The organism is Hydrogenophaga sp., from assembly GCF_050250835.1.
Taxonomy (GTDB): Bacteria; Pseudomonadota; Gammaproteobacteria; order Burkholderiales; family Burkholderiaceae_C; genus Hydrogenophaga.
Genome location: NZ_JBFWNX010000006.1, coordinates 50672 through 108342, shown reverse-complemented (window position 1 = coordinate 108342; position 57671 = coordinate 50672). Strand labels below are relative to the sequence as shown.

General features: G+C 65.2%; 52 protein-coding genes and 1 riboswitch. Of the genes, 34 read left to right on the top strand and 18 right to left on the bottom strand.

Annotated elements, in window-relative coordinates:
* Nucleotides 1–39: 39 nt before the first annotated feature.
* The 7 genes from AB7F11_RS09990 to AB7F11_RS09960 all read left to right on the top strand — a co-directional run bounded on the left by AB7F11_RS09990 (nucleotide 40) and on the right by AB7F11_RS09960 (nucleotide 6253).
* Nucleotides 40–1242 carry a PAS domain S-box protein gene (locus tag AB7F11_RS09990; RefSeq protein WP_428290736.1) on the top strand — a complete coding sequence of 401 codons (1203 nt, stop codon included), beginning with the start codon at nucleotides 40–42 and terminating at the stop codon, nucleotides 1240–1242.
* A gap of 22 nt (nucleotides 1243–1264) precedes the next feature.
* The gene (locus tag AB7F11_RS09985) at nucleotides 1265–1927 is read left to right on the top strand and encodes a response regulator (protein ID WP_428290749.1); all 663 of its coding nucleotides are present in this window, start codon (nucleotides 1265–1267) and stop codon (nucleotides 1925–1927) included.
* Between the two features lie 146 nt (nucleotides 1928–2073).
* Complete coding sequence (locus AB7F11_RS09980; RefSeq protein WP_428290735.1) at nucleotides 2074–3480, top strand: CmpA/NrtA family ABC transporter substrate-binding protein; 1407 nt, start codon at nucleotides 2074–2076, stop codon at nucleotides 3478–3480.
* Between the two features lie 2 nt (nucleotides 3481–3482).
* Nucleotides 3483–4349, top strand: a complete 867-nt coding sequence (gene ntrB, locus AB7F11_RS09975) for a nitrate ABC transporter permease (RefSeq protein ID WP_428290734.1) — start codon at nucleotides 3483–3485, stop codon at nucleotides 4347–4349.
* The gene (locus AB7F11_RS09970; protein WP_428290733.1) at nucleotides 4339–5211 is read left to right on the top strand and encodes an ABC transporter ATP-binding protein; all 873 of its coding nucleotides are present in this window, start codon (nucleotides 4339–4341) and stop codon (nucleotides 5209–5211) included. Before ntrB ends, AB7F11_RS09970 begins: the two co-directional genes overlap by 11 nt.
* Nucleotides 5212–5266: 55 nt before the next feature.
* A complete protein-coding gene (gene cynS / locus AB7F11_RS09965; protein ID WP_428290732.1) occupies nucleotides 5267–5710 on the top strand; it encodes a cyanase in 444 nt (147 codons plus the stop codon).
* Nucleotides 5711–5785: 75 nt separating this feature from the next.
* The gene (locus AB7F11_RS09960; RefSeq protein WP_428290731.1) at nucleotides 5786–6253 is read left to right on the top strand and encodes a DUF1348 family protein; all 468 of its coding nucleotides are present in this window, start codon (nucleotides 5786–5788) and stop codon (nucleotides 6251–6253) included.
* On the opposite strand, the gene AB7F11_RS09955 is transcribed toward AB7F11_RS09960, so the two are convergent.
* The 4 genes from AB7F11_RS09955 to AB7F11_RS09940 form a co-directional block, all read right to left on the bottom strand.
* Nucleotides 6248–6652, bottom strand: a complete 405-nt coding sequence (locus AB7F11_RS09955) for a type II toxin-antitoxin system VapC family toxin (protein ID WP_428290730.1) — start codon at nucleotides 6650–6652, stop codon at nucleotides 6248–6250. The two genes, AB7F11_RS09960 and AB7F11_RS09955, sit on opposite strands and share 6 nt — an antisense overlap.
* Nucleotides 6653–6688: 36 nt before the next feature.
* Nucleotides 6689–6883, bottom strand: a complete 195-nt coding sequence (locus AB7F11_RS09950; RefSeq protein ID WP_428290729.1) for an AbrB/MazE/SpoVT family DNA-binding domain-containing protein — start codon at nucleotides 6881–6883, stop codon at nucleotides 6689–6691.
* Between the two features lie 68 nt (nucleotides 6884–6951).
* Nucleotides 6952–7821, bottom strand: coding sequence for a pirin family protein (locus AB7F11_RS09945; protein ID WP_428290728.1), 870 nt, complete (start codon nucleotides 7819–7821; stop codon nucleotides 6952–6954).
* Nucleotides 7822–7834: 13 nt separating this feature from the next.
* A complete protein-coding gene (locus AB7F11_RS09940; protein ID WP_428290727.1) occupies nucleotides 7835–8710 on the bottom strand; it encodes a pirin family protein in 876 nt (291 codons plus the stop codon).
* 96 nt (nucleotides 8711–8806) lie between these two features.
* Here AB7F11_RS09940 and AB7F11_RS09935 point away from each other — a divergent pair, with 96 nt between their 5' ends.
* The 4 genes from AB7F11_RS09935 to AB7F11_RS09920 all read left to right on the top strand — a co-directional run bounded on the left by AB7F11_RS09935 (nucleotide 8807) and on the right by AB7F11_RS09920 (nucleotide 12469).
* A complete protein-coding gene (locus AB7F11_RS09935) occupies nucleotides 8807–9697 on the top strand; it encodes a LysR substrate-binding domain-containing protein (RefSeq protein WP_428300738.1) in 891 nt (296 codons plus the stop codon).
* Nucleotides 9698–9709: 12 nt separating this feature from the next.
* Nucleotides 9710–10762: an RNA methyltransferase gene (locus AB7F11_RS09930; protein ID WP_428299979.1), complete on the top strand. Its 1053-nt coding sequence runs from the start codon at nucleotides 9710–9712 to the stop codon at nucleotides 10760–10762.
* An 82-nt stretch (nucleotides 10763–10844) separates the two neighbouring features.
* Nucleotides 10845–11966: an AAA family ATPase gene (locus AB7F11_RS09925; RefSeq protein WP_428290724.1), complete on the top strand. Its 1122-nt coding sequence runs from the start codon at nucleotides 10845–10847 to the stop codon at nucleotides 11964–11966.
* A gap of 41 nt (nucleotides 11967–12007) precedes the next feature.
* Nucleotides 12008–12469 (top strand): hypothetical protein, encoded by a 462-nt coding sequence (locus AB7F11_RS09920; protein WP_428299980.1) that lies wholly within the window; start codon nucleotides 12008–12010, stop codon nucleotides 12467–12469.
* 6 nt (nucleotides 12470–12475) lie between these two features.
* Here the strand turns inward: AB7F11_RS09920 and AB7F11_RS09915 are convergent, their stop codons facing one another.
* The 8 genes from AB7F11_RS09915 to AB7F11_RS09880 form a co-directional block, all read right to left on the bottom strand.
* Complete coding sequence (locus AB7F11_RS09915; protein WP_428290722.1) at nucleotides 12476–13762, bottom strand: FAD-dependent oxidoreductase; 1287 nt, start codon at nucleotides 13760–13762, stop codon at nucleotides 12476–12478.
* Nucleotides 13759–14898, bottom strand: coding sequence for an acyl-CoA dehydrogenase family protein (locus AB7F11_RS09910; protein WP_428299981.1), 1140 nt, complete (start codon nucleotides 14896–14898; stop codon nucleotides 13759–13761). Before AB7F11_RS09910 ends, AB7F11_RS09915 begins: the two co-directional genes overlap by 4 nt.
* A gap of 92 nt (nucleotides 14899–14990) precedes the next feature.
* Nucleotides 14991–15560, bottom strand: a complete 570-nt coding sequence (locus tag AB7F11_RS09905; RefSeq protein ID WP_428290720.1) for an OsmC family protein — start codon at nucleotides 15558–15560, stop codon at nucleotides 14991–14993.
* A 36-nt stretch (nucleotides 15561–15596) separates the two neighbouring features.
* Nucleotides 15597–16487 (bottom strand): sulfurtransferase, encoded by an 891-nt coding sequence (locus tag AB7F11_RS09900; RefSeq protein ID WP_428290719.1) that lies wholly within the window; start codon nucleotides 16485–16487, stop codon nucleotides 15597–15599.
* Nucleotides 16488–16720: 233 nt separating this feature from the next.
* Entirely contained in the window at nucleotides 16721–17524 is an 804-nt protein-coding gene (locus tag AB7F11_RS09895; RefSeq protein WP_428300737.1) for an alpha/beta fold hydrolase, read from the bottom strand.
* A gap of 382 nt (nucleotides 17525–17906) precedes the next feature.
* Complete coding sequence (locus AB7F11_RS09890) at nucleotides 17907–19502, bottom strand: sigma-54 interaction domain-containing protein (protein WP_428290717.1); 1596 nt, start codon at nucleotides 19500–19502, stop codon at nucleotides 17907–17909.
* A 221-nt stretch (nucleotides 19503–19723) separates the two neighbouring features.
* Nucleotides 19724–20656: a response regulator gene (locus AB7F11_RS09885; RefSeq protein ID WP_428289431.1), complete on the bottom strand. Its 933-nt coding sequence runs from the start codon at nucleotides 20654–20656 to the stop codon at nucleotides 19724–19726.
* Nucleotides 20637–24062, bottom strand: coding sequence for a hybrid sensor histidine kinase/response regulator (locus AB7F11_RS09880; RefSeq protein WP_428289430.1), 3426 nt, complete (start codon nucleotides 24060–24062; stop codon nucleotides 20637–20639). Before AB7F11_RS09880 ends, AB7F11_RS09885 begins: the two co-directional genes overlap by 20 nt.
* Before the next feature lie 147 nt (nucleotides 24063–24209).
* On the opposite strand from AB7F11_RS09880, the gene urtA reads away from it, so the two are divergent.
* The 7 genes from urtA (at nucleotide 24210) to AB7F11_RS09845 (ending at nucleotide 31066) form a co-directional block, all read left to right on the top strand.
* Complete coding sequence (gene urtA / locus AB7F11_RS09875; protein ID WP_428299982.1) at nucleotides 24210–25487, top strand: urea ABC transporter substrate-binding protein; 1278 nt, start codon at nucleotides 24210–24212, stop codon at nucleotides 25485–25487.
* 242 nt (nucleotides 25488–25729) lie between these two features.
* Entirely contained in the window at nucleotides 25730–26644 is a 915-nt protein-coding gene (urtB, locus tag AB7F11_RS09870; protein ID WP_428289428.1) for an urea ABC transporter permease subunit UrtB, read from the top strand.
* A 37-nt stretch (nucleotides 26645–26681) separates the two neighbouring features.
* Complete coding sequence (gene urtC / locus AB7F11_RS09865) at nucleotides 26682–27887, top strand: urea ABC transporter permease subunit UrtC (RefSeq protein ID WP_428289427.1); 1206 nt, start codon at nucleotides 26682–26684, stop codon at nucleotides 27885–27887.
* A gap of 10 nt (nucleotides 27888–27897) precedes the next feature.
* Nucleotides 27898–28641, top strand: coding sequence for an urea ABC transporter ATP-binding protein UrtD (gene urtD, locus AB7F11_RS09860; protein WP_428289426.1), 744 nt, complete (start codon nucleotides 27898–27900; stop codon nucleotides 28639–28641).
* 10 nt (nucleotides 28642–28651) lie between these two features.
* Nucleotides 28652–29341 carry an urea ABC transporter ATP-binding subunit UrtE gene (gene urtE / locus AB7F11_RS09855; protein WP_428289425.1) on the top strand — a complete coding sequence of 230 codons (690 nt, stop codon included), beginning with the start codon at nucleotides 28652–28654 and terminating at the stop codon, nucleotides 29339–29341.
* 42 nt (nucleotides 29342–29383) lie between these two features.
* The gene (gene fmdA, locus AB7F11_RS09850; RefSeq protein ID WP_428289424.1) at nucleotides 29384–30610 is read left to right on the top strand and encodes a formamidase; all 1227 of its coding nucleotides are present in this window, start codon (nucleotides 29384–29386) and stop codon (nucleotides 30608–30610) included.
* 114 nt (nucleotides 30611–30724) lie between these two features.
* Nucleotides 30725–31066: an FmdB family zinc ribbon protein gene (locus AB7F11_RS09845; protein WP_428289423.1), complete on the top strand. Its 342-nt coding sequence runs from the start codon at nucleotides 30725–30727 to the stop codon at nucleotides 31064–31066.
* Here AB7F11_RS09845 and AB7F11_RS09840 read toward each other — a convergent pair.
* Nucleotides 31060–31569: a hypothetical protein gene (locus AB7F11_RS09840; protein ID WP_428289422.1), complete on the bottom strand. Its 510-nt coding sequence runs from the start codon at nucleotides 31567–31569 to the stop codon at nucleotides 31060–31062. The genes AB7F11_RS09845 and AB7F11_RS09840 overlap by 7 nt on opposite strands.
* A 133-nt stretch (nucleotides 31570–31702) precedes the next feature.
* On the opposite strand from AB7F11_RS09840, the gene AB7F11_RS09835 reads away from it, so the two are divergent.
* From AB7F11_RS09835 to AB7F11_RS09815, 5 genes are all read left to right on the top strand, one after another.
* Nucleotides 31703–32743, top strand: coding sequence for an aliphatic amidase (locus AB7F11_RS09835; protein ID WP_428289421.1), 1041 nt, complete (start codon nucleotides 31703–31705; stop codon nucleotides 32741–32743).
* Entirely contained in the window at nucleotides 32695–33555 is an 861-nt protein-coding gene (locus AB7F11_RS09830) for a CbbQ/NirQ/NorQ/GpvN family protein (protein WP_428289420.1), read from the top strand. Before AB7F11_RS09835 ends, AB7F11_RS09830 begins: the two co-directional genes overlap by 49 nt.
* 80 nt (nucleotides 33556–33635) lie before the next feature.
* Nucleotides 33636–35261, top strand: coding sequence for a nitric oxide reductase activation protein NorD (locus AB7F11_RS09825; protein ID WP_428289419.1), 1626 nt, complete (start codon nucleotides 33636–33638; stop codon nucleotides 35259–35261).
* A 20-nt stretch (nucleotides 35262–35281) separates the two neighbouring features.
* A riboswitch (S-adenosyl-L-homocysteine riboswitch) is annotated at nucleotides 35282–35379 on the top strand.
* 31 nt (nucleotides 35380–35410) lie between these two features.
* Nucleotides 35411–38149 (top strand): methionine synthase, encoded by a 2739-nt coding sequence (gene metH / locus AB7F11_RS09820; RefSeq protein WP_428289418.1) that lies wholly within the window; start codon nucleotides 35411–35413, stop codon nucleotides 38147–38149.
* Between the two features lie 22 nt (nucleotides 38150–38171).
* Entirely contained in the window at nucleotides 38172–38573 is a 402-nt protein-coding gene (locus AB7F11_RS09815) for a DoxX family protein (RefSeq protein ID WP_428289417.1), read from the top strand.
* Nucleotides 38574–38649: 76 nt separating this feature from the next.
* Here AB7F11_RS09815 and AB7F11_RS09810 read toward each other — a convergent pair whose 3' ends face one another.
* The 5 genes from AB7F11_RS09810 to AB7F11_RS09790 form a co-directional block, all read right to left on the bottom strand.
* Entirely contained in the window at nucleotides 38650–40089 is a 1440-nt protein-coding gene (locus tag AB7F11_RS09810; RefSeq protein WP_428289416.1) for an NAD-dependent succinate-semialdehyde dehydrogenase, read from the bottom strand.
* A gap of 85 nt (nucleotides 40090–40174) precedes the next feature.
* A complete protein-coding gene (locus AB7F11_RS09805; RefSeq protein WP_428289415.1) occupies nucleotides 40175–40732 on the bottom strand; it encodes a HipA domain-containing protein in 558 nt (185 codons plus the stop codon).
* Complete coding sequence (locus AB7F11_RS09800) at nucleotides 40642–41196, bottom strand: hypothetical protein (protein ID WP_428289414.1); 555 nt, start codon at nucleotides 41194–41196, stop codon at nucleotides 40642–40644. The genes AB7F11_RS09805 and AB7F11_RS09800 overlap by 91 nt, the downstream gene beginning before the upstream one ends.
* An 8-nt stretch (nucleotides 41197–41204) precedes the next feature.
* Nucleotides 41205–41438, bottom strand: a complete 234-nt coding sequence (locus AB7F11_RS09795; RefSeq protein WP_428289413.1) for an XRE family transcriptional regulator — start codon at nucleotides 41436–41438, stop codon at nucleotides 41205–41207.
* Nucleotides 41439–41504: 66 nt separating this feature from the next.
* Entirely contained in the window at nucleotides 41505–43061 is a 1557-nt protein-coding gene (locus AB7F11_RS09790) for a YifB family Mg chelatase-like AAA ATPase (protein ID WP_428289412.1), read from the bottom strand.
* Nucleotides 43062–43427: 366 nt separating this feature from the next.
* Here AB7F11_RS09790 and glnK point away from each other — a divergent pair, with 366 nt between their 5' ends.
* The 11 genes from glnK to AB7F11_RS09735 all read left to right on the top strand — a co-directional run.
* Nucleotides 43428–43766: a P-II family nitrogen regulator gene (glnK, locus tag AB7F11_RS09785; RefSeq protein ID WP_086126640.1), complete on the top strand. Its 339-nt coding sequence runs from the start codon at nucleotides 43428–43430 to the stop codon at nucleotides 43764–43766.
* A 31-nt stretch (nucleotides 43767–43797) separates the two neighbouring features.
* The gene (locus tag AB7F11_RS09780) at nucleotides 43798–45228 is read left to right on the top strand and encodes an ammonium transporter (RefSeq protein WP_428289411.1); all 1431 of its coding nucleotides are present in this window, start codon (nucleotides 43798–43800) and stop codon (nucleotides 45226–45228) included.
* A gap of 101 nt (nucleotides 45229–45329) precedes the next feature.
* Nucleotides 45330–45557 (top strand): hypothetical protein, encoded by a 228-nt coding sequence (locus AB7F11_RS09775; protein ID WP_428289410.1) that lies wholly within the window; start codon nucleotides 45330–45332, stop codon nucleotides 45555–45557.
* A 78-nt stretch (nucleotides 45558–45635) separates the two neighbouring features.
* Nucleotides 45636–46826, top strand: coding sequence for a glycolate oxidase subunit GlcE (glcE, locus tag AB7F11_RS09770; RefSeq protein WP_428289409.1), 1191 nt, complete (start codon nucleotides 45636–45638; stop codon nucleotides 46824–46826).
* 13 nt (nucleotides 46827–46839) lie between these two features.
* A complete protein-coding gene (gene glcF / locus AB7F11_RS09765; protein WP_428299983.1) occupies nucleotides 46840–48069 on the top strand; it encodes a glycolate oxidase subunit GlcF in 1230 nt (409 codons plus the stop codon).
* Nucleotides 48066–48422, top strand: coding sequence for a CidA/LrgA family protein (locus AB7F11_RS09760; RefSeq protein WP_428289407.1), 357 nt, complete (start codon nucleotides 48066–48068; stop codon nucleotides 48420–48422). The genes glcF and AB7F11_RS09760 overlap by 4 nt, the downstream gene beginning before the upstream one ends.
* Nucleotides 48412–49152 (top strand): LrgB family protein, encoded by a 741-nt coding sequence (locus AB7F11_RS09755; RefSeq protein WP_428289406.1) that lies wholly within the window; start codon nucleotides 48412–48414, stop codon nucleotides 49150–49152. Before AB7F11_RS09760 ends, AB7F11_RS09755 begins: the two co-directional genes overlap by 11 nt.
* Before the next feature lie 129 nt (nucleotides 49153–49281).
* Nucleotides 49282–49701, top strand: coding sequence for a hypothetical protein (locus AB7F11_RS09750; RefSeq protein ID WP_428289405.1), 420 nt, complete (start codon nucleotides 49282–49284; stop codon nucleotides 49699–49701).
* A gap of 545 nt (nucleotides 49702–50246) precedes the next feature.
* Nucleotides 50247–51491 carry a hypothetical protein gene (locus AB7F11_RS09745; RefSeq protein ID WP_428289404.1) on the top strand — a complete coding sequence of 415 codons (1245 nt, stop codon included), beginning with the start codon at nucleotides 50247–50249 and terminating at the stop codon, nucleotides 51489–51491.
* Nucleotides 51488–52195, top strand: coding sequence for a hypothetical protein (locus tag AB7F11_RS09740; protein ID WP_428289403.1), 708 nt, complete (start codon nucleotides 51488–51490; stop codon nucleotides 52193–52195). The genes AB7F11_RS09745 and AB7F11_RS09740 overlap by 4 nt, the downstream gene beginning before the upstream one ends.
* Nucleotides 52196–52198: 3 nt before the next feature.
* Nucleotides 52199–57671 (top strand): putative Ig domain-containing protein (locus AB7F11_RS09735; RefSeq protein ID WP_428299984.1); only part of this gene is annotated, 5473 nt, incomplete at its 3' end.

Below are 57671 nucleotides of genomic sequence, written 5' to 3'. Positions count from 1 at the left end.
GCACCGCTTTGGCACATCCGTTGCTTGGGGGGTTGTGCCATGCCACTCGAATCTTCCGCCATCGTCAGCCGCCCGGAGGCGCCACCCACCGACGCGTGGCGCGATCCACTGGGCCTCCTGCTGGCGTCCACGGGTGAAGGGGTGTTCGGCGTGGATCTGGACGGCCTGTGCGTGTTCATCAACCACGCTGGCGCCCGCATGATCGGCTTCGTGCCCGACGAATTGCTGGGCCGCAACATGCACGAACTCACCCACCATTCGCACGCGGGCGGCGAGCACTACCCGGTGGAGGACTGTCCGATTTTCAATGCCTTCCGCCAGGGCCTGCCGTGCCGGATCGACAGCGAGGTGTTCTGGCGCCGCGACGGCACGTCGTTTCCGGTCGAGTACTCCAGCCACCCCATCGTCGATGAGGGACAGGTGCGCGGCGCGGTGGTGACTTTCGTGGACATCACCGAACGCAAGCGGGCAGCGGATGCGCTGCAGCGCGCCAAAGACCAGCTGGAGGAGCGGGTGCGCGAGCGCACGCTGGCGCTGGAAACGGCGTTGAAGCAAGTGCGCGAACTGGCGGCGTGGTCGGAGACCGTGCGCGAGGACGAGCGCACCCGCATCGCCCGGGAGGTACACGACGAACTGGGCAGCCTGCTGGTGGCGCTGAAAATGGACGTGAACTGGATGGACAAGCGCCTGGCAGAGCAGGAACAGCGAACCGCCGAGGCCGCACACGACATGCGCGACCGCATGCGCTGCAAATGCCAGAACATGAGCCGCCTGATCGAGAACGCGGTGGACAACGTGGGTCGCATCATCACCGACCTGCGACCCAGCATCCTCGACCATCAGGGCCTGTGGGCAGCGCTGGAATGGCAGGCGCAGGAATTCGTGCAGTCGGCCGAGATGGCCCTGGATTGGTGCATGGACGCGGGCGACGCCGCCGATCCGCCCGAACCGTTGGCCATGGCGGTGTTTCGCATCTTCCAGGAAATGCTCAGCAACGTCGGTCGTCATGCGCGTGCCGACCGGCTGGGGGTGGACATCGTCGTGCAGGCGACCGTGTTGCGCCTGACCGTGCAGGACAATGGCGTGGGTGCGCCGGCGCAGGCATTTGAAGCCGCCGACGCCTACGGCGTGATGGGCATGCGCGAACGGGCGCGCCATTTCGGCGGCGACATTCAAATCGACAGCGCACCAGGACGGGGCACGCGAATGTGCCTCACGGTCGCGCTGACGGCGGAGACATGACGTGAACACCTCTTTCGACCTGTTGACCGAAACCATCCGCGTGCTGATCGGCGACGACCACCGCATCGTGCGCGAGGGGCTCAAGCAGATCCTGGCGGACGCGCCCGACGTGCAGGTGGTGGCTGAAGCGCAGACTGGCGAGGAGGTGCTGGCGCACGTGCGGGCGCTGCGTGGCAAGGAAGGCCTGGACCTGGTGCTGCTTGACATCGCCATGCCTGGTCTGGACGGACTGGACGTGCTGCAGGCCATCAAGCGCGAGCATCCGCGCCTGCCGGTCCTCATGCTCAGCACCTATCCGGAAAAACAGTACGCAGTTCGCTGCATTCGCCTGGGAGCTTGCGGCTACCTGAACAAGAGCGCCGACCCCGACGACATGCTGGCCGCCGTTCGCAAGGCCGCTGGGGGCGCAGTTTTCGTGAGCCAGGCCACCGCTGAGGCGCTGGCGGCGGCGGTGGGCAGCACCGGTGCGCAGGCCGGGCCTGAATCGCTCTCGCACCGCGAGTACCAGGTCTACCGGCTGTTGACCCAGGGCCGCACCGTGAGCGAGATTGGTGCACAGCTGGGCCTGGCGCCGAATACGGTGAGCACCTACCGAGCGCGCATCCTGGAAAAGACCGGCGCCAAGAACGACGTGGAGCTCGCGCTGTACGCCGAGCGCCACGCGCGCACGCCCAACGCGGGCTGAAACACGGCTGTTTGTAGGGCTGGCCCTACACCGCGTCGTCAGGCGCTCGGCGAATTTCGGCAAGCGTGCGCCCAAAAGTCTTGCTGGCATGGGTTCTGGCCCGTTGCTTGCAAATGCCACCCCGTCTTCAACTCACGAGGTGTGCCATGTCCGAATTCTTTGATCCCTACAACGCCGACCGTCCGCTCATGATGAAGTGCAGTTGCGGGCGTGACCACACCGTGGCCGACCTCCACGCCGAAGTGGCAGCAGACAGCGCGGCGGTGGAATTGCGCCGGCGCAGCGAGACCGCCGATTTCGAGGCCTACAGCAACGAATTCATCGAGGCGACCCTGGTCAAGGCACTGTTCCCGCAAGACGAGGTTCGTCGCCGCTTCCTGCGGGCGGTCGGTAAAGGCACTGCGATGGCGGCCATCGCCAGCGTGCTGCCCGTGGGCACCATGCAGGCCATGGCACAGGACAAGGGCGCGCTGGAGAAGACCAACCTCAAGATCGGCTTCATCCCCATCACCTGCGCCACGCCACTGATCATGGCCCACCCGCTGGGCTTCTACAGCAAACAGGGTCTCAATGTGGAAGTCACCAAGACGGCAGGCTGGGCCCTGGTGCGCGACAAGGTGATCAACAAGGAATACGACGCCTCGCACTTCCTCTCGCCCATGCCGCTGGCCATGAGCATGGGACTGGGCTCCAACGCCATTCCGACCAACGTGGCCACGATCCAGAACATCAACGGCCAGGCCATCACGATGTCGATGCGCCACAAGGACAACCGCGACCCGAAGAACTGGAAGGGCTTCAAGTTCGGCATCCCGTTCGACTACTCGATGCACAACTTCCTGCTGCGCTACTTCCTGGCCGAGCACGGCGTGAACCCGGACACCGACGTGCAGTTGCGCGTGATCGCGCCACCAGAGATGGTGGCCAACCTGCGCGCGGGCAACATCGACGGTTTTCTGGGCCCCGATCCGTTCAACCAGCGCGCGGTGTACGAGGAGGTGGGCTACCTGCACACCCTCACCAAGGACCTGTGGAACGGCCATCCCTGCTGCGCCTTCGGCACCACCACCGAATTCATTCAGAAGAACCCCAACACCTTTGCGGCCCTGTACCGTGCGGTGCTCACCGCCGCCGCAATGGCACGCCAGCCCAAGAACCGTGAACTCATCGCCAAGGTGATCGCCCCCAGCCAGTACCTCAACCAGCCTGAGGTGGTGGTGCAACAGGTGCTCACCGGCAAGTACGCCGACGGGCTGGGCAAGATCCAGAACGTGCCTGACCGCGCCGACTTTGATCCGATGCCCTGGCAGAGCATGGCGGTCTGGATGCTCACGCAGATGCAGCGCTGGGGCTACGTGAAGGGTGACGTGAACTACCAGCAGATTGCCGAGAAGGTGTTCCTCATCACCGATGCGCGCAAGCACATGAAGGAACTCGGGCAGTCCGCGAGCGCAGGCTCCGGCTACACCAAGCACATGATCATGGGCAAAGAGTTCGATCCGACCAAGGCCGCCGCCTACGCAAAGAGCTTTGCGATCAGCAAAGCGGCGTGACCATGAAGCAAGTCGCCACACTCAACCTGCGTGCAGCAGTCGTGTCGCTCTTTTTGCTGGCCTGCTTCATCGGCATCTGGCAACTGGCGAGCACGGGCCTGTCGGTCGGCGGTGCATCCAGCGGGATGACCGCCGAGGAAATCGAGTACGCGAAGATGATGGGCAAGGATCCCGGGGCTGAAAAAAGTGCCGGTTTCCCCCCACCCCTGGAGGTTGCCAAGGCCAGCTGGGTGCATCTGTCCGACCCGTTCTACGACAAGGGCCCGAACGACAAGGGCATCGGCATCCAGCTCGGGCATTCGCTGGCGCGCGTCGCCGCTGGGTATCTGCTCGCCATGGCCGTGGCGATTCCGCTGGGCTTCCTCATCGGCATGTCGCCGCTGATGCGCAAGGCATTCGATCCCTTCGTCCAGGTGCTCAAACCCATCAGCCCGCTGGCCTGGATGCCGCTGGCACTCTACACGCTGAAGGACTCGGATGTGAGCGGCATCTTCGTCATCTTCATCTGCTCGATCTGGCCCATGCTGATCAACACCGCGTTTGGCGTGGCGTCGGTCAAGCGCGAATGGCTCAACGTGGCGAGCACGCTGGAGGTGAACCCCATCCGCAAGGCTTTCCAGGTGATCCTGCCGGCGGCGGCGCCCACCATCCTCACTGGCATGCGCATCAGCATGGGCATCGCCTGGCTGGTGATCGTGGCCGCGGAGATGCTGGTCGGGGGCACCGGCATCGGCTATTTCGTGTGGAACGAGTGGAACAACCTTTCGCTCACCAACGTGATCTTCGCCGTGCTGGTCATTGGCGTGGTCGGCATGCTGCTCGACCTCATGTTTGCCCAGCTCCAGAAGGTGGTGACCTATGTGGAGTGAATCCAGCGTGCGCGAAGGCGCCGCCTTTCCAGAAGTCCTCGCACCGGCCCCTACGAAAGCAACCAAGATGACCGGTTTCCTGCAAGTGGAAAAACTCGCCAAGGCGTACCAGGCCGACAAACCCGTGTTCGCCGACGTGTCGTTCGCCATCGACAGGGGCGAGTTCGTCTGCATCATCGGCCACAGCGGCTGCGGCAAGACGACCATCCTCAACGTGCTCGCTGGCCTGGACACCGCCACATCCGGCCACTGTTTCATGGACGGCCGCGAGATCAGCGGGCCCAGCCTTGAACGCGGCGTGGTATTCCAGAGCCACGCGCTCATGCCCTGGCTCACAGTGCGGCAGAACATTGCGTTTGCGGTCAAGTCGCGCTGGCCCGACTGGGGCCGTGCAGAGGTGAACCAGCACGTCGAAAAATTCGTGGCGCTCGTGGGCCTCTCCCCGGCCATCGACAAGAAACCAAGCCAGCTCTCCGGCGGCATGAAGCAGCGCGTGGGCATTGCGCGCGCGTTCGCCATCCAGCCCAAGATGCTGCTGCTCGACGAGCCCTTCGGCGCGCTGGATGCACTCACGCGCGGCACCATTCAGGACGAGCTGATGGGCATCGTGGGCGAGACACACCAGACCGTCTTCATGATCACGCACGATGTGGACGAAGCGATCCTGCTGGCCGATCGCATCCTGCTCATGAGCAACGGCAACGAGGGCCCGAACGGCTACGCGCCCGGCGGCATGGCCGAGGTGGTGGTGAATCCGCTGCCGCGTCAGCGCACGCGTGCGCAGCTGCACCACCTCGATGGCTACTACGAGCTTCGCAACCACATTGTCGATTTCCTGGTCAGCAGGGCAAAAGCCCACTGACCGTCTTTCACCTTCACCTTCACCTTCACCTTCTTCAACACGCAACGAGGCAACCATGAGCCGACTCGACGTCACCGAAAAAATCATCTCCACCAAAGTCACCAAGGGCCTCAGCTGGGCCGACGTGGCAAAAAAAGTGGGCCAGTCCAAGGAATGGACCACCGCGCTGTGCCTGGGCCAGATGACCGCCACGCCCACGCAGGCCAAGGTGCTGGGCAAGCTCTTTGGCCTGACCACCGACGAGCAGAAGTGGCTGCAGGTCGTGCCGTACAAGGGTTCATTGCCCACCACGGTGCCCACCGACCCGCTGATCTACCGCTTCTACGAACTGGTCAGCGTCTACGGCACCACCTTCAAAGAACTCATTCACGAAGAGTTCGGCGACGGCATCATGAGCGCGATCGACTTCAAGATGGACATGCAGCGCCAGGCGGACCCGAATGGCGATCGCGTGAACATCGTGATGTCGGGCAAATTTCTCCCCTACAAACAGTATTGACCCCCCGCCGCGCTGCGCGCGTCCCCCCTGGACGGGGACGCGGCATGCGGTGAATCTTTTCAGAAAGTCTTGTCCATGGAGCCGCGCCCGCCGCTGCCACCCTTCACCGCCGAGACCGCCGCGCAGAAGGTGCGCATGGCCGAGGACGCGTGGAATTCGCGCGACCCCGATCGTGTGGTGAAGGTCTACACCGAAGACACGCGCTGGCGCAACCGCGCCGAGTTCCCGGTGGGCCGTGACCAGGTGCATGCCTTCCTGGTGCGCAAGTGGGCGAAAGAGCTGGATTACCGGCTCATCAAGGAGCTCTGGGCATTCGAGGCGAACCGCATCGCCGTGCGCTTCGTCTACGAATGGCACGACGACTCGGGCCAGTGGTTTCGCTCGCACGGCAACGAGAACTGGCAGTTCAATGAACTCGGCTACATGGAGCAGCGCCACGCCAGCATCAATGACCGGCCCATTCATGAGCGCGAGCGGCTGTTCCATTGGCCGCTGGGGCGCCGGCCAGATGATCATGCGGGCTTGAGCGCGCTGGGTTTATAGGGTGGTGACGGCGTCACGCCATCCATGCGATGGCGTTTTCGGACACAGGACCACGCCAGGCAATCCCTTGTAGTGTGCGTCGCAGGCGAGCAGCTCGGCGCCCTGCTGTACCGCCGTTGCATACACGATGGCGTCTGCCGTGGCCAGCTTGTGCTGGCGATGCAACTCGGCGGCCAGCAGCGCCGTCGCGGTGTCAAGTGGTGTCACGTGGCACTTCATGGTGTAGGCAATGACTTGATCCGCCTGCGACTCACCGAGTTCGCGCCACAACCACCTGGACAGTTCCAGCTGCACGATGGTCGGCACGACGCACAAGTCCTTCTCCGGAATTTCCTTCGAAAGTTTCTTGCCGACCGTTGAACCGATCAACCATTCGATCCAGGCCGAGGTGTCGATCACACGCAAGGGCGCCGCCGTCAGCAGCGGTCTTTGCGGTCACGGTACCCCGCCCGTGCTCGCGACTTTGGCGATGCCGGCGAGTTGCTTGCGCTCGGGCACGGGCATCACCAGGACACCCTTGTCTTTGGGGATGAACACGAACTCTTGTCCTGCTTCCCAATGCAGTTCGTACCGAACGGCCTTGGGAATGGATATCTGGAACTTGCTGGAAAGGGTGGCGGCGGCGGCCACGTCTTATTTCCGGTGCATCAATCTTGAGAAGGTAAGAACATACCCGTGCTGATCGACGGCCGACTCGACTACCCCGGCAGCGGAATCCACTCGTCGTCATCCCCCGGCGGCAGCGGAATGCGGCCGGCTTGCCAGTCGGCCTTGGCCTGCTCGATGCGCTCCTTGCGCGAGGATACGAAGTTCCAGAACACGTGGCGCTCGCCGAGTGGCTCGCCGCCAAAGATCATCAGCGTGCTCTTCTCGCGCGCAGTGATCACGGCATCCGCGTCGTCGCCGAACACCAGCAACTGGCCGGGTTCATAGGTCTGCCCCGCGTGTTCGATCTCGCCGCGGGCCACGTACACCGCCTGTTCTTTGTGGCCGCCAGGCAGTGCCTTGCTGGCGCCTGCTCGCCATTCGGTGTGCAGGTAGAACAGCGTCGAGTGCGTCTTGACCGGGCTGGTCATGCCGTAGGCTTCGCCGGCAATCAGGCGCATCCACACGCCGTCGGCCTCGCTCACCGGCAGGTCGCGAGCCGGGTAGTGGGTGAAAGCCGGCTCGGTCTCTTCGTCGGCTTCGGGCAGCGCCACCCAGAGCTGCATCAGTTCCAGCCCACCACCCTCGAACGACTCGGGGTGGCTGAAGCGTTCGGAGTGCGAGATGCCGCGTCCGGCGGTCATCCAGTTCACGTCGCCCGGCACGATGGATTGCTTCACGCCCAGGCTGTCGCGGTGCATCACCTGGCCGCTGAGCAGGTAGCTCACGGTCGACAGGCCGATGTGCGGGTGCGGCCGCACGTCGGCACCCTTGATGTCTTCCGGTGCCAGCGTCACCGGCCCGGCGTGGTCGACGAAGATCCACGGGCCGACCATGCGGCGTTTTGCGTACGGCAGCACACGGCGCACTTTGAGGCCGTGGCCCAGGTCGGCTTCGCGGGCGGTGATCACCATCTCCAGCATGCGGTTCTCCTGTTCAGGCCGTCGTGGCGGCAATGCGGCCCATCTTGCCACTCTGGAAATCGGCGAAGGCCTGGTGGATCTCGGCCTCCGTGTTCATCACGAACGGACCATATCCCACCACCGGCTCGTCGATCGGCTCGCCGGTGAGCCACAGCACGGTGGCGTCTTCCAGCACCTCGAAGCGCACGTCCTCCCCCTCGCGTGAGAACACCGGCATCTGCGCCGCGCCCACCTCCTGGCCGTCGGCCAGGCGCAGGCGACCGCGCAGCACCAGCGGCGCTGTGGTGTGGCCTTCGGTAGCGGGCAGTGTCACGGTGTGGCCGGCCTTCAGGCGCAGGTCCCAGACCTGCATGGGCGTGAAGGTGTGGGCCGGGCCCTTGGCGCCGTTCAGTTCGCCCGCGATGATGCGGGCCACACCGGCACCGTCGGCCAACTCCACCTGCGGAATCTGCTCGCGCGTGATGCCCTGGTAGCCCGGCGCGGCCATCTTGTCGCGCGCCGGCAGGTTCACCCAGAGCTGCACCATCTCGAAGGGGCCACCTTCTTTCGCGAAACGCTCGCCGTGGTATTCCTCATGCACGATGCCGGCCGCTGCGGTCATCCACTGCACTTCACCGGGGCCGATGGTGCCGCCGCCGCCGCTGGAATCGCGGTGCGAGACCTCGCCGTCGTAGACGATGGTCACGGTCTCGAATCCGCGGTGCGGGTGCTGGCCCACGCCGCGCTGCTTGGTGGTCGGCTCGAAGCGCGTCGGGCCGCCGTAGTCGAGCATGAGGAAGGGCGAGAAGCGCTCGGGCCGGTCGTTGTACGAAAACATGCTGCGCACCGGAAAGCCGTCACCGACCCAGTGGCCGCCGGCATTGCGTTGGATGAAGGAAACGGTTTTCATGGGGTGTACTCCTGATTGAAAGAGCACTGTACCGGCCCTGTGTTCCCGTGATAAGTCGGTAAGATCACAAATCATTTTTCAATGAAATGAACAATCGTGGACTTGAACGACACCCTGGTTTTCGTGCGCGTGGCACAAGCGGGTAGCTTCAGTGCCGCTGCGCGGCTCATGGGCATGCCGGTGTCCACGCTGAGCGTGCGCGTCTCTCGGCTGGAACAGCGCCTGGGCGTCACGCTGCTCCAGCGCACCACACGCCGCCTGAACCTCACCGAAGCCGGGCAGGCGTATCTGCTACACGCTGCGCGTGGCCTGGAAGAGATTGCGCAAGCCGAAGCGCAGATCGACGCCGGCCGGCACGAGGCACAAGGCCTGCTGCGCATCACGCTGCCCATCGACATGGGCGACGAACAGTTGCTGGACATCCTGAGCGGGTACCGCGCGCGGCACCCGGGCGTGTCGGTGGAACTGGTGTTCTCCGATGCGCGGCTCGACCTCGTGGAACAGGGCCTGGACGTGGCACTGCGCGCGGGTGAACTGGCCGATTCCAGTCTGGTGGCGCGGCAGATCGGGCAAGCGCGATGGGCGCCCTTTGCGCATCCTGACTACCTGGAGCGCGCGCCCGCGTTGCGCCAGCCCAAAGACCTTGCGCAACACGCCGCGCTGTGCTTCAGCCCGCTCGGCCGCGAGAGCTGGACGCTGATGCGCGGCAAGACCAGCGTCAATGTGCCGCTGCAGAGCGCTTTCGCCGCCAACGACATGCGCCTGATCCGCCAGCTCGCACTCAACGCACAAGGCGTGGCCCTGCTGCCCGACTACGTGTGCCGCCGCGAGGTGGACCACGGTCACCTGGTGCCGCTGCTGCCCGGCTGGTGCGCGCGCACCGACCCCATTCACCTCGTCTACCCCAGCCAGCGTTATGTGCCGGCCAAGCTGCGGCACTTCATGGATGAAGCGGGGCCTGCACTGTCTGCCCTTTTCGAGCGGTAAGCTTCGTTTCCCATGCGCATCGAACATCTCCGCCAGCGCCTGCGCGCACTCGGCGCCAACCCCCGCCACGAGCAGCGCGTGCTGCGCCTGTGGTCGCAGGCGTTGCCACAGGACGCCGGCCGGCGCGAGATCGGGAGCTTCCTGCCGTCGACCCTGGTGGCTGCCTTGCCTGCATTGAGCGAAGAGCTTGCCGGCCTGGCCAAGCTGGTGTCCGAACACCCCGGGGAAGACGGCTCCGCCCGCCTGCTCGTGGCCCTGCCCGACGGCCAGGCGGTGGAGAGCGTGCTGCTGCCGCGCGACGGCCTGTGCGTGTCCACACAGGTGGGGTGTGCCGTGGGGTGTGTGTTCTGCATGACCGGCACCACCGGGCTGATCCGCCAGGTCGGCAGCGCCGAGATCGTGGCGCAGGTGGCGCTGGCGCGCACGCGGCGCCCGGTGAAGAAGGTGGTGTTCATGGGCATGGGCGAGCCCGCGCACAACCTGGACAACGTGATGGAAGCCATCGACCTGCTCGGCACCGTGGGCAACATCGGCCACAAGAACCTGGTGTTCTCCACCGTGGGCGACCCGCGCGTGTTCGAGGCGCTGCCGCAAGGCCGTGTGAAGCCCGCGCTGGCGCTCTCGCTGCACACCACCAAGCCCGACCTGCGAGAACAACTGCTGCCGCGCGCGCCGCGCATCACGCCCGAAGCGCTGGTGGACGCCGGCGAGGCCTATGCACGCGCCACCGCCTATCCCATCCAGTACCAGTGGACCTTGCTCGAGGGCATCAACGATGGCGACGACGAGATCGAGGGCATCGTGCGTCTGCTGCACGGCAAGTACGCGATCCTCAACCTGATCCCCTACAACACCGTGGAAGAGCTGCCCTTCAAGCGCCCAAGCTGGGAACAGGCCGCCGACATGGCGCGCCGCCTGCACCGCAGAGGCATCCTCACCAAGCTGCGGCAGTCGGCGGGGCAGGACGTGGAGGGCGGGTGTGGGCAGCTTCGGGCGCGGGCGGAACGGCCACTAAGCACGGTCAAGTGGTTGGATAAATCACAAATCAAACAAAGTTTTGTTTGATTTGTGATTTAATCTGGCTATGTTGCACCGTTACGCATTCTCAAACTTTCAATCTTTTCGCGACCGCACAGAAGTTTCGTGGTTGCTGGATCGCACGGTGCCTGCTGCGGTTTGGTCGGATCAGGTCAACTCGGGCGAGCGAGTGAGCCGTGTGATGGCAGTCATTGGTCCTAACGCCAGTGGCAAGACGGCCTTGCTCAAACCCATCTTGTTCATGCACTGGTTCGTAAGCCATTCCTTCAGTGCCGAGCCAGGGGCTGCACTTCCCTTTCAATCCCATGCGGCAGCGCCGAATGAACCCTCTGAATTCGAGGCGGAATTGGACGTGGACGGTCGCCTCATGCGTTACACACTGCGCACCACCCGGCTGCGCGTACTGCACGAAGCGCTCTATGTGCGAAACGTGCGCATGAACTACGTGTTCGTGCGAGAGTGGAACGATTCGACCCAGACCTATGACATCAAGCAACAGGGTTTCGGCCTCAAACCCTCAGAAGCGCTCAAGGTTCGTCCGAATGCATCGTTGATAGCCACCGCTGCACAGTACGGCGTGCCACTTGCGCGGCGTCTGGCGGGTAGCCAGATATGGAGCAACATCCATCAGCACGGCCGCATCGTGAACGACGCCGGCCAATTGATCCAGGCCGCCACGCATTTCGCCTCCGAAGAGACCCAGCGGCAACAACTTGTGCACCTGTTGTCTGCGTGGGATCTGGGCTTGAGCGATGTGCAGATTCGCGAAGTGGAGACCGTGCAACCGGATGGCGAGACCAACAAGTTCTGGTTGCCATTTGGCATCCATCGGGCAGCGGGCAAGGCCTTATTCGAACTGCCTTTTGCGCTGGAATCCAGTGGTACTCAAGGCGCATTGGTGTTGCTGTCTCGACTTCTCCCGGTCCTGGCCACCGGTGGCTTGGCCGTGATCGACGAGTTCGAGAACGATCTACATCCTCAAATGCTGGAACCCATTCTGGATCTGTTCGCGAGTCCCGTCACCAATCCGCGCGGCGGTCAACTGCTGTTGACCTGCCACGCCATGGAGGTTCTGAATATTCTTCACAAGTCCCAGGTAACGCTGGTCGAGAAGGACGAAGACAACCAGAGCAGCAGCTGGCGGTTGGACAGTACGCAGGGCATCCGTAGCGATGACAACCTGTATGCAAAGTACATGGCTGGTGCCTACGGCGCGGTGCCGCAATTGTGAGGAAGGGAGATCAGCGCAAAGTTGCTCGGACCATTTTATTGGTGGGCGAGGGCGACGCCGAAGAACTCCTCTTGAGACATTTGAAGGCGCTGTTCGTGCTTCGTGGATCGGGGTTGGCGGTGACCATCAAGAATGCGCGCGGCAAAGGCGCGCAGCATGTGGTGAGCTTTGCCATTCGACATTCGCGAAACGCAGAGTACGACGAAGTCGTTGCGCTATTTGACACCGACGCGGCATGGACCGAGAAGGTTCGAGTGAATGCACGCAAGGGAGGAGTGCAAATGCTTCCATGCGAGCCGTGTCTCGAGGCACTGCTGCTCCAGGCGTTCGGACAAAGCACCGGAGGCTTCACCACGCAGCAGCTCAAGCAACGGTTTCTCTCGCTCTTTGGACGACCCGCTCACAGCAATCAATACCTGCGAGAGGCGGACGCAAAGTTCTTTGAAGACGCTCAGCATCACGTCCCCGCCATCGCCACACTTTTGGCTTTGCTCAGACTGTGAAACCACTCAATGCAGCGTCAGCGGCCTTGAAGTCGTCTTGACCCGCACCACCGCCGGGCGTGGCTCGTAGGGCGCGGGCGTCGTGCCGCAGATGTCCGCCGCAATGGCGCGAGACTGGCGGGCGATGGGTTCGATGAAGCGGCTGGGCTGGCCGTCGATGGTGATGCAGTCGCCCATGGCGTGGATGTGCTCATCGCTCGTGCGCAGCGTGCCCGCTTCTACCGCAATGCCGTTGTTCCACACGAGCCCGGCGCTCTGGGCCAGGCGCGGTGGGGTCTGCAGGCCGGCAGCGGCGATCACCTGGTCGGCGGCAAAGCGCTGGCCGCAGGCGGTGGTGAGGCGGTAGCGGCCCGCGATCTGTTCGAGTGCGGCCACCTGCACACCACCGACGAAGCGGATGGAGAGGTCCTTCCAGGCTTCCAGCAACGGCGCACCGGCTGCTTCGGCCGGCCAGCGCGCGAGCGGGGCGGCCTGCACGTCGAGCAGCGTGATGCGATGGCCGCCGAGTGCGAGGTCGTTGGCGAGTTCGCTGCCGATGAGGCCGGCGCCAACGATCGCCACGTCTCTCGGGGTGTCACCCAGCGCGGTGCGCAGCTTCTGGTAAGCGGCCAGGTGGTTGATGCGCCAGCACAGCGCGGCGGGCAAGCTGGCTGGCAGCGCGGCTTGCGCACCGTGCGCGAGCACGAGTTGTTCGTACTTGAGGGTGCCGCGCGTGGTGCGCAGCGTGCGGGTGTCGGGGCAGATGCGCACGGCCTGCGTGTTCGCCAGCAGGCGCACGTTGAGGCGGATCGCTGCCGCCGCCCCGCTTTCGCGTGCCAGCGATTCGGGTGCGAGGCCGCGCGCCATGGCGATGGACAGCATGGGTTTGTCGTACACATCGCCCGCGCAGTTGCTCACCAGGGTGATGGGCAGGTTGGCGTCCAGCGCGCGCAGGGCTTCGGCCATCTGCCAGCCAGCACGGCCCGCGCCAACAATGACCACACCCGCGTCACCGCGTGTGGCCACCGGCGCGCTGCCGGCCATGCCGGCGCGCAGCGCGTCCATCGAGGGTGCGGTGTAGGGCGTGAAATCGGCCTTGGTCACGCCGCACAGCGGGCAGGCCCAGTCGTCGGGAATGTCGGCATATCGCGTGCCCGGCGGCAAGCCGCCATCCGGGTCGCCGTCGGCTTCGTTGTAGATGTAGCCGCAGGCTTCGCAGATGTAGGAAAGGTAGGCGGCAACATCGGGTGGGGGCTTCGACAAGCTCAGCCCGAACGGTGGGGTGGGCTCCGGTCCCGCTTCAAGGGTGTTCATGACGGCATCACCTCGGCAGACAGCCGCGCCATTTCCTTGCGCAGGTGCTTGATGGCCGGCGTGACGATGGCCACAAAGTGCGACTCGCGCACGCGGCGCTGCACCTCGGAGCTCATGAGGTAGCCCCGGGCCCCCTGGTGCAGCAGCGCCGACTGCGCCGCGCGCAGGCAGAGCTCGGCGCCGTGCGCGCGCGCATCGAGCACGTCGATGAAGAAGTCCACTGAAAGGTTGAACGGCGTTTCTGCGAGCCGCATCACGCGCGCGGTGAGTGTGTCCAGCTCGGCCTGCAGCGCGTCGGGCCGGTCTTCCAGGAACTGGTTCACGTGGCCCAGCTGCGCTTCCACCGCCCACATGGAATCAATGGCGCCCTGCGTGACGCCCACGGCCATGCCGCACTGGAGCATGACGAAGGCGGCGCGGATGCGGGCGATGTACGGCTTGGCCGGGTCGGCCATCACCTCGTCGGCTCCGATGAACACGTCCTTGAGGCGCAGCGCGTAGGTGCCGGTGCCCTCCATGGCCGAGAAGCTTGGGCATTCGCGCAGCTCCACGCCGGGTGCATGGCAGCGCAGCAGGAACATCACTTCCCGGCCCGCGAGCTGTTCGCCGTCCATCACCGCCGCCAGCACACCGCAGGCGTGGTCGGGACCCAGGTTGCTCACCCAGGGCAGGCTGCCGTTGACGAGGTAGCCACCTTCCACCGGCGTGGCCTTGAGCAGCAGGCTTTCGATCTGGGCGTAGCTCTTCATGGGGTTGGACATGCCGGTGCCGCCCAGCGTGAGCCCGCTGGCGTGAGCGGACAGTGCCTCACCCATGAGCGCCGGGTTGCCCGAGGCCTGCATGTACAGGCCGCACACCGCCTGGCACCACACCATGAAACCGGTGGCGCCGCACACGCGCGAGACCTCGGCCATGGCGCGGATCGCCAGACCGTAGTCGGCGCGTCCCACGGGTGCGTCCAGGTGCGCGCTGAAGGCACCGAGAGCACCGAGCTGTTGAAGCACCTTGCGCGGGTAGAAGCCCTCGCGGTCGCAGGCTTCCACCACATCGGCCAGCGGGCCCCGCGCCACGGCGCGCACGGCGGCGATCAGCTCGTCTTCCTGGGTCAGCTCGCGGGGCAGGTCGTTCGGGTTCATTCAAGCTCCTACGGGTGGGGATGCCCTTCGACAGGCTCAGGGCGAACGGAAGAAAACCCGTTCGGGCTGAGCCTGTCGAAGGATCGAAGCCTTCAGGCCAACGCAATCTCGAAGGGAATCGGATTGCGCATGGAGTTCGCCACCGGCGAATAGAAGTTCGCGTGCTGCACGATCTCGTCCAGCACCTCACGCGTGGCGTCGCCTTCCACCAGCACCTTCACGCGGATCGCCTGGAAACCCATCTCGGGGGGCGTCTTCTCCAGCGCGCCACCGGCACCCCACGCGGCGGGGTTGCCGATGTCGCCTTCCAGAAACACCTCCAGTTTGCTGAGCTTCACGCCCTTCCAGGTGGCCACCGCCGTGATGCCCACCGCCAGGCAACCGCCCAGGCCAGACAGCACGATCTCGCCCGGCGCGGGCGCGGTGTCTTCACCGAACAGGTGCAGCGGTTCGTCCACCACCACCGGCGCGTGCTGGCCCACATACGAGAGTGAGCGGTACTGCCCTTCCATCACGGTGTGGACCTTGTTGGTGCCCCGGCTGGCCGGGTTGCCCTTGCCTTTGGCGGCGAAGGCGGCAAGGCCGGTGCTGTCAATCGGCCGCAGGTAGGCCTTCACGGTGGTGACGGGGCTGGTGGGTTCAAGGGTGTCGGTGGCGGACATGGTGTCTCCGGGGTGTTGAATGGATGCGATGAAAGATCAGGCGGCGAGTGCGAGGCTGGGCTTGCGGGTGGACTTCGCCACCGGCAGGCCGGTCTCGATCGGCAGGCTGTCGTCGCGCGACCACTCGTTCCACGAACCGAAGTACATGCGCACGTCGCTGAAGCCGGCCTGCTTGAGCGCGAGGAAGGTGTTGGACGCGCGCGCGCCCTTGAAGCAGTAGAGGTACACCGTGTCATCGGGCGCAATGCCGGCGGTGGCGCATTCGGCTTTCACCTCGTCCGGCGTCTTGAACACCGGGCCTTGCGCCGAAGGCTTCATGAAGCGGTACCACTCCACCCACTTGGCGCCGGGCAGGCGGCCCTTGCGAGGCGCGAAATCCTTGCCGTAGGGCGACGAACTGTCGCCGATCCACTCGTCCACGTCGCGCACGTCGAGCAGCACGGTGTCGGTGCCCAGGGCGGCCTGCACGTCGGCCTGGGTCAGCATCACGTCGGCCATCGGCAGCTCGGGGAAGGTGGCGGGCGCCGGGGTGGCAGCCTCGGTGGACACGGGCAGGCCGGCGGCTTTCCAGGCGCTGAAGCCGCCGTTGAGCACCTTGATCTTCGGGTAGCCCAGCCAGGTCAGCAGGTAGTAGCCGCGGCACGACTGGCCGTAGCCGCTGTTCATCGCGTCTTCGTAGAACACCGCCGTCTCTTTCCCCGAAAGGCCGGCAGCGCCGAGCGCTTCGGCAAACGTGGCCTTCAGCGCCTGCAGGCCTTCGGGCGTGGAGGTGGCCAGATACGTGAACACCTCGCGCAGGTTCACCGCGCCAGGAATGTGGCCGGCGGCAAAGGTGTCCGCGTCGCGCGTGTCGATGACCACGACAGGCTCGGACGACTGCAGGGCAGCAAGCTGGGCGGGGGCGATCAGGGTGGCTTCAATGCTCATGGAGACCTCGCAGAAGTGGCGGCAGGCGGGATTGCCTGAGGTCTCTAGCGCAACCAACGTGCCAGGGTGGTGGGCACGCGGGTCAAAGCGTGAAGGGCGTTGAATTTGTTGAGTTTTTTGGGTTTTGGTTGGGGACCCGTTGGTGGCGGTGGCGACTTGCATGCGCCACTGGATCAACACAGTGTCGACACTGTGTCGACACTGTGTTGATCCAGTGGGTGCTGTGCTGTTGGCTACGCCGCGTGGGCGTGCAGCCAGGCGACCATGTCGGCAGTCACCTCATCACGGATGGTCTCGTTGAGGATTTCGTGCCGAGCGGCCGGGTACAGCTTGACCGTCACATCGGCGATGCCTGCGTCTCGGTAGCGCTGCCCCAGCAACTGGATCAGTGAACCGCCTCCCGCGAGCGGGTCAGCGTCGCCGGAAGCGATCAGGAGAGGCAGGTCGTGGCGGATGCCCGCCAGCACCGTCGGGTCCGCCAGGCGGGCGGCCGGGGCGAACAGTGAAGGAATCACATCGTCTGGCACATCCCACCCACACCAGGGATCTGCGATGTACGCATCCACCTCGGCGTCATCGCGCGAAAGCCACTCGTATCCTGTGCGGTGTTCAAACCCCGCATTGAATGCTTCCAGCCCGGCAGGGGCGTCTTTCGGTGCACTGGCCATGCCGGCAGCAAGCATGTCGAGCGCAGTCGAACCAGACAGAACCACACCCGACCAGGTCGATGCGTGGTCGAGGATGGCCGCCTGCGCGGCAAACGACCCCATCGAATGCCCGAACAGAAACAGCGGAAGGCTGCCATGTTGGGCGCGCAGCGCATTGCCAAACTGGGCCACATCGGCGATCAGTCCACCAAAACCAGCGGCGCCAAAGTCACCCAGATGCCTATTGGCAGTGCGCCCGTGCCCACGGTGGTCGACCGCGTGGACCACAAAACCAGCGGCATTCAGTGCCTTGGCAAACCGGTCATAGCGTTCACCATGCTCGGCGAGTCCGTGGGCAATCTGCACCACGCCAGCGGGCGTGCCAGTCACGTCGGTCCAAGCATACGTTGCGACCTTTGTGGCGTCTGCTTCAGAGAGAAAGTAAGAGGTTGAAGTGCTCATCAAAACATTCTGGCACGGCAGCGCCGGGCATGGGGCCGCGCCTGACGAGGGGATGCAGGTGATGCGGATGGGCCGTTCACATAGGGAACTCGCGTGCCTGGTTCGCCAAGGAATGTCCTGCTCCCTATCCGCCTACCCTGTCATTCGCCTCCAGCGCAGGCGGCCGCGGTAAATCCTCATCAATCCCCATCACCGCACTGGCCCGCTCCACTCCCCCGCCACAGCGGCTTCGGTCAAGTCTTGGGGAGGGGCGCAGATGCTGTCACACATCCCGCGCGCTGGCTTTCAACAAGACTTTCATCCCCAGCCGTCACCGCAGCCCGGCCTTGCGCAGCCGGTAGCTGAACTGCCGCAACGTGAGTCCCAGGCTCTGCGCTGCGCGCGACTGGTTGCCCTGGTGCTGCGCCAGCGCATCCTGCAAGGTCTGCGGGCTGTGCGAGCGAGCGCTCTGGTAGTCGCGCACCTGGCCCATCTCGCCAGCCAGCGCGGGCGGCGGCACTGTGGGGGCTCCGGGGGTTGCCGGCATGAAACGCTCCAGCGTCTCGGCCGTCACCAGCGTGTGGTCGGCCAGCAGCACCAGCCGTTCGATCAGGTTGCCCAGCTCGCGGATGTTGCCGGGCCAGGGGTGGGCTTGCAGCAGCGCCAGCGCGTCGGGGGCCAGGTTCACGTTGCGCTGGTGCGTCTGGTTCGCCCGGTTCACGAAGTGCAGGGCCAGCGCGCGAATGTCCTCGCCGCGCTCGCGCAGGCTGGGCAGGCGGATCGGAATCACGTTGAGTCGGTAATACAGGTCCTGGCGGAAGCGCCCGGCCTGCACTTCGGCGGCCAGTTCGCGGTTGGTCGCGGCCACCAGGCGCACGTTCACCTTCAGTTCGCGCGTGCCGCCCAGGCGCACCAGCGTGCCCTCTTGCAAGGTCCGCAGCAGTTTCGATTGCAGGGCCAGCGGCAGCTCGCCGATCTCGTCCAGAAAAATCGTGCCGCCGTTGGCCTGTTCGAACCAGCCCGCGCGCGCCGCGTTCGCGCCGGTGAAGGCGCCCTTCTCGTAGCCGAACAGCTCGGACTCGAACAGCGTCTCCGGAATCGCCGAGCAGTTCACCTTGATGAAAGGCTGGTCGTGCCGTCCGCTGGCCAGGTGTACCGCACGCGCAAACAGCTCCTTGCCGGTGCCCGACTCGCCCAGCAGCAGCACCGTGGCCTGCGATTGCGACACGCGTTCCAGCTCGCTCAGCGCCTGCAACAGCGCGGGCGACTGGCCTATGAGCCCGTAACGTGCGCTCGCGCTGTCGAGCGCGCGCGCCAGCGCCGCGTTGCGCGCCATGAGCTGGCGCGTCTGCTCGGCCACCAGTTGTTCGAGCTGCAGCAACTGTCCGGCCAGCGTGGCCAGGATGCGCAGCACCGCCAGGTCGTCGTTCAGATGGCGCTGCCGGCTCCGGATGCGGTGGCAGGCCAGCACGCCGATGGTGGCGCCGTTCACGTCGATCGGCAACGCGATGAAGGCCACCGTCTGCGGCGGCAGCCGGTCGCGCGGCACGGTGCGAAAGAGAAACAGCGGCTCTGCGTCCACGTCCTGCACGATGGCCGGCAGGCCCGAGGCCAACACCCGCCCGGTGATGCCCTCGCCCCAGCGGAACGTGCCGCGCTGCACCTCCTCGGCCGTGAGTCCGTAGGTGTGGCGGATGGACGCCGTTCGCTCGCCCACCTTGCCGCCCAGCGGCGCCTCGTTCGCCAGCACCATCCGTCCCCGGTTCAGCCCCAGCAACTCGCTCATCAGGTGCAGCATCTCCCGCAACACAAAGGCTGGCGCCAGGCTGCGCCCCACCAGCTTCATCACCTCGCGCATCAGCAGCAACTCCTGGGCATGCCAGTCGGTGCCGGGGGAAGGGTCGGGGTCGGTGCGGTGGGGCGGCATGGACGCGGGGCAAGCAAGCATCGCGCCCGCGGGCGCGGGCCCTCACCCCAGCCCTCTCCCAGAGGGAGAGGGAGCAAGGTACAGCCTTCGGAGTGAAGAAGCCATACACCAGAGACAGCAAGGGTCCGGCTCTGCCGGCCCGAGCTGTCGTCCCCCTCCAAGCGCCGAAGGCGCGCCAGAGGGGGGGGAAGCCGCGTCAGCGGCGCAGGGGGGAGCTCTCGTTACTCCTGCGGCAACAACCGTCCCGCAATCGCCGCCGCCGCCGACCGCGTCTCCACCCCCAGCTTTTCAAACACGTGCTCCAGGTGCTTGTTCACCGTGCGGTGGCTCATGCCCAGGATGTCGGCGATGTCGCGGTTGGTCTTGCCTTTGGCGAGCCAGGAGAGCACCTCGGTTTCGCGCGGGGTCAGGGCGACGTCGCGCAGGCGCTGGGCGGCGGCGTTTTCCAGCGGGCTCCAGCTCAGCAGCAACATGGATTCGCCCAGGCTGCCCTGGCCGAGGTGGCGGGCGAGCAGGCGGCCCTGGTCACGGTCGCAGGTGGCGGTGCCTTCGCGGCGAGCGGTCGCCAGCCATTGCGCGGCCTGTTCCAGGGCCGAGGTACCGCTGCCGAATGCGCGCTCGAGCCACACCATGGCCTGGGGCGATCGCCAGGCCATGCGGCCCAGTGAGTCCAGCACCACGCTGCCCAGCCCGGCCACGTCGACGGCTTCCTGCGCCAGCCGCGCCACGCGGGCGTTGCGCACGTGCGTGGCCAGGCGCGCCATCACCTCGGGAATGCGCAGCGGCTTGACGACGTAGTCCACGCCGCCACTGGCGAAGCCGCGCAGGATGGGTTCGCTGTCGGACAGGCCAGTCATGAACACCACCGGCACGTGGGACCAGGCGGGCGTGGCCTTGATGCGCTGGCACAGGTCGAAGCCGTCCATGCCGGGCATCACCGCGTCCAGCAACACGCCGTCGGGAATCGCCATCTCGAACCGCTCCAGCGCTTCGGCGGCGTCGCGCGCAGCGAGCACCACGTAGCCTTCGGCCACGAGCGCGTCGCCCAGCATGCGCAGGGTGTCCAGCGAATCGTCAACCACCAGGATCACCGGTTGGGTGGCAAGCGTGGCAAGGGTGTCTGGGGGAACGGTTTCAGACCAGGGCGTCGTCATCCGGGAGTTCCTCGGTGTCCCTGAGGTATTCGATCAGGGTTTGAAAGTCGAAACGGTCTGCGCAGGATTGCAGCAGCGCCAATGTGGCGGCGTGCGCGGGCTCGGCGCCTTGCGCCAGCCACAGGCGCTGGCGCAGCGCGGCGGCCTGGCCTTGCCGCGCCAGCCGCTGAAGCTCTTCGCGCAGCGCTTCGGGCAGTGGCAGGCCGCTCACGCGCTGGCGGGCCACGCTCTCGGTCGCCACCACGGGGGCCTGTTCGGTCACCCAGTCCAGCGCCAGAGCCTGGCGCAATGCGTCCAGCAGCTCGGACTCGGTCATGGGCTTGGCCACGAACCCCTGGTAGTCGAGGTCCTTGAATTCGTCGGGCTGGTTGTCGATGAGGTTGGCCGAAACGAACACGATGGGCAGGCGAGAAGCAGGCAGAAGCTTGCGCACCGCTTCAGCGGTCTGCCAGCCGTCGAGCCCGTCCATCGTCAGGTCCAGCAGCAGCAGGTCGGGGGGATGCTGTTCGATGATCTCCAGGCATTCCTGCCCGCTGGCGGCCTCGCGCACCACGAAGCCCAGCGGCATCAGGATGCTGGCCAGCAACTGGCGGTGCAGCGGCTGGTCGTCCACCACCAGCACCGTGCGGCGTTCGCCCAGGTAGCCGGTGACCGCGCGCAGGGTCGAGGGTATCGGCAGCGGGTGCTTGGGGTCGGATGGAATGGGCGGCAGGTACAGGCGCAGCGAGAAGGTGCTGCCGTGCCCGGGCTTGCTCTTCAACAGCAGTTCGCCGCCCATCATGTCGGTGAGCAGGTGCGTGATGGTCAGGCCCAGCCCGGTGCCGGAATCGCTGGCGCGCCGCCCCGCGCTGCCGCGCTCGAACGGCAGGAAGATGCGCTTCTGGTCCTGCGCTGCGATGCCGATGCCGGTGTCCACCACGTCAATGCGCGCCACCTGCTGGCGAAAATCGAGCTTCAAGGTCACTTCGCCCTTGTCGGTGAAGCGAACCGCGTTGCTGAGCAGGTTGATGAGGATCTGACGCATGCGCTTGGCATCGGCTCGCACCCAGGCCGGCAACTCGCCTTCGCGGTGCACCGTGAACTTGAGGCCCTTGGCCTCGGCCTGCGGGCGGATCATGCGTTCCACGTCTTCGAGCAACTGGCCCAGCGGGAGCGGCACCGGGTCGAGCCGCAGGCGCCCGGCCTCGATGCGCGCGAGGTCCAGCGAACCGTCGATAAGGGTGTGCATGTGCTGGCCGCTGCGCTGCATGGTGGCGATGGTCTCGCGCACCCACACCGAGATGTCGCTGTTCTTCAGCAGAATCTGCGCATAGCCCAGGATGCTGGTAAGCGGCGTGCGCAGCTCATGCGTCATGCCGGCCACGTGGCGCGTCTTGGCCTGGCTGGCGGCCTCGGCGCGGTCGCGGGCCGACTGCAGTTCGGCGTCGGTTCGCTTGTGCGCGTCGATTTCCAGCATCAGCAACTGCGTCTGGCGTTCGGATTCGTCCTGCGCCATGCGCCGGCTGTCGGTGGTGAGCACCACCCACCACGAGCACACCGCCGCGAACGGCACCAGGAAGGCGTAGATCTTGAGGAAGGGCAGTTGCAGGGTTTCGGCCGGCGCATGCAGGCTCTCCTGCGCGTACACCATGCCGATCAGAACGGCCATGATCGCGCTGATGGACAGCCACACCGTGAGGAACTGGCCGGCGCGGAAGTTCACGCGCACCGCCAGGCCGCGCGGCAGCACGGCGGTGAGCAACGCGCGCACCTGGTCGATGGCGCGCGAGTTGGTCTTGCAGCGGTCGTGGCAGCGCGATTCGAGCGAGCAGCACAGCGAGCAGATGGGCGCGCGGTAGGCTGGGCAACTCGCCATGTCTTCCGATTCAAACTGGTTCTGGCACACCGCGCAGCGCACCACCTCGCCCGGCTTCCATTCGGCCGATGGCGTGCGCGCCAGGTAGTAGCGGCCTTTGGTGACCCACGCCAGCAGAGGCGCGAGCAGCAGCGCCAGGCCGAGTGCGATGAACGGAGAAAATGCGGCAGCCTCTTCGCCCATCACACCCGTGTAGGCCACGCTGGCCACCAGTGCGGCAATGATCATGGAACCCATGCCCACGGGGTTGAAGTCGTAGAGGTGCGCACGCCGGAACTCGATGCCCCTGGGGCTGAGGCCCAGCGGCTTGTTGATGATCAGGTCGGCCACCAGCGCGCCCACCCAGGCAATGGCCACATTGCTGTAGACGCCCAGCACCTTCTCGATGCCCGCGAACACGCCCAGCAGCATCAGCAGCGTGGCAATGGCCACGTTGAACACCAGCCACACCACGCGACCAGGGTGGCTGTGCGTCACCCGCGCAAAGAAGTTCGACCAGGCCAGTGAGCCGGCATAGGCATTGGTCACGTTGATCTTGATCTGCGCCAGGATCACGAACACCACCGTCATGAGCACCGCCAGGCCCGGATGGCCCACCGCCTCGGTGAAGCCGGCCAGGAACATCTGCGTGGGTTCGGCGGTTCGCTCGGGCGCCACCTCGAACTGCATGGCGGCAAACGCCAGGAAGGCGCCGCCTGTCATCTTGAGCATGCCCATGACGATCCAGCCCGGCCCGGGGATGAGGACCGCCAGCCACCAGCGCACGCGGTTCTGGCGCGTGCGCTCGGGCATGAAGCGCAGAAAATCCACCTGCTCGCCGATCTGCACCACCAGCGAGAAGATCACCGCCGCCGCCGCGCCGAACATCAGTGGCTGAAAATCATTGCTGCCCGAGCGCAGGCCGGTGAGGCTGGAAAAATCGCGGTACATCTGCGGCTGCGAGAGCGCGATCCACACAAACGGCAGCAGCAGCAGAAACAGGTACAGCGGCTGCGTCCACGCCTGCAGGCGCGAAATGAGCGTGATGCCACGCATGGCCAGCGGAATCACCACCACCGCCGAGATCAGATAGCACAGCGGCAGTGGCCAGTCGGTGGCCATCTGCAGCGCCAGCGCCATGATCACCGCCTCCAGCGCGAAGAAGATGAAAGTGAACATCGCGTAGATCAGCGACGTGATGGTGGAGCCCAGGTAGCCGAAGCCCGCGCCGCGCGTGAGCAGATCCATGTCCAGCCCGTAGCGCGCGGCGTAGTAGGCAATCGGCAAGCCGGTGAAAAAGATGATCGCGCCCACCACCAGGATCGCCCACATCGCGTTGGCAAAACCGTAGTTCACCGCAATGGCGCCGCCAATCGCCTCCAGCGCCAGGAACGACAGCGAGCCGAACGCCGTGTTGGCCACGCGCCATTCGCTCCATTTGCGGAAGCTGCGCGGCGTGTAGCGCAGCGCGTAGTCCTCCATGGTCTCGTCGGCCACCCACGAGTTGTATTCCCGGCGGAACCGGAAGATTTTCTGGGTGGCCACGGGCGTGGCGGACTCGGAAGAGGGCATGCCATGGACGCTAGCAAGAACCGTCCCCACCGGCCAGAGGCGGGCTCTACGTTATTTGACGTATGGGACCCGGGGGGTGTTTTCCCTAGTCTTCAACCCAGTCGGCGCGCTGCCGTTCTCACCCTCCCAACCGTCCAGGAGTCCTTCATGAAAAACCCCTCCGATCCGAATGCCCAGTCGTTTGAGACCCTTGAAACGCCGGAAGCCAGCCGCCGCCGCGTGCTGCAGATGCTGGGCGCCGCCGGCCTGGCCGGTCTGCCCGCCTGGAGCTTCGGCCAGCCCACCGCGCAGGTCAACACCACCAAGCTGGCTGTGACCGACACCGAAGTCACCGTCGGTCAGTTGCACTCCTCCACCGGCACCATGGCGATTTCGGAAACGGGATCCATCCAGGCCGAGCAACTGGCCATCGACGAGATCAACGCCATGGGCGGCATCCTGGGTCGCAAGATCAAGGTGATCAAGGAAGACGGTGCCTCCGACTGGCCGACCTTCGCGGAAAAATCCAAGAAGCTGCTGATCAACGACCGCTGTGCCGCCGTGTTCGGTTGCTGGACCAGCGCCTCGCGCAAGGCCGTGCTGCCGGTGTTCGAGAAGGAAAACGGCCTGCTGTACTACCCCACCTTCTACGAAGGCCTGGAGCAATCGAAGAACGTGATCTACACCGGCCAGGAAGCCACACAGCAGATTCTGTACAGCCTGGACTGGGCGCAGAAGGAGAAGAAAGCCAAGACCTTCTTCCTGATCGGCTCCGACTACATCTGGCCGCGAACCTCCATGAAGATCGCGCGCAAGCACATCGAGAACTTCCAGAAGGGCAAGGTCGTCGTCGAGGAGTACTACCCGCTGGGCAGCACCAACTTCGGCTCGCTGATGAACAAGATCAAGCTGCAGAAGCCCGACTGCATCTTTGCCGCCGTGGTCGGTGGCTCCAACGTGGCCTTCTACAAGGCATTGAAGGCCGCCGGCATCACCGGCGACAAGCAACTGCTGGTGACCCTCTCGGTGACCGAGGACGAAATGACCGGCGTGGGCGGTGAAAACTTCCAGGGCTTCTACTCGTCGATGAAGTACTTCCAGTCGCTCGACAACGAGAACAACAAGAAGTTCGTGGCCGCTTTCAAGGCCAAGTACGGCAAGGACGCCGTGATTGGCGACGTGACCCAGGCCGGCTACCTCGGTCCCTGGCTGTGGAAGGCCGCGGTGGAGAAGGCCAAGAGCTTCGACGTGGACAAGGTCGTGGCCGCATCGCGCACCGGCATCGAGCTCAAGACCGCACCCGAAGGCTACGTGAAGCTTGATCCGAACCACCACCTCTGGAGCAAGTCGCGCATCGCCATGGGCATGCCGGACGCAACGTTCAAGGTGGTGTCTGAATCGCCCGACCTGATCAAGCCGGATCCGTTCCCGAAAGGCTACCAGTAAGCCCACCCCCACCGCGGCGCGCGTGCGCCGCGGTGCGTCCCTTTGCCTTGGAGATCCGAGATGAATCGAAACCTGTTGGAGTCGAGCCCGTTGACGTTCGGGCTGAGCCTCACTCCGTTCGGGCTGAGCCTGTCGAAGCCCCTCCACCCCCGGATCGCCCAAGGTTCCGATCGTCCTGAGCCTGTCGAAGGACAAGCTCAGGGTGAACGGGATGTGCCTGCACGGCGCGCAGGAGATCCGACATGAGTTTCAACGACCTGCTCAACATCGGCCTGATGCAGGGCTTCGCGGGCCTGAGCCTGTTCGCGGTGCTGCTGCTCATGGGGCTGGGCCTGGCCATCATCTTCGGGCAGATGGGTGTGATCAACATGGCGCACGGCGAGTTCATGACCATCGGCGCCTACACCATCTTTCTGGGTTCCACGCTCGCCAACTCCATCAGTCCCGGCGCCGTGGCCGCCTACTTTCCATTCGCCATCGTCGCGGCCTTTGTGTTCGCCTTCGCCGCTGGCTGGTTCGTTGAATGGGCACTGATCCGACATCTCTACAAGCGCCCGCTGGACACGCTGCTCGCCACCTGGGGCATCAGCCTGGCCATGCAGCAATGCTTTCGCACCTTCATCGGCCCGAAAGAAGTGAGCCCCACGCTGCCCGACTGGCTGCTGGGCTCCTGGGCGCCCGCCGAGGGCCTGGACATTCCCATCAACGGCATGTTCGTGCTCGCCCTCACGGCGGTGGTCACCGGCGGCGTGCTGATTGCCCTGCACAAGAGCCGCTGGGGTTTGCGGGTGCGCGCCACCGTGAGCAACCGCGTGATGGCCAACGCCACCGGCATCGACACCAGGAAGACCGACCGCCTCACCTTTGCCATTGGCTGCGGCATTGCTGGCGTGGCCGGTGCGGCTTTCACCACCATCGGCTCCACCGGCCCCACCTCGGGCTCGCTCTACATCGTCGATGCGTTCCTGGTCGTCACCTTCGGCGGCGCTGCCAGCCTGCTGGGCACCGTGGTCTCCGCCTTCGGTATCGCGCAGACACAGTCGATCAGTGAATTCTTCATGGCCGGCTCCATGGCCAAGATGCTCACGCTCTCGCTCATCGTGGTGATCCTGATGATGCGCCCGCAAGGCCTGTTCGCCTCCAAGGTCCGTCGATGAGTCGCGCCGAATCGAATCTGAATCACGGAGTCTTGTCATGAACGCCCTGAAAGCCTGGATCCTTCGCTACCAGCTCGCCAGCCTGGTGCTGCTGACGTTGTTGCTGGCGGTGGTGTTGCCGCTCAGCCTCGACATCTTCCGTCTCAACCTGGTGGGCAAATACCTCACCTACGCGTTCGTCGCCATCGGCCTGGTGATGCTCTGGGGCTATGGCGGCGTTCTCAGCCTGGGCCAGGGCGTGTTCTTCGGCCTGGGCGGCTACGCCATGGCCATGTTTCTCAAGCTGGAGGCCTCTGACCCCGAGAGCACCAAGATCCAGTCCACGCCCGGCATCCCGGACTTCATGGACTGGAACCAGATCACCGAGCTGCCCACCTTCTGGGTGCCGTTCAAGAGCTTTCCGTTTGCACTGGCGGCCGTCATCGTCGTGCCCACGCTGCTGGCCTGGCTCATCAGTTTTGCCATGTTCAAGCGCCGGGTGGGCGGCGTGTACTTTGCCATCATCACGCAGGCGGTGGCGCTCATCCTGACGGTGGCCATCATCGGCCAGCAGGGCTTCACCGGCGGCGTGAACGGCATGACCGACCTCAAGACGCTGCTGGGCTGGGACACCCGCACCGACAGCGCCAAGTACATCCTTTACTACATCTGCGTTGGCATGCTGGTGCTCTCGATGGTGGTGTGCCGCTGGATCCAGACCAGCAAACTCGGCACGCTGTTGCTGGCCATGCGCGACAAGGAAGATCGCGTGCGCTTCTCCGGTTACGACGTGGCCGACTTCCGCATCTTCGTGTTCTGCCTGGCGGCGGCGCTCTCCGGCATCGGTGGCGCGCTCTTCACGCTGCAGGTGGGCTTCATGTCGCCGAGCTTCGTCGGCATCGTGCCCTCGATCGAAATGGTGATCTACGCCGCCGTGGGCGGGCGCATGAGCCTGGTGGGTGCGGTCTACGGCACGCTGCTGGTGAACGCCGGCAAGACCTTCTTTTCCGAGAGCTTCCCCGACCTCTGGCTGTTCCTCATGGCCGGCCTCTTCATCGGTGTGACCATGGCCTTCCCCATGGGGCTGGCCGGCGTGTGGGAAGAGCGCATCGTGCCCTGGTGGAAGGGCCGCCGCGCCGCGCTGCGCGACGCCTCGGCCTCGCGGCCCCAGCCGCCCTCGCCACCACCCCACGCGCCCATGATGAAGCAGCCGCCCACGACCACCGTGAAGCTGCCCGAAGGCACCAGCGGCCAGAGCGTCTGAGGAGCACGACATGAGCAACACCGACTTCGCCCTTTCCGTGGAAGACCTCACCGTCTCCTTCGACGGCTTCAAGGCCATCGACGACCTCACGCTCTACATCGACAAGAACGAGCTGCGCGTGATCATTGGCCCCAACGGCGCGGGCAAGACCACGCTGCTGGACCTGATCTGCGGCAAGACCAAGGCCAGCGCTGGCAGCATCAAGTTCAAGAACGCCGAGATCATCCAGATTCCGGAACACAAGCGGGTGCGTCTGGGCATCGGCCGCAAGTTTCAGACGCCGTCGATCTACGAAAACCTCTCGGTGTTCCAGAACCTGGAGGTCTCCTACCCCTCCGGGCGCTCGGTCTGGGGCGCGCTGGCCTTCACCGCGACCGACGAAATCCAGGCGCGCGTGAAATCCGTGGCCGAAGAGATCGGCCTGGCGGACAAACTCGAAACCGAAGCCGGCCTGCTCTCGCACGGGCAGAAGCAGTGGCTGGAGATCGGCATGCTGCTGATGCAGGAGCCCGAGCTGCTGATGCTCGACGAACCCATTGCCGGCATGAGCGCGCGCGAACGCGACCTCACGGCCGAGCTGCTGCAACGCATCTGCCAGAACCGCGCCGTGATCGTGATCGAGCACGACATGGACTTCGTCAAGAAGATCGCCCACAAGGTCACGGTCATGCACCAGGGAAAGATCCTGGCCGAAGGACCCATGGATCAAGTTCAAGCCGATCCGAAAGTGATCGACGTGTACCTCGGCCACTGAAGGAAACACCATGCTGAAAGTCAAGGACCTCGTCGTCGCCTACGGCCAGAGCCAGGCGCTGCACGGCATTTCTTTCGAAACGCGCGAGAACGAATGCGTGGCCATTATGGGGCGCAATGGCATGGGCAAGACCACGCTGTTCAAGAGCCTCATGGGCGTGCTGCCCACCAAGACCGGCCACGTCTTGCTGGCCGGCCAGGACGTGACCCACGACGAGAGTTTTCGCCGTGTGGCCAAAGGCCTGGCCTACGTGCCGCAGGGCCGCATGATCTTCCCCACGCTCACGGTGGAGGAGAACATCCAGACCGGCCTGGAGAACGCGAGGGATCGCACCATTCCGGAAGAGATCTACGCGCTGTTCCCGGTGCTGTGGGACATGCGCCGGCGCAAGGGCGGCAACCTCTCGGGCGGTCAGCAGCAGCAGCTCGCCATCGCGCGCGCGCTCGTCACCAACCCCAAGGTGCTGCTGCTTGATGAGCCCACTGAAGGCATCCAGCCGTCCATCATCAAGGACATCGCCAGGGCGCTCAACGAGATCCGCAAGATGCGAAAGATCACCATCGTGGTCTCCGAGCAGGTGCTCTCGTTCGCCATGGATGTGGCCGACCGCCTGTTCGTCATCGAGGGCGGCCGCCTTGTGCATGAGACCGAGCGCGGCGACACCGACCAGCAGCGCATCAAGTCCTACCTGTCTGTCTGATCCCCACCCTTTCCCTGTCCACCATCGAAGGAGCAACACGCCATGGCCGAAACCCTGATCAAGGTCGACCTCACGAAGTCACCGCTGGAAAACGAGAACATCCACAACCGCTGGCACCCCGACATTCCCATGGCCTGCTGGGTCAAGCCGGGTGACGAATTCATCCTGGAAACCTTCGACTGGACCGGCGGCTTCATCAAGAACAACGACAGCGCCGACGACGTGCGCGACATCGACCTGACCACGGTGCACTACCTCAGCGGTCCGGTGGGCGTGAAGGGCGCCGAGCCGGGCGACCTGCTGGTGGTGGACCTGCTCGACATCGGCGCCAAGGAAGACAGCCTGTGGGGCTTCAACGGATTCTTCAGCAAGAAGAATGGTGGCGGTTTCCTCACCGAGCATTTCCCGCAGGCGCAGAAGTCCATCTGGGACTTCCACGGCATGTTCACCAGCTCGCGCCACGTGCCCGGCGTGAAGTACGCCGGCCTGATCCACCCCGGCCTGATCGGCTGCCTGCCCGACCCCAAGATGCTGGCCATGTGGAACGAGCGCGAGCAGGCGCTGATCGACTCCGATCCCGCCACCAGCGGCCTGGCCAACCCGCCGTTCGCCGGCACCGCCCACATGGGCAAGATGACCGGCGCCGCGCGGGACAAGGCCGCCGCCGAAGGCGCACGCACCGTACCGCCACGCGAACACGGCGGCAACTGCGACATCAAGGACCTCTCGCGCGGCGCCAAGGTGTTCTTCCCGGTCTACGTGGAAGGCGCGGGCCTTTCCGTGGGTGACCTGCACTTCAGCCAGGGCGATGGCGAGATCACTTTTTGCGGCGCCATCGAAATGGCTGGCTGGGTACACATGAAGGTCACGCTCATCAAGGGCGGCATGGCCAAGTACGGCATCAAGAACCCGATCTTCAAGCCCAGCCCGATCACGCCCACCTACAACGACTACGTCATCTTCGAAGGCATCAGCGTCGACGAGAGTGGCAAGCAGTACTACCTCGACGTGAACGTGGCCTACCGCCAGGCGTGCCTGAACGCCATCGAGTACCTGAAGAAGTTCGGCTACTCGGGCGCGCAGGCCTATTCCATCCTGGGCACGGCGCCGGTGCAGGGCCACATCAGCGGCGTGGTGGACGTGCCCAACGCCTGCGCCACGCTGTGGCTGCCCACACAGATCTTCGACTTCGACATCAACCCCAACGCGAGTGGCCCGATCAAGCACATCGACGGTTCGATCCAGATGCCTTTGTCCCCCGACAAGTAAATTCCACCCCCGCGCCGCTTCGCGTCACCCCCTCTAGGGGGCCACACCTACGGCCCGGCAAAGCCGGTTCCGTGGTGCGCGCTGGCGAAGACACGCGAACCAAGGAGCTTGAATATGCCGACCTACGACTACGACTGCCCGTCCTGCGGCGGTTTCGATGCGTTCCGCTCTTTGAACGAACGCAACGAGCCCGCGACCTGTCCGGACTGCGGCACGGCTTCGGCGCGCGTGTTTGTGACCGCGCCGCGCCTGGCGCTCATGGACAGCGGCACCCGCTCGGCCATGGGCGTGAACGAGCGGGCGCGGCATGAGCCCAAACGCTCGGGCGACTACGCGCGCCTGAAGCACCCGGCCGGCTGCGGCTGCTGCAGCACCAGCCGCAGCAAGGCCACGGTGACGGCATCGAACGGCGCCAAAGCCTTCCCCAGCAAACGCCCCTGGATGATCAGTCACTGAGCGCGTCGGGGTCGAACACCGGTCCCCGCACGCACCAGTGGCCCATCGGCGGCGGGCAGCTGGCGCACCGGGATGGTGACGATCACGGTGCTGTGCTGGCGGCGTTCTTTCAGGTCGCCGTGGGCTTCGATGCGCAGTCCGAGTTCACCACCGCCGTCCGCCAGGCCGCGCAGCAGGTCGGCCACGGGAATGTGGCAGTCCCACGACCCCGGGTCCCGTGGACCGCAGGCCACATGTGGTCGCAGGCGTGCCGGCCCGTCGGGGGTGCGGCGCACGAAGGGAAACACGTTGACCTGCTCCAGCGGGTCGGTGGCGATGAAGGTGAGCGTGAGGCGGGACGAGGTTTCACCCAGGCTGGTGGGCGTCACGCCAAAGACGACGAAAGGTGCGTCGTTCGACAGGTACTGGGTGACCGACGGATGCCCGTCCAGCGACGCGTGGGACTCGGCTGCCACGGTCGCCAGCAGGATCGCGCTCGCCAGCATCGCGTTCGCGGTTCGCATATGGGTTGTCTCCTCTTGTGCAGCAGATTCTGACGCCATCGCCGGCTACGTCAATTGACGTATTCGCCACCTGCGAAGCGACTCCCACAATGACCGCACTCCCATCCATTTCCAACAGCGAGCTCGTACTGCCATGATGCACGGCGACATTTCAAGCAGCAAGGACACGGTCGGTGTGGCCGTGGTGAACTACAAGATGCCCCGGCTGCACACCAAGGCCGAGGTGCTGGACAACGCGCGCAAGATCGCCGACATGATCGTCGGCATGAAATCGGGCCTGCCCGGCATGGACCTGGTGATCTTTCCCGAGTACAGCACGCACGGCATCATGTACGACGCCAAGGAGATGTACGACACCGCCGCCACGGTGCCGGGCGCCGAGACCGACATCTTTGCCGAGGCCTGCCGAAAGGCCAAGGTCTGGGGTGTGTTCTCGCTCACCGGCGAGCAGCACGAGGAGCACCCTTACAAGGCGCCGTACAACACGCTCATCCTCATGAACGACCAGGGTGAGATCGTTCAGAAGTACCGCAAGATCATGCCCTGGGTGCCCATCGAAGGCTGGTACCCCGGCGACTGCACCTATGTGAGCGAAGGCCCCAAGGGCCTGAAGATCAGCCTGATCATTTGCGACGACGGCAACTACCCCGAGATCTGGCGCGACTGCGCCATGAAGGGCGCCGAGCTCATCGTGCGCTGCCAGGGCTACATGTACCCGGCCAAAGACCAGCAGGTCCTGATGGCCAAGGCCATGGCCTGGGCCAACAACACCTATGTGGCGGTGGCCAATGCCTCGGGCTTCGACGGCGTGTACAGCTACTTCGGCCACAGCGCCCTCATCGGCTTCGATGGCCGCACGCTGGGCGAATGCGGTGAGGAAGACTATGGCGTGCAATACGCGGCGCTTTCCACCAGCCTGATTCGCGACTTCCGCAAGAACGCACAGAGCGAGAACCACCTGTTCAAGCTGCTGCACCGGGGTTACACCGGCCTGATCAATTCGCGCGAAGGCGACAAGGGCGTGTCCGCCTGCCCCTACGGCTTCTACGCCAACTGGGTCAACGACCCCGAAGGCACGCAGAAGGCGGTGGAGGCGATCACGCGGCCCATGGTGGGCACGGAGGAATGTCCGATCGAGGGCATCCCCAACCTGGGCACCGTGGGTCACCGTTAGTGTCTTGCGCTGCCGACCCGCTGGCCGACTGGCGCCTGGCCGAGGAACCCTTTTACCAGCCGGTGGGCAGCGAGATTGCTGCGTTCGAGGCCGCAAGATCGGCGCGTCTGCCGCTGCTGCTCAAAGGCCCGACCGGCTGCGGCAAGACCCGTTTCGTCGAGCACATGGCCTGGCGCCTGCGCCTGCCTCTGGTCACCGTGGCCTGCCACGAAGACCTGAGCGCGGGCGACCTCGCCGGTCGCTGGCTGCTCGATGCCCAGGGCACGCGCTGGATGGACGGAACGCTCGCACTCGCCGCACGCCACGGCGCCATCTGCTACCTCGATGAACTGCTGGAAGCCCGCGCCGACACCACCGTGCTGCTGCATCCGCTGGCCGATACGCGGCGAGCGCTGCCGCTGGAGCGGCGCGGCGAGCTGCTGCAGGCGCACCGCGATTTCCAGCTGGTGGTGAGCTACAACCCCGGCTACCAGGGCCTGCACCGCGACCTCAAGCCCTCCACGCGCCAGCGCTTCGTGGCCCTGGCCTTCGACTACCCAGAGCCTGAGGCCGAAGCCGCCATCGTCGCGCACGAAGGCGGAGCCGATGGCGAACTCGCCCTGCGGCTCGTGCAACTGGCCACGCGCACGCGCCGCCTTCGCGACGAAGGCCTGGACGAAGGCGCCTCCACGCGCATGCTGGTGCACGCCGCGCTGCTGGTGCGCGCCGGCCTCACGCCGCACGACGCCGCACTGCAGGCCATCGCCGAACCGCTGAGCGACGACCCCGAAGTGGGCGCCGTGCTTCGCGCCCTGGTGCGCGCGAGCTTCTGAGTCACATCCGTTCGGGCTGAGCCTGTCGAAGCCGCGATCGCCACCCAAGCACTTCGACAAGCTCAGTGCGAACGGAATCCATGATCCATGCCGTCGATCAGGTCAGCCAGGTACGTCGCGTGGCGCGAGCCTTGTGGGGGCAGCCCTTGCAGACCGCCTGGCAGATCGGCGAGCTGCACCCCGATCGCCGCGCCGTGCTGATGTCGGTCGAGGGGGCCGACCCGGTGCTGCACCTGCCCGGCCTTGTGGATGGTTCTCCCGATCTCTGGCTGGCCACGGCCGCGCACGCCGCCGCCCATCTGCGTTTCGGCGACGAAGCCCAGTCGCGCAAAGGCCTCAAGCCCGTGCAGCAGGCGCTGCTCGGCGTGCTGGAAGACGCCCGTGTCGAATGGCTCGCGCTGCAGGAACTGCCCGGCCTTCGCGCCGTGTGGTGGTCGTATCACGCTGATGCGGCCGCCTTGCGTGGCGCCAGCTTCGAGGACCTGCTCGCCCGCCTGTCCGCCAGCCTGCTCGACCCCGCGCACGACGACCCGCATGCCTGGGTGGCGCGCGTGCGGCGCGTGTTCTTCGAGCCCGATGGCCACACGCTGGCGCTGCGCACGCCCTCGCAGGTGCGTGAGGCGGCCTCGCTGCTGGGCAACGACATCGGCCAGATGCGCCTGCCGTTCAACGTCCGCACTTACGCCGTGCACGCGCGCTACCGCGACGACAACACCCACCTCTGGCTGCCCGACGATTCCCTGCCGCCCTCTGACACCACGCTGCAGGCCGACACCGCACCACCCACCGACGAGGCACCGGCCGCCACGCCCGAGCCCTCTCGCACCGAGCCCGATGCCGTGCATGCCGAGTGGGACCACCGCATCGGCCGCTACCGGCCCCGCTGGTGCCGTGTTTACGGCGGCGGTGGGCCATCGGGCCCACCCGCGTGGCCACCGGGCGCTCTGGCGCAGGGGCAACGGCAACTGGCGCAACGCCTCGGTGCCATGGCTGGACCGTGGCGACGCGGCAGTGGTCGATCCAGCGATGGCGATGAACTGCACCATGCTGCGCTGATCGACAGCGCGCTCGACCTGCGCGGCCTGCGCACGCCCGACCCTCGCGTTCACCGGCGGCCCTGGCGGCCCACACCGCCGCTGGCCGTGCTGTTGCTGCTCGACGCCTCGGCTTCCACCGACCGCAGCGATGCGCAAGGTGGCGATCTGCTCGAGCGCATGCAGCGCAGCGCCGCCACCGCCTCGCTGGCACTGCAGCGCCTGGGCCACCGCAGCGGCCTGTGGGCGTTCTCCAGCCAGGGCCGCCACCGCATCGACATGCCCTGCCTGAAGCACTGGGACGAAGATCTGCCCGCGCTCACACGATTGCGCGGCGGCGGCTCCACGCGGCTGGGCGCCGCACTTCGCCATGCGCTGCGTCTGTGCGAGCAGGATGCGCGTGATCATCCCGGCTGGCAGCGGGTGGTGATGGTGCTCACCGACGGGGAGCCGCACGACATCGACGTGCACGACCCGGACTATCTGCCGGCCGACCTGCTGCGCGTCACGCGCGAGGCCCGTGTGCTGGGAGTGGCCTTGCGGGCGCTCGTGTTTCAGCCCGGCGACGCGGGCCCGCTCAGGGCAGCGTTCGGGCGTGGCAACGTGCGCAGTGCCACCACACCCGGCAGCCTCGCGCCAGGCCTCACTGGCCTGCTCGCAACGGTCCGCTGATCCAGGGGCTAAAATCGCGCCTTCTCAAGGAGCGTTGCAGCGCCGGCGGGTTTTCACAGCCCCCACCGTGCGTCAGGCTTGAGTGGGCGCGAACAGGCCCAAACGGCGCTCACCCAGTCTGTTGTCCGCAACCTGCCTTGGTGAGTCTCATGTCCTCCGATACCGCGTCCCCGTCCCCATCCGTTCCTCCCATGCTGCTGTCCGGCCTGGAGCCGCTGCGCATTGGCGAAGGCAGCCTGTTCGTGAACGTCGGCGAGCGCACCAACGTCACCGGCTCCAAGGCCTTCGCCCGCATGATTCTGGAGGGCCGTTTCGAAGACGCACTGGCCGTGGCCCGCCAGCAGGTGGAAAACGGCGCCCAGATCATCGACGTCAACATGGACGAGGCCATGCTCGATAGCAAGGCCGCCATGGTGCGCTTTCTCAACCTGATCGCCGGCGAGCCCGACATCGCGCGCGTGCCGGTAATGGTGGACTCTTCCAAGTGGGAGGTGATCGAAGCCGGCTTGCGCTGCGTGCAGGGCAAGGGCGTGGTCAACTCGATCAGCATGAAGGAAGGCGTGGACGAGTTCAAGCGCCAGGCCGGTCTGGTCAAGCGCTATGGCGCGGCCGCCGTGGTCATGGCCTTCGACGAGAAGGGGCAGGCCGACACCTACGAGCGCAAGATCGAAATCTGCGAGCGGGCCTACCGCGTGCTGGTGGATGAGGTGGGCTTTCCGCCGGAAGACATCATCTTCGACCCCAACATCTTTGCCATTGCCACCGGCATCGAGGAACACAACAACTACGCGGTCGACTTCATCAACGCCACGCGCTGGATCAAGCAGCATCTGCCTGGCGCCAAGGTCAGTGGCGGGGTGTCCAACGTGTCGTTCAGCTTCCGGGGCAACGACCCGGTGCGCGAGGCCATCCACACCGTGTTCCTGTACCACGCCATCCAGGCGGGCATGGACATGGGCATCGTCAACGCCGGCATGGTCGGCGTGTACGACGAGCTGGAGCCCGAGCTGCGCGAGCGGGTGGAAGACGTGGTGCTGAACCGCCGGCCAGACGCCGGCGAGCGGCTGGTGGAAGTGGCCGAGAACGCCAAGGGCGCCGCACGCGACGACAGCAAGAAAAACGAATGGCGCGCGCTGCCCATTCGCGAGCGTCTCTCTCACGCGCTGGTGCGTGGCATCAACGACCACATCACCGAAGACACGGAAGAGATGTGGCGCGAGATCGAGGCCGGCGGTGGTCGCCCGCTCAACGTGATCGAAGGTCCGCTGATGGATGGCATGAACGTGGTCGGCGACCTGTTTGGCCAGGGCAAGATGTTCCTGCCGCAGGTGGTGAAAAGCGCGCGGGTGATGAAGCAGGCGGTGGCGCACCTGCTGCCCTACATCGAGGCCGAGAAGCTGGCCATGCAGGCATCGGGCGCCGACGTGAAACCCAAGGGCAAGATCGTGATCGCCACCGTCAAGGGTGACGTGCACGACATCGGCAAGAACATCGTGACCGTCGTGCTCCAGTGCAACAACTACGAGGTGGTGAACATGGGCGTGATGGTGCCCTGCCATGAGATCCTGGCCATGGCCAAGGCCGAGGGCGCCGACATCGTGGGCCTCTCGGGCCTCATCACCCCCAGCCTGGAAGAAATGCAGTACGTGGCCGGCGAGATGCAGAAGGACGCGCACTTCCGCGAACGCCGCATTCCGTTGCTGATCGGCGGCGCCACCACCAGCCGAGTCCACACGGCGGTGAAGATCGCGCCGCACTACGAAGGCCCGGTGGTCTATGTGCCCGACGCCTCGCGCAGCGTGAGCGTGGCGCAGGGCCTGCTTTCCGAGCAGGCTGCGGCCTACATCGCCGAGCTGCGTGCGGACTACGACAAGGTGCGCACCCAGCACGCCAACAAGAAGCAGGTGCCACTGTGGCCGCTGGAGAAGGCGCGCGCCAACAAGACACCGATCGACTGGGCCGCGTACACGGCACCGAAGCCCAAATTCATCGGCAAGCGCGTGTTCAAGAACTTCGACCTGAACGAGATCGCGAAGTACATCGACTGGGGGCCGTTTTTCCAGACCTGGGACCTCGCCGGTCCTTTCCCCGAAATCCTCAAGGACGAGGTGGTGGGCGAGGAAGCGCGGCGCGTGTTCAGCGATGGCAAGCGCATGCTGCAACGCCTGATCGAGGGACGCTGGCTGAACGCCAGTGCGGTGGTGGGCCTGTACCCCGCCAACACGGTGAACGACGACGACATCGAGCTCTACACCGACGAGAGTCGCAGCGAAGTGGCGCTGACCTGGCACGGCCTGCGCCAGCAGGCCGAGAAACAGGAGATCGACGGCGTGATGCGGCCCAGCCGCTGCCTGGCCGACTTCGTGGCGCCCAGGGGAGTGGCCAACGACTACGTGGGCGTGTTCGCTGTCACCTCCGGCCTGGGCGTGGAGAAAAAGGAGAAGCAGTTCCTCGACGATCACGACGACTACTCCGCCATCATGCTCAAGGCCATCGCCGACCGCATGGCCGAAGCGCTGGCGGAATGCCTGCACCACCGCGTGCGCACCGACCTCTGGGGTTACGCAGCCGACGAAGCACTGAGCAACGAAGAACTCATCAAGGAAAAGTACCGGGGCATCCGGCCGGCGCCGGGTTATCCCGCGTGCCCGGACCACTCGGTCAAGCGCGACATGTTCGAGCTGCTGCAGTGCGATGACATCGGGATGGCCCTGACCGAGAGCCTGGCCATGACCCCGGCCGCCAGCGTGAGCGGCTTCTACCTCGCCCACCCCCAGAGCACCTATTTCAACGTGGGCCGGGTCGGCGAAGACCAGGTCGAGGACCTGGCCGCGCGCAGCGAAGTGGCGCGCAACGAATTGCAGCGCTGGCTCGCGCCGAACCTTTGAATCGAAACCGGATCAGCCTTTCATGAAAACACTCAACGCACTCTTTGATCATCCCCGCCTCGGCATCCTCCTGCTGCGCTGGACCCTGGCCATCCTCATGATCTTCCACGGCTGGGCCAAGGTCACCGGCGGCGTGGGTGGCATCGAAGGCATGCTGGTCGCCAAGGGGCTGCCTGGCGCGCTTGCCTACGGCGTCTACCTGGGCGAACTGATTGCGCCGCTGATGTTGCTGGTGGGATTCTGGGTGGTGCCGGCGGCGCTGGTGATTGCCATCAACATGGCCTTTGCCGTGGGTCTGGCGCACATGGGCCAGTTCATGGACTTCACGAACAGCGGGGGCTGGCGCCTGGAGTTGCAGGCGTTCTTCTTCATGACGGCGCTGGTGGTGGCCTTCACCAACCGGCTCGGGCCGAACAAGGGGTGATGCCCGCGCGCGAAACCACGCATCAGACCGTTCGGGCTCAGTGCGAACGGGGTCTGGTGACGAAACGCGGCTCCCTTCAGACGTTCATGATCGTCACAGCCCGCGCATTCAGGTAAGCCTCCATCGCTTCCGGCCCGCCTTCCGAGCCGTAGCCCGAATCCTTGATGCCGCCGAATGGCATTTCGGCGGAAGGCATGGCGGGCATGTTCACCCACAGCATGCCCACTTCCACGCGGCGCGCGAGCAGGTCGGCGTTCTTGAGTGAGCGGGTGAAGGCATAGCTGGCCAGGCCAAATGGCAGGCGGTTCGCTTCCGTGATGGCTTCGTCCAGCGTGTTGAAACTGCGCACGGCGGCCATGGGGCCGAAGGGCTCGTCGTTGAACACGCGTGCGTTCAACGGCACGTCGGTCAGGATGGTGGGGCGCCAGAAATTGCCTTGGTCGCCGATGCGTTCACCACCGGTGGCCAGCGTCGCGCCGCGTTCCACCGCATCCTTCGTGAACTCGGCCATGGCCGTGACGCGGCGCGGATTGGCCAGCGGGCCCATCTGCGTGCCCTCGTTCGAGCCGTCACCCACCGCCAGGCCAGCGGCGTGTTTCACCAGGGCGGTCGAAAATTCCTTTGCAATGCTTTCGTGCACCAGGAAACGCGTGGGCGAAATGCAGACCTGCCCGGCGTTGCGGAATTTGGCGCCGCCGGCGGTCTTCACCGCCAGCGCCACGTCGGCGTCTTCGCACACGATCACCGGTGCGTGGCCGCCCAGCTCCATGGTCACGCGCTTCATGTGCTGGCCGGCCATGGCGGCGAGTTGCTTGCCCACCGGCGTCGAGCCGGTGAAGGTGATCTTGCGGATGACGGGGTGCGCGATCAGGTAGGTGGAGATCTCGGCGGGTGTGCCGTAGACCAGACCCAGCACCCCCGGCGGCAGGCCGGCGTCGGCGAAGGCGCGCACCAGTTCGGCGGGCGCGGCTGGCGTCTCTTCAGGTGCCTTGACGATCATCGAGCAGCCCGTGGCCAGGGCAGCGGCCAGCTTGCGCACGACCTGGTTGATGGGGAAGTTCCAGGGTGTGAAGGCGGCCACCGGGCCCACCGGGTCCTTGAGCACCATCTGGCGCATGGCCAGGTTGCCGCGCGAGGGCACGATGCGGCCGTACACGCGCAGGCCTTCGTCGGCGAACCAGTCGATGATGTCGGCGCCCGCCAGCACCTCGCCCTTGGCCTCGGCCAGCGGCTTGCCTTGCTCGAGCGTGAGCAACCGGGCGATGTCGCCCGCGCGTTCGCGCAACAGAGCTGCTGCTGCGCGCATGGTTTTGGAACGGTTGATGGCGGGGGTGTCTCGCCAGGCCTCAAAGCCTTTTTGCGCAGCATCCAGCGCCAGGTCCAGATCGGCCTTGCGCGCATGCGCCACGCGACCGATTTCCTGGCCAGTGGCCGGGTTGAACACCGCCAGCGATTCGCCAGCACTGGCTTCGCGCCATTGGCCGTGGATGAAGAGAAGCGTGTTCGGGTAGCTCATGTCTTGTTCCTGAAAAGAAGGGCTTCGGTTGCGTTCAACCGGGAACCATACCAGTTGCGCGGCAATGGCGTGCAGGCCTGACGGCTCAGACGGACAGCAGTGCTTTGCGCTGATCGAGAAGGAACGGCCGGTCGATCTGGTCTCCCAGGAGGGTGATGGTGTTCCCATCCACGCCAAGGGATGAGAAATGGGATCGCCAACCCTCCACCACGCGCGCCACGCGTGCGGCCTCGTCTCGCGCCTCGCGCCCCGTCAGTCCGTAGGAAGCCGACATCGACAAGGCGTTGGCCACATGGCTCACAGCGCCGTCGTCGCCCACTCCCATGGACTGATAGCCCAGCGCCTGGCCCGTAGGCAACACGTGGAACGCGGGGCTCAGGCGGTATTGCTGGTTGTCCATCGCCAGCAGCGCGTGGCTTTTTTCGTGGTCGTCGGTGTTGTCGATCAGGATGTTGAACACCAGTCGGCGAAACAGCTCGTGCATGTCCTGCCGGTGCAGGTCCCCGGTTACCACGCCGCGGCGGCGCAACCATTGGGCCAGGGTGGGGTAGCTCATCTCGCTGCCTGCAGCGCGCAGCGCCACATGGGCGGAAATGGCGTGCAGGCGCTGGTCCTGGGCGCGGTCGAAGCGTTCAACGGCCACCGCAGTTCCGCGGGCAAGCGCAATGGCGCGCGTGCGTGCTCCTGCATCGGCGCACCGACCTGCACCTTTCGGACCAATGCGTGGACCTGTTCCACTTCGTCCAGGGAGGGCTGTGTGTGGGGGAAGTACCGATCGGGATCAGTGGACACGCCGAGTGCGCCGAAGCGGTCGTCCCCGGTGAAGTACAGCAGCTCCAGCAGCGACATTCGTGGCGGTCGCTCCAGCAGCCTGATCACGCGTTCACCCCAGCGGTCGGGCCGGGCGTCGTCCACCGCACCCGCCGCGCTGTCTTTTTCAGCGGGCAGGTCCTCGCTGAGCGCAAAACCCTGACGCAACCAATGAGTTCCATAGCGAAGCGAAACGCCGCGGCCAGACATCACCAGATTCAACTCGCCCACCAGCACGGGCTGTTCAGGCCGACCGAGGTACCAGAGGTACAAGGTGTCGCTGGGCTGGTAGGCCATGGAAACGCTCAAGTGCGTGAAGGGGTGGACTTGCGCGCCAGGTTGGCATGAATGGACGCGTTGGAGCGCACGGCACGCGTGCGACGAGCGGCCCGAATATCCATCTCCAACGCGCCGGCATCCTGCTCAGGCGCCGCCAGTTCGCCCAACGCCTGAACCCTGCCCATCATCCGAAGCGCGGTGGCAAGGATGCCGGCACTCACACCGGGATCGCCGCGCTCCAGACGCGCAAGCGTCGGCACCGACACCCCGAGGCGCCCCGCCCATTCACGCTGAGATTTATTGTTTTAACGGCTTAACCATCCGGCTTAACCACCCTGCTTCAGCACCCGCCGGTACTGCACCGCCTCCGCCACATGCCCCACGCCCACCGTGTCCGTGCCGGCCAGGTCGGCAATGGTGCGGGCCACGCGCAAGGCGCGGTGGGTGCTGCGTGCGCTCCAGCCCAGGCGCGCGGCGGCTTTGTGCAGGAACTGGATCGCGGCGGCGTCGGCGTGGGCGTGTTCGGTGAGCGCCTGGCCCGCCAATGCCTGGTTGGCGGTGCCTTGGCGCGTGTGGGCACGGGCGCGGGAAGCGATCACGCGCGTTCTGACCGCTGCGCTGCTCTCGCCTGGGGCGGTGTGGTCGAGCAATTCGTCCGGCGCCAGTGCGGGCACCTCCACGTGCAGGTCGATGCGGTCGAGCAACGGCCCGCTGAGCTTGCCCTGGTAGCGGGAAATCTGTTCGGGTGTGCAGCGGCAGGCCCGGGTGGGGTGGCCCAGAAAGCCGCAAGGGCAGGGGTTCATGGCGCCCACGAGCTGAAACCGCGCCGGGAATTCGCTCTGCATGGCGGCGCGCGAAATGCGGATGTGGCCACTCTCCAGCGGTTGGCGCAGAGCCTCGAGTGCGGTGCGCGGGAACTCGGGCAGTTCGTCCAGAAACAGCACGCCGTGGTGCGCCAGCGAGATCTCGCCAGGTCTTGGAGGTGAGCCCCCACCCACCAGAGCAACCGCGCTGGCGCTATGGTGTGGCGCGCAGGTGGGCCGCTGGGCCCAGCGCTCCAGCGCGAAGCGGCCCGCCAGCGAAGCCACCGCTGCGCTCTCCAGCGCCTCGGTGGTGGTCATGGGCGGCAGCAGTCCGGCGAAGCGCTGCGCCAGCATGGATTTGCCTGAGCCCGGCGGCCCCGCCATCAAGATGCTGTGGCCGCCGGCGGCGGCAATCTCCAGGGCGCGCCGCGCGGCGGCCTGGCCTTTCACGTCGGCCAGGTCGGCATAGGCGGGCTCCACGGCCACGGCTGCCGGCACCAGGCGCGCCCAGCCGCCGTCGTCCGGCGCCTCGGTCGAGTTCTCCCTGCCTTCGGGAAGAAAACGGGCCACCACATCCAGCAGGTGGCGGGCTCGGTACACCTCGGCCTGCGGCACCAGGGCGGCCTCTTCGGCGCTGCCGGGCGGCAACACCAGCCGGGCAGGCGCATCGTGCGGGCCGGCATCCCGGTGCAAGGCCAGGCTCATGGCCAGGGCACCGCGCACGGGGCGCAGTTCGCCACCCAGCGAAAGTTCACCGGCGAACTCCCAGCCCACCAGCCTCGGGCTGGCAATCTGGCCGCTGGCGGCAAGGATGCCCAGCGCAATGGGCAGGTCGAATCGCCCTGAATCCTTGGGCAGGTCGGCCGGGGCCAGGTTGACGGTGATGCGCTTGTTGGAGGGGAATTCGAGCCCGGCGTTGGCAATGGCCGAGCGCACGCGCTCACGCGCTTCCTTCACTTCGGTGTCCGCCAGGCCCACCAGGGTGAAGCTGGGCAGGCCATTGGCCAGATGAACTTCCACGCAAACCGGCCGCGCCTCCAGCCCGAGCAGCGCCCGGCTGTGCACCAATGACAAACCCATCGCCCATTTCTCCCTGTTTCGGTGCATTTTTGGCGTCGCGCAGTGTGAAGTGACACGGTCTGAGCGATGCACTTGTTTGGTGCGCACGGCTTTGGGGTGACAGACCCGGCCGTGGCAAAGGCGCGGATGATGGCACAGGCGCCACCGTCGCGGCGATACCGCGTACCCGCACCAGCATGGTGGTGCGCCCGGAAGGCATCCATTGGACGGACCAAAGGCAGCGCCAACGAAGGCGGCTGGCATGGTCCGTGCTTGGGGGTGTAAGCGAGTGTTTGGTCTGCCGCAGGGACAGATCAAGCCCGTTTCATCATCGGTGTCGGCCTCCCCGGTCTGATCACCCTCCTGTTCTAGAAGAGGAATCACAGCATGAAAATGGTTTCAGCCATCATCAAGCCGTTCAAGCTGGACGAGGTGCGAGAAGCACTTTCCAGCATGGGCGTGCAAGGCATCACCGTCACCGAGGTCAAGGGTTTTGGGCGCCAGAAGGGCCATACCGAGCTGTACCGCGGTGCTGAATACGTGGTCGATTTTCTGCCCAAGGTGAAGATCGAAGCTGCCGTGTCCGACGAGCTCGTCGAGCGCGTGATCGAAGCCATCGAAGGTGCCGCACGCACCGGCAAGATCGGCGACGGCAAGATTTTCGTCACCTCCCTGGAACAGGTGGTGCGCATCCGGACCGGCGAGACCGGCAAGGAAGCGCTCTGATCGCCGCCACTGGAAAAGAAAGATCACCGACATGAAAAAACTGATTGCAACCCTGTTCCTGGGCATGGGTCTGGCCTTTGGTGGCCTCAACGCCGTCGCTCAGACTGCAGCTCCCCCCGAAGCGCCCGCGGCAGCAGCGCCTGCAGCCACCGAGGCCCCGGCGGCCATGCCTGCGCCGGCGGCCGACGCAGCCGCTGCGCCGGCCGAGGCTCCCGCCGAAGCCGTCAAGGAAACCATGGACAAAGGGGACGTGGCCTGGATGATGATCGCCACCGTGCTCGTCGTCCTCATGGTCGTGCCTGGCCTGGCCCTGTTCTATGGCGGCCTGGTCCGCAGCAAGAACATGCTGTCCGTCCTGATGCAGGTGATGGTGGTGTTCTCCCTCATCGTCGTGCTGTGGGCCGTGTACGGCTACAGCCTGGCGTTTGGCGGGGAAGGCCTGATCATCGCCAACCTCGACAAGGTGTTCCTGCTGGGCATCAAGGCCGACACCATGGCCGCTACCTTCACGCCTGGCGTGGTGATTCCCGAGTTGATCTTCGTGACCTTCCAGGCCACGTTCGCAGGCATCACCTGTGCGCTGATCGTGGGCTCGTTCGCCGAGCGCATGAAGTTCGCCGCCGTGCTCCTGTTCTGCACGCTGTGGTTCACCTTCAGCTACATTCCGATCGCTCACATGGTCTGGGGTGCCGGTGGCTACCTGTTCGACAAGGGCGCACTGGACTTCGCCGGTGGCACCGTGGTGCACATCAACGCCGCCATGGCGGGCCTGGTGGGCGCCTACATGCTGGGCAAGCGCCTGGGCTACGGCAAGGAATCCATGGCGCCTCACAGCCTGACGCTGACCATGGTCGGTGCCTCGCTGCTGTGGGTGGGCTGGTTCGGCTTCAACGCCGGCTCCAACCTGGAAGCCAACGGTGGTGCAGGTCTGGCTTTCATCAACACGCTGCTGGCCACCGCCGCTGCCGTGCTGGCCTGGTGCATCGGTGAAGCCCTGGGCAAGGGCAAGGCGTCCATGCTCGGTGCCGCTTCCGGTGCCGTGGCCGGCCTCGTGGCCATCACCCCGGCCTGCGGCTCGGTGGGCCCCATGGGCGGCATCGTCATCGGCCTGGTGGCTGGCTTCCTGTGCCTCTGGGGCGTCAACGGCCTCAAGAAGATGCTCGGCGCGGACGACTCGCTGGATGTGTTCGGCGTTCACGGCGTGGGTGGCATCGTGGGCGCGCTGCTCACCGGTGTGTTCTCTGCCGGCTCGCTCGGCGGCATCAAGGGCGACGACTACGCCATCGGCAGCCAGTTGCTGGTGCAGGCCGAAGGCGTGCTGATCACCATCGTGTGGTCGGGTGTCGTGGCCTTCATCTGCTACAAGATCGTCGACATGATGATCGGCCTGCGTGTGACGGAAGAAGCCGAGCGCGAAGGTCTGGACATCACGGCCCACGGCGAGACCGCCTACAACCGCTGATAGCCGCTTCCTCCAAGGTTTTGAAACCCGCGTGCCGAAAGGCACGCGGGTTTTTTTACTTATGATGCGCGCCCGGACACCACAACATTCAGGAGGAAACCATGTCCCGTGCCCAGCCGCGCCTTGTCGTCATTGCCTTCTTCGCCAGTCTCTGCATGGGTGGTGTGGCCGCCCAGGCCACGGGCGGCGACGGCAAGCGAAAGGCGCCCTCCAAGGTCACCTTTCACAAAGCCCCTTCCGAAGAAAGCCCGCAGGCACGCGAAAAGCGACTCAAGCGCGAATGCAAGGGCCGGCCCAACGCTGGCATGTGCGCTGGGTACACCCGTTGAAACCAGGGCGGTGCAATTGCACCGCCTTGTGCAGAAAATTCAACGTCCGCCAGGAGGCCTGCGACTACCATCGCAGGCATGCCTGAAAGCCCCCACGAGTACCCCGGCCTGCTGATTGAACAGGTGCGCGCCGCCGCCGCTGCGAGCACGCCGTTGCGAATCACCGGTGGCCACACCAAAGCCTTCTACGGTGAGCCCGTGCGAGGCGAACCCCTGTCCACCAAGGGCTGGTCCGGCATCGTGAGCCATGAGCCGAGCGAGCTGGTGGTGACGGTGCGTGCCGGCACACCGCTGGCTGAGCTGGAGGCGGTGCTGGCGGAGCAGGGCCAGTGCCTGCCATTCGAGCCACCGCATTTCGGGCCAGGCGGCACCGTGGGCGGCATGGTGGCTGCCGGTCTGGCCGGGCCAGCTCGCGCCAGCGTGGGCACCGTGCGCGACTACGTGCTCGGCGCGCGCTTCATCAACGGGCGCGGCGAGCTGCTCACCTTTGGCGGCCAGGTGATGAAGAACGTGGCGGGCTACGACGTGAGCCGTGTGCTGGCGGGTTCTCTGGGCCAGCTCGGTGTGATCACCGAAGTGAGCTTGAAAGTGTTGCCCTTCGCGCCGGCCGAGGCCACGCTGGTGTTCGAGCTCGGTCAGCGCGAGGCGCTGGAGCAGCTGCACCGCTGGGGCGGGCAACCCTTGCCGCTGAACGCGAGTTGCTGGGTACGTGACCCCCAACCTGGCTTCGCCAGTCCCCCCGAGGGGGCACAGCCGCCCTTGGGGCGGCCCGGCGGTCGGCTGGACGACACGCAACCCAGCGCGCCCGATCTGCTCTTTGTGCGACTGCGCGGCGCGGTGGCGGCGGTCGATGCGGCGTGTGAACGCATGCTGCGCGAAGCCGGCGGCACGCGCATGGACAACGCGCAGGCCGGTCCGGACTGGGCGCTTTGTCGAGATCAGCGACTGCCGTACTTCAACGTGCCATCGCCTGACTTGTGTTTGTGGCGTCTCTCTGTTCCGCAGACTGCGCCCGTGCTTGAACTGCCGTGGGCACAACTCATTGAATGGCAGGGTGCGCAGCGGTGGCTGTGGGCGCCGGCGAGTGCGGCGGCTGAGATCCGCGCCGCCACCGCAGCGGTGAACGGCCATGCCACGCTCTTCCGCACTGGGGCCGATGGCGCACCAGGTGTGCCGCGCTTCGACGCGTTGACCCCCACCATCGCCGCCATCACCCAGCGCCTGCGCACCGAGTTCGATCCCGCCGGCATCTTTGCCCAGCCCGTTTGAGAGAGCACGCCCCATGCAAACCCAGCTCTCCCCCGAATACCAGCAGCGCGCCGATGGCCAGGCAGCCGAGGCCATTCTGCGCAAATGTGTGCACTGCGGCTTCTGCACCGCCACCTGCCCCACCTACCAGCTGCTCGGCGATGAACTCGACGGCCCGCGCGGGCGCATCTACCTCATCAAACAGGTGCTCGAAGGCGCGGAGCCCACCCGCAAGACACAGCTGCACCTGGACCGCTGCCTCACCTGCCGCAACTGCGAAACCACCTGCCCCAGCGGCGTGGACTACGGCCACCTCGTCGACATCGGCCGCAAGATCGTCGATGAAAAAGTGGCGCGGCCCACTGGTGAGCGCGCCGTGCGCTGGTTGCTGAAAGAGGGCCTGCCTTCGCCGCTGTTCGGCCCGGCGATGAGGCTCGGGCAACGGGTTCGCCCACTGCTGCCTTCCGGCTTGAAGAACAAGGTGCCGGCTCCCAAGGCCGCGGGGCGCCTGCCCACCGCCACGCATGCGCGCAAGGTGCTGCTGTTGGCCGGCTGCGTGCAGCCCGCGATGATGCCCAACATCCACGCCGCCACCGCGCGCGTGCTCGATGCCGCCGGCATTCAGGGCGTGATGGCGCCCCAGGCCGGCTGCTGCGGCGCGGTGAAGTTCCACCTGAACGACCAGGACGGCGGCCTGGCGCAGATGCGCGCCAATGTCGACGCCTGGTGGCCGTTCATTGAAAGTGGTGTTGAGTCCATCGTGATGAACGCCTCCGGCTGTGGCGTGACGGTCAAGGAATACGGACACCTGCTCGCCCACGACCCGACGTACGCCGAGCGCGCCAGACGAGTGAGCGCACTCACGCGAGACTTGAGCGAACTGCTGCCCGCGCTGGTACCGTCGCTGCGACCCAGGTTGAAACACGTGCCCGATGCCGCTCGCGTGATCGCCTTTCACCCGCCTTGCACGCTGCAACACGGCCAGCAGCTCAAGGGCGGCGTCGAGCAGCACCTGGCCGCCCTCGGCTTCACCGTGCAGGTGGCGAAGAACGAGGCCCATCTGTGCTGCGGCTCGGCCGGCACCTACTCGGTGCTCCAGCCCGACATCGCTTACACGCTGCGCGACCGCAAGCTCGCCCATCTCGATGAGTTGAAGCCGGCGGTGATCGCCAGCGCCAACATCGGCTGCATCACGCACCTGCAGACCGGCACGGCCACACCTGTGCGGCACTGGGTCGAGGTGCTGGACGACGCGCTGAGATGATCCCCGCGCTCGCCACCTTGCTCGCGTGCCAGTTGCTGGGCGAAGTGGCGGTGCGACTGACGGGTGCGCCGGTGCCGGGGCCGGTGGTCGGGCTGGCCGTGCTGTTGGTGGGGCTGGCGCTGCGCCCGGCCTGGATCGCCGCGATCAAACCCACGACACAAGGCCTGCTGCAGCACCTGTCGCTGCTGTTCGTGCCGGCCGGTGTGGGGGTGATGCAGCACCTGCAGCGACTCGGCAACGAGGCACTGGCCATCGGTGTGGCGCTGGTGCTCAGCACCATCGTCGGCCTGGCGGTCTCCGCCTGGGTGATGATCGCGCTCATGCGCTGGCAGGCGAAACGCGATGCCCGCTGAATCGCCGCAGCGCCTGATCGACATCTGGGTCTACCTCTCGGCCACGCCGCTGCTTGGCCTCACGCTCACGCTCGTGGTCTACCAGGCCGCGTTCATGCTGTACCGGCGCTGCGGTTTTCATCCACTGGCCAACCCGGTGCCGCTGGCCGTGCTGGTGCTCGCTACGCTGCTCTGGGCCACCAGCACGCCCTACGCCACTTACTTTGAAGGCGCGCAGTTCGTGCACTTCCTGCTCGGCCCGGCCACGGTGGCGCTGGCCGTGCCGCTGTTCGAACAGATGCACCGCCTGCGCCGGCTCGCGCTGCCGCTGCTCGGCGCGCTGGTGGCCGGCGTGCTGGCCACCACCACCACCGCCATCGTGCTGGCCTGGGCACTCGGCGCTTCCGCCGCCACCATCGCTTCGCTCGCGCCGAAGTCCGTCACCATGCCCGTGGCCATGGGCATCGCCGAAAAGATCGGCGGCCTGCCCTCGCTTACCGCTGTGCTCGTCATGGGCACTGGCGTGCTCGGCGCCGTAGGCGCACGCACCCTGTTTGACACCCTGCGCATCCAGGACCCGGCGGTGCGTGGCTTCGCCCTGGGCGCCATCGCCCACGGCATCGGCACCGCACGGGCGTTTCAGGAGAGCGAAGAGACGGGTGCTTTCGCGGGCTTGGCCATGGGGCTGAGTGCGCTGTTCAGTGCGCTGGTGCTGCCTACGGTGGCGGGGTTGTTGTTGCGGTGGGTGTAACGCGCACCTGAACGGTGCTTTCACGCCTTTGTCAGCAGAAGCGCATTCTGCAAGCGCTGTTCAACTTTTCGGCGACCGTTCGCAGGCAGGGTTTGAGCATTGGTGGCGGCCATCTGGCATGGCGGCCTTTTGGACAAACTCCGCGCCCTCTTCAACCTCGCCGAATCCCAAGCCTCCCCCATCATCCTGGACCTCGACGGCCTGCTGGCGCGCAACCTCAACCCCAACGGCCGCATCGACAGCGCAGGCATGGGCAACGTGCCCAGCCTGCACCAGGCCATGGCACGGGATGCCTCAGGTGTACTCCAAGACCTCGCGGAGCAGTGGATCAACGCCAGCCCGGCCGGGCGCGCCGGGCTGCTCGGCACCATCATCGATCGCTGGGCGGGGGCGGAGGATGTGGAGGCAGGGCCGTCTCTTTTCATGCCGCAATGTGTTCGCCCGGTGGCCTGCTTCCGTCGGAGCGCAACCCGAAAAATCGCCCGCCAAATTCACTCGGGATCCATGAATCGTCTCTTGAGGTTGAAAAGTAATCAGTTGGTGACTTGATCGGATGGCTGGCTTCACGGCTAAGTCATGATCCGCACGGTTCAAAAAACCTGAAGAGCCAGCGCAGCCAGGCAGCCCACGCGGTCCACTGGCCTGTTCTCTCTTCGGGAAGACCAGCAACACGGCCCGTCCAGAAATGTGGGATGACACCACGCAGACGGGGCGCAGACACAGGGACGGCTTGATGACATTTTTGTGCGACGGGGTTGGGGGAATTGCTGTGGCGGGGCTCATTGCGTTCTTCCGGCGTACTTGCGATCGTGAGGGACGTGGCAGGCGAGCGATTTCTCATCTGCAATCAGGTGTGCAACAACGCGCTCATGGAGCGCCGTTCAATCAGCCCAAGCGCAACTTTTTGAGAACGGCCGACTATGGGACTTGATTTTTTAGAGTTGCTTTTTCAAATAGTTGGGCGCGGGCTGTGCTGGGGCCTGCGGTCGATCACTCGCTATAAGTGTCAACTGTCTGATAGCGGATATGAAGTTCTGGGCTTTATCTTTGCTCTGCTGCTTATATTCGTGTCAATATTTATTGTTGGAGCGTAAATGTCTATTTTCACGAGTTTCCTAATAAAACTTGGAGTCAACAACGCTGCGGTGGAGACCATCGGAGGAAGGCTTGTAGGTTCGCTTTCTGCCTTGAACTCCAGCAATGCAGGCGGCTACATGGATCCCAATACCATTAATGGATACACATACAATGAGACGGACGGACGTTGGTATGGGTATCCGCCTAGGCCTGACTATGGGGTTTGTGATTGGTTTGACCCTGCCTCGCCAGGTACGCAGGCCGAGTTAAATCAGGCCCGGTATTGGCGGGAAATGAATAACCACGTTGAGAAAGCGTCGCCAAGCCAGGGGGATGCCGGTTCGCTCAGTAGCCCATCGTTGTGGGAGCTAATGAGCCGTCTTCCTGGAATTGTTGATAGATATCGAGAAATCGCCCCGGACATTTGGGATCAACTCAATGACTACGCGGGACTTGAGGCCAGCGCTCTTTTGGACAACCTCCGCGCCACCTTCAACCTAGCCGAATCCCAAGCCTCCCCCATCATCCTGGACCTCGACGGCGATGGCGTGGTGGAGACCACGGCCAAAGGCCAGGCCGGCGTGGGCGTGAATTTCAATCTGGACAACAGCGGGTATGCCGAACGCAGCGGCTGGGTGGGCGCTGACGACGGCCTGCTCGTGCGCGACCTCAACGCCAACGGCCAGATCGACAGCGGCGCCGAACTCTTCGGCAACCACACCGTGCTCGCCAACGGCTTCCACGCCCTGGCCGAACTCGATGCCAACCGCGACGGCGTCATCAACGCCAGCGACGCAAGAGCGGTCGGACGCGTTGTGTTTGGTCCAGAAAACGGCAAGAGCGACAGCGACATCGCCTTCACCCAGAACTCCGCCTGGTCCGGCACCCTCTTGTTCGGCTTGCTGGGCAGCAACCAGAACGGTCGGCTGATGGGCACGGGTACGGCGGGTCAGATCGATGCGCTCAACGACGTGCGGGATGTGTTCTATGCCTACTTGTCGTACAAGGCTGCTCTTGCAGCTACACGCTCCAACCAGGAGTCTCACTCCCAGCCGAAGGTGGATTGGCCCATTCTGGGCACCACCATCACGGCCTACCTGAGTGGCAACCACTCCGTGCAGAGCCTGCTCGACACCGTGAAGCAAGGCGCCACGGGTTTGGGGGGCGAAGTGTTCGAGCTGATTGCCGAGCTGACCGCGCAGGACGTGTTTCATCGATGCACAAACGCGGCCAACGATCAACACATGCAGGAGGCCGCATGAAGCTGCTTGCCGCCACTTTGGTGGGTGTGTCCTGTTCGTTGCTGACGGCCTGCGGTCCCTCCGAGCAGAAACGTGCAGAACTGGCCGAGAAGCGGCGCATCGAGTGCCTGGACACATTCTGCGAAGGCGATGTGGAGCCACTGCGCGACAAGGTCAGAGAGGTCGCGCTCAAGATCAATGGGCAGTGGTATGTGGGGCCGACGGAGTACTTTGCCAGACGCAGTGGGGCAGTGTTCTATTGGCCCGGTAGACAACCGGCCTATTCGCCCGGAGACTTTCCTCCGGGGGTCAAAGGGCGTGACTTCTACGACGTGGCGATTGAGGTGTTTTTGCGATCGAACAACATCCCTCCCGAGCCACGAGGCTACAAGCTGATCGAACTCGCAGAGGCCAATGGGTGGATTGCCGACCGCAGGCAGATCAAGCCGGGCCTGGAGGCCATCCGCATGAAGCACGTGCAGGGGCCGGATGGCTACTACATCGATCACCTCACCTACTACGTGGCCACAGACCTCAAGGGCAGCGATGGCCTGCCCCCTGTGGCTGGCTGCAATCACGATCAAAAAAGCTATGGCGGTGGCACCGGTTTCATGTGGCAACCCGGCATCTGGGCCGGTGTGCGCATGAACCAGAGGCACTGCGTCGACTGGCCAGAAATCTATTCCGAAGTCACCCGTGTACTACAACTTCTCAGGAGGGCATAAGCCATGACCGTCAACCTCACCTCAACCGAACTCGACACGCTCACCGCAAAACGCGCCCAAGCAGATGCTGCACAGATTGGGTACTGGGAAATCTACACTTGGCTGGCCGACACATTGGTCGGCAAAGGCGTGTCGAGCTTGGATTCCACTGTGCTCTGGCTGCGTGGCGCGACCGAGGCGAACGAAGGTCAAGGCGCGATGTCGGTGCTGATTCGCGGGTACACGAATACGCAGTACCAGTTGCGCTATGGCAGCAGTGTTTCAGCTGCATTGATGCAGGAAGCGTCTGACACGGTTGCTCGCAGCCTGCTCCGGGATGTCCTTGGCGAAAGTACTGACTGGGTGCGTGGTCAAGTCCCCGACATCGCCCGCATCGCCGAAAGCGACGCACGAGGGGTTGGAGAAACTTTGTTCGGTCCGAACAACGGTAAAAGTGGTAGCGACACCGCCTTCACCCAAAACTCCGCCTGGTCCGGCACCCTGTTGTTTAGCCTGCTGGGCAGCAACCAGAACGGTCGGCTGATGGGCACGGGCACGGCGGGTCAGATCGACACGCTCAACGATATGCGGGATGTGTTCTACGCCTTCCTGTCGTACGAGGCAGCCCTTCGGGGCGCAGCCTCCAACCCGGAGTCCTATTCCCAGCCGCAGGTGGATTGGCCCATTCTGGGCACCACCATCACGGCCTACCTGAGTGGCAACCACTCCGTGCAGAGTTTGCTCGACACCGTGAAGCAAGGCGCCACGGGTGTGGTGGGCGAAGTGTTTGAGCTGATTGCCGAGGTGGGCGCGCCCCGCTTTCTGGACATGCTCATGGGCGCGGCGACGGGCCAGAACCTGATCGGCGGCACCACCGAAGCGAACCTGGCGGAACGGGCGCGAGGGTTTTTCAACGGCTTTGAGGGCACGCTGGCCTCTGTCGACGCGCAGATGCTCCCGATGGACCTTGAGGCGTTGATGGCAATGGCGAGATCGGTGGGTGCAGAAGGCACCCATGTGCGCGCCGCGCTGGCCGCGCTCAGCCCGGTGGCGCTGGAGGTGACGCCGGAGGTTGCAGCGAAGTTCGTGCTGTTCAACTCGGCCACGGGGCAGGGTGTCATCACCCAGGAATGGATCGAAGACAGGGCGGCTTTCACGGTCAACCATTTCAAGTGGTTGCAAGGCTTGGGCGGCATCGTTCAGGGCTCATCGAACGTGCGCTATTTCGACGCCAGCAGCAACACGGAGGTGCTGGTAGGGGCGGGCAGCTCGTATCGCGTTCAGGTGTTGTTCGGCGGAGCGGGCAGCGATGGTCTGACTGGTCAGGGGTTTGCAGACCGCCTCTACGGCGGCGCGGGCAACGACAGCCTCGTTGGCCAGGGCGGTTCGGACCATCTGGAAGGCGGCGAAGGCAGCGACACGCTGGAGGGCGGCGCGGACAACGACACGCTTCACGGAGGTAGGGGCTACGACACCTACCGCTTCGACGCCGACAACTGGGGGCATGACACGATCATCGACAACGATGGTTCGGGCCGCATCGAGTTGGGGGGTGTCACGCTGGGTGCTTTTCAGCGCTGGCCGGGTTCGGCCGACGTGTGGCTGGATGCCACGAAGGCCTATCGGGCCACGGAGTCTTTGAACAGCTTGGTGATCACCCACGTGTCCAGACCCAGCACAGCCACCATCACCATTCGCGACTGGAGTCAAACCCGCAACCTGGGCATCTCCCTAGTGGAGTCGGAGGAGGAGCCCGAGGCGCCGCCGCCAGTCGGCGCTCCGGGCGTTGACCGCCGCGAGGGCGAAGACCACGCCTCGTTGTCAGGCACGTCGGGCAACGACATGCTGACGACGTGGGGTGATTCCCAGGTGGTCTCAGGAGGGTCTGGGAATGACTTGATTTCTATTCAAGGCGAACATGGCCTTTACATGGGTGGACCCGGTACTGACACTCTCCAGGGAGTCGTCAATTTCGCAACCATCGATGGCGGCGCCGACTCGGACTTCATTGTTGTAGGCGGTACCCGCAATCAGATTCAAGGTGGAATGGGAGACGACATCATCGAAGTCGATGGCGATGATCACACCGTGATGGGAGGTTCGGGCAATGACTCGCTGACGATCGGTGGGCGCTATCGCACGTATTCTGTACAAGGCATTACCTTGGATGGAGGCGCAGACGACGACTTTCTGATAGCAGACAACGCGCATCAAGCCGTGTTGATCGGAGGCGCGGGCAACGACACCATCTACAGTAAAAATGCGTCCAACACCATTGTTTACCGTTTTGGTGATGGCAACGATCAGGTGTTCGCCGATGCCGGGAGCAAGCTGGAGCTGTCCGGAATCAGCAGCGGCCAACTGAACTTCGGGCGCGGCATCAACCCCCACACTGGCACGACCCACACTACAGAGTTGGTGTTGTTGGTAGGGGGCCCTGAAGGCGGACAAATTTCGCTGCCGACCTATTTTTCGGACATGTTTCCATCACGTCCCCTGTTGCTTCTTGCAGATGGTGCCTGGGACTATGCCCGTGTGGTCGCGCTGCTGAACCAGGGGGGCAGCGGTGCCGATCTCTTGATAGGCGCGCCAGACCTGACCAATCAGCTTTATGGCGCCGGAGGTGACGACACGCTCATGGCGGGCAAGCTCAACGACACATTGACCGGTGGCCAGGGAAACGACACGCTCTTCGCAGGCAGTGGTACCAACACCTTCGTTTTCAACAAGGGTGACGGTCATGACGTGATCTACCAAGGTCTCAAGACCGGCGGCACCAACCGGGATGTGCTGCAGTTGGGTGACGGCCTAACGCCGGGCGCCACACAGGTGATGCGCGGCACGGGGAGCCAACTTGACCTTACGCTGGTTTTAGGCGGGGGCGATCAAGTCACCCTGATGGGTTACTTTATGGACGCCTTTCGCCTGAAAACCATCGCCTTCGCCGATGGCACGCAGTGGGATCATGAGGCGGTGACACGAATGCTGGAGAGTGACGCCCATGTGAGCGATGACTTTTTGATGGGTACTGCTGGGAACGACGTGCTCAATGGCGGTGGCGGCGACGACATGCTTCTGGGTATGGGGGGCGATGACATCCTTCAGGGGGGCACCGGTACAGACCAACTCAGCGGGGGAGATGGCAACGACCTCTATCGCTTCAACCTGGGTGACGGGCAAGACACGATCATGCAGACCACCGGCAGTGATCGCATTGTGTTCGGCTCCGGTATCGACGCCAGCCAAATCAGCGCCAGTCAAGTTCGCCTTGTTCAGGGCCTCGCCCAGATCACACTTGCTGTGACACCTGGTGATGCGATCCGTTTCTACGCCCGTATGAATGGCATTGGTTACGACATCGAACAATTCGAGTTCGCCGACGGCAGCGTGCTGGGCGCCGACTGGATCAATACCCTGCTGAATCCCGCCCCGGTCACCCCTGGCGGTGCCGACAAAACACTGACGCTTGACGAAGACACCGCCCGCACTCTGACTGTCGCCGACCTTGGGTTCATCGGCGCCGCCGCTGGCGACACCCTTAGCGCCGCGCGCATTGCCACCCTCCCCCTGGCCGGAAACCTGCGACTGAGCGGCCATGTGGTCAGCCCCGGTCAGGTCATCAGCGCCGCAGACGTGGCCGCAGGTCATTTGGTGTTCAACCCCGCACCCAACGCCTATGGCAACGCCCACGCCCACTTCACCTTCTCGGTCGCTGACCAGAATGGCGCCTTCGATCCCACGCCCAACGCGCTGAGCTTCAACGTCCTCCCAGTCAACGACACTCCGCTGCTGGTGCAGCCCCTCCCCGATCAGGCCGGTATGTCTGGCGCCGAGCTGACCCGCACCATCCCCACCAGCGCCTTTACCGACGCGGATCCTGGCGACACCCTAACCTTTACCGTCCACCTGGCCGACGGTTCGCCCCTGCCCGCCTGGCTGAGCTTCAACCCAGCCACCCGCACCCTGCAGGGCACCCCCCCCGCTGGTACCGACGCCGACCTCTCGATCCGCATCACTGCCACCGACCTCGCAGGCGCCAGCGGCAGCAGCGTGTTCAACCTGCACATAGAGCCCGACTACGCCTCGCCCGTGCTCTCCCCCACCACCCACACCCTGGCCGAGCACTACCTCACCCTCACCCTCACCGGCACGGCCGCCATCAACGGCACCGGCAACACCCTGAACAACGTGCTCACTGGCAACAACGCGAACAACGTGCTCAACGGCGGCGCAGGCGCAGACCGGATGGCCGGCGGCCTGGGCAACGACACCTACGTGGTGGACAACGCGGGCGACGTGGTGACCGAAGCGGCCAGCGCGGGTACCGACCTCGTGCAATCCAGCGTGAGCCACACCTTGAGCGCCAACGTCGAGAACCTCACCCTCACCGGCACGGCCGCCATCAACGGCACTGGCAACACCCTGAACAACGTGCTCACTGGCAACGGTGCGAACAACGTGCTCAACGGCGGCACAGGCGCAGACAGGATGGCAGGCGGCCTGGGCAACGACACCTACGTGGTGGACAACGCGGGCGACGTGGTGACCGAAGCGGCCAGTGCAGGCACGGACCTGGTGCAATCGGCCATCAGCTACGTGCTCGGTGCGAACCTGGAGAACCTCACCCTCGCCGGCACCGCCGCCATCAACGGAACTGGCAACACCCTGAACAACGTGCTCACTGGCAACAACGCGAACAACGTGCTCAACGGCGGCACAGGCGCAGACAGGATGGCCGGCGGCCTGGGCAACGACACCTACGTGGTGGACAACGCGGGCGATGTGGTGACCGAAGCGGCCAGTGCAGGCACGGACCTGGTGCAATCGGCCATCAGCTACGTGCTCGGTGCGAACCTGGAGAACCTCACCCTCACCGGCACCGCCGCCATCAACGGCACTGGCAACACCCTGAACAACGTGATCACCGGCAACAGCGCGGCCAACGTGCTCAATGCCGGTGACGGCAACGACGTGCTCAACGGCGGCGCGGGCGCAGACCGGATGGCCGGCGGCCTGGGCAACGACACCTACGTGGTGGACAACGCGGGCGATGTGGTGACCGAAGCGGCCAGTGCAGGCACGGACCTGGTGCAATCGGCCATCAGCTACGTGCTCGGTGCGAACCTGGAGAACCTCACCCTCACCGGCACCGCCGCCATCAACGGCACCGGCAACACCCTGAACAACGTGCTCACTGGCAACAACGCGAACAACGTGCTCAACGGCGGCACAGGCGCAGACCGGATGGCCGGCGGCCTGGGCAACGACACCTACGTGGTGGACAACGCGGGCGACGTGGTGACCGAAGCGGCCAGCGCGGGTACCGACCTCGTGCAGTCCAGCGTGAGCCACACCTTGAGCGCCAACGTTGAGAACCTCACCCTCACCGGCACGGCCGCCATCAACGGCACCGGCAACACCCTGAACAACGTGCTCACTGGCAACGGTGCGAACAACGTGCTCAACGGCGGCACAGGCGCAGACAGGATGGCCGGCG

Bases quoted from the DNA above. Each gene is read 5' to 3' on its own strand.
- fmdA (WP_428289424.1), top strand. From the start codon at position 29,384: ATGGCCGAAACCCTGATCAAGGTCGACCTCACGAAGTCACCGCTGGAA.
- AB7F11_RS09830 (WP_428289420.1), top strand. From the start codon at position 32,695: ATGTCCGATCGAGGGCATCCCCAACCTGGGCACCGTGGGTCACCGTTA.
- AB7F11_RS09960 (WP_428290731.1), top strand. From the start codon at position 5,786: ATGGAGCCGCGCCCGCCGCTGCCACCCTTCACCGCCGAGACCGCCGCG.
- AB7F11_RS09825 (WP_428289419.1), top strand. From the start codon at position 33,636: ATGATCCATGCCGTCGATCAGGTCAGCCAGGTACGTCGCGTGGCGCGA.
- AB7F11_RS09810 (WP_428289416.1), bottom strand. From the start codon at position 40,089: ATGAGCTACCCGAACACGCTTCTCTTCATCCACGGCCAATGGCGCGAA.
- AB7F11_RS09740 (WP_428289403.1), top strand. From the start codon at position 51,488: ATGAAGCTGCTTGCCGCCACTTTGGTGGGTGTGTCCTGTTCGTTGCTG.
- AB7F11_RS09945 (WP_428290728.1), bottom strand. From the start codon at position 7,821: ATGCTGGAGATGGTGATCACCGCCCGCGAAGCCGACCTGGGCCACGGC.
- AB7F11_RS09910 (WP_428299981.1), bottom strand. From the start codon at position 14,898: ATGAACCCGAACGACCTGCCCCGCGAGCTGACCCAGGAAGACGAGCTG.
- AB7F11_RS09940 (WP_428290727.1), bottom strand. From the start codon at position 8,710: ATGAAAACCGTTTCCTTCATCCAACGCAATGCCGGCGGCCACTGGGTC.
- AB7F11_RS09915 (WP_428290722.1), bottom strand. From the start codon at position 13,762: ATGAACACCCTTGAAGCGGGACCGGAGCCCACCCCACCGTTCGGGCTG.
- AB7F11_RS09885 (WP_428289431.1), bottom strand. From the start codon at position 20,656: ATGACGACGCCCTGGTCTGAAACCGTTCCCCCAGACACCCTTGCCACG.
- AB7F11_RS09775 (WP_428289410.1), top strand. From the start codon at position 45,330: ATGTCCCGTGCCCAGCCGCGCCTTGTCGTCATTGCCTTCTTCGCCAGT.
- urtB (WP_428289428.1), top strand. From the start codon at position 25,730: ATGAGTTTCAACGACCTGCTCAACATCGGCCTGATGCAGGGCTTCGCG.
- AB7F11_RS09890 (WP_428290717.1), bottom strand. From the start codon at position 19,502: ATGCCGCCCCACCGCACCGACCCCGACCCTTCCCCCGGCACCGACTGG.
- AB7F11_RS09790 (WP_428289412.1), bottom strand. From the start codon at position 43,061: ATGGGTTTGTCATTGGTGCACAGCCGGGCGCTGCTCGGGCTGGAGGCG.
- AB7F11_RS09880 (WP_428289430.1), bottom strand. From the start codon at position 24,062: ATGCCCTCTTCCGAGTCCGCCACGCCCGTGGCCACCCAGAAAATCTTC.
- glcE (WP_428289409.1), top strand. From the start codon at position 45,636: ATGCCTGAAAGCCCCCACGAGTACCCCGGCCTGCTGATTGAACAGGTG.
- AB7F11_RS09970 (WP_428290733.1), top strand. From the start codon at position 4,339: ATGTGGAGTGAATCCAGCGTGCGCGAAGGCGCCGCCTTTCCAGAAGTC.
- glcF (WP_428299983.1), top strand. From the start codon at position 46,840: ATGCAAACCCAGCTCTCCCCCGAATACCAGCAGCGCGCCGATGGCCAG.
- AB7F11_RS09755 (WP_428289406.1), top strand. From the start codon at position 48,412: ATGCCCGCTGAATCGCCGCAGCGCCTGATCGACATCTGGGTCTACCTC.
- cynS (WP_428290732.1), top strand. From the start codon at position 5,267: ATGAGCCGACTCGACGTCACCGAAAAAATCATCTCCACCAAAGTCACC.
- AB7F11_RS09835 (WP_428289421.1), top strand. From the start codon at position 31,703: ATGATGCACGGCGACATTTCAAGCAGCAAGGACACGGTCGGTGTGGCC.
- AB7F11_RS09760 (WP_428289407.1), top strand. From the start codon at position 48,066: ATGATCCCCGCGCTCGCCACCTTGCTCGCGTGCCAGTTGCTGGGCGAA.
- urtC (WP_428289427.1), top strand. From the start codon at position 26,682: ATGAACGCCCTGAAAGCCTGGATCCTTCGCTACCAGCTCGCCAGCCTG.
- AB7F11_RS09840 (WP_428289422.1), bottom strand. From the start codon at position 31,569: ATGCGAACCGCGAACGCGATGCTGGCGAGCGCGATCCTGCTGGCGACC.
- AB7F11_RS09780 (WP_428289411.1), top strand. From the start codon at position 43,798: ATGAAAAAACTGATTGCAACCCTGTTCCTGGGCATGGGTCTGGCCTTT.
- AB7F11_RS09745 (WP_428289404.1), top strand. From the start codon at position 50,247: ATGTCTATTTTCACGAGTTTCCTAATAAAACTTGGAGTCAACAACGCT.
- urtA (WP_428299982.1), top strand. From the start codon at position 24,210: ATGAAAAACCCCTCCGATCCGAATGCCCAGTCGTTTGAGACCCTTGAA.
- AB7F11_RS09980 (WP_428290735.1), top strand. From the start codon at position 2,074: ATGTCCGAATTCTTTGATCCCTACAACGCCGACCGTCCGCTCATGATG.
- AB7F11_RS09905 (WP_428290720.1), bottom strand. From the start codon at position 15,560: ATGTCCGCCACCGACACCCTTGAACCCACCAGCCCCGTCACCACCGTG.
- AB7F11_RS09990 (WP_428290736.1), top strand. From the start codon at position 40: ATGCCACTCGAATCTTCCGCCATCGTCAGCCGCCCGGAGGCGCCACCC.
- AB7F11_RS09930 (WP_428299979.1), top strand. From the start codon at position 9,710: ATGCGCATCGAACATCTCCGCCAGCGCCTGCGCGCACTCGGCGCCAAC.
- glnK (WP_086126640.1), top strand. From the start codon at position 43,428: ATGAAAATGGTTTCAGCCATCATCAAGCCGTTCAAGCTGGACGAGGTG.
- AB7F11_RS09900 (WP_428290719.1), bottom strand. From the start codon at position 16,487: ATGAGCATTGAAGCCACCCTGATCGCCCCCGCCCAGCTTGCTGCCCTG.
- AB7F11_RS09800 (WP_428289414.1), bottom strand. From the start codon at position 41,196: ATGGCCTACCAGCCCAGCGACACCTTGTACCTCTGGTACCTCGGTCGG.
- ntrB (WP_428290734.1), top strand. From the start codon at position 3,483: ATGAAGCAAGTCGCCACACTCAACCTGCGTGCAGCAGTCGTGTCGCTC.
- urtE (WP_428289425.1), top strand. From the start codon at position 28,652: ATGCTGAAAGTCAAGGACCTCGTCGTCGCCTACGGCCAGAGCCAGGCG.
- AB7F11_RS09815 (WP_428289417.1), top strand. From the start codon at position 38,172: ATGAAAACACTCAACGCACTCTTTGATCATCCCCGCCTCGGCATCCTC.
- metH (WP_428289418.1), top strand. From the start codon at position 35,411: ATGTCCTCCGATACCGCGTCCCCGTCCCCATCCGTTCCTCCCATGCTG.
- AB7F11_RS09845 (WP_428289423.1), top strand. From the start codon at position 30,725: ATGCCGACCTACGACTACGACTGCCCGTCCTGCGGCGGTTTCGATGCG.
- urtD (WP_428289426.1), top strand. From the start codon at position 27,898: ATGAGCAACACCGACTTCGCCCTTTCCGTGGAAGACCTCACCGTCTCC.